General features: G+C 50.3%; 49 protein-coding genes and 5 tRNA genes (2 of these 54 cut by a window edge). 22 read left to right on the top strand and 32 right to left on the bottom strand.

Going from position 1 to position 57,671, the window contains the following annotated elements:
• From polA to rpmH, 4 genes are all read left to right on the top strand, one after another.
• Positions 1-1,350, top strand: the 3' portion of a protein-coding gene (polA, locus tag B5F83_RS03360) for a DNA polymerase I (protein ID WP_087276575.1). The gene continues 1,320 nt to the left of window position 1, outside the view; only the last 1,350 of its 2,670 coding nucleotides appear in the window; the start codon falls outside the window, past its left edge; the stop codon is at positions 1,348-1,350.
• A 27-nt stretch (positions 1,351-1,377) separates the two neighbouring features.
• Positions 1,378-1,929: an RNA polymerase sigma factor gene (locus B5F83_RS03355; RefSeq protein WP_087276577.1), complete on the top strand. Its 552-nt coding sequence runs from the start codon at positions 1,378-1,380 to the stop codon at positions 1,927-1,929.
• A 61-nt stretch (positions 1,930-1,990) separates the two neighbouring features.
• A complete protein-coding gene (locus B5F83_RS03350; protein WP_087276579.1) occupies positions 1,991-2,671 on the top strand; it encodes an RsmG family class I SAM-dependent methyltransferase in 681 nt (226 codons plus the stop codon).
• 100 nt (positions 2,672-2,771) lie between these two features.
• Entirely contained in the window at positions 2,772-2,924 is a 153-nt protein-coding gene (rpmH, locus tag B5F83_RS03345; RefSeq protein ID WP_087276582.1) for a 50S ribosomal protein L34, read from the top strand.
• 107 nt (positions 2,925-3,031) lie between these two features.
• On the opposite strand, the gene B5F83_RS03340 is transcribed toward rpmH, so the two are convergent.
• Positions 3,032-4,318, bottom strand: a complete 1,287-nt coding sequence (locus B5F83_RS03340) for a cellulase family glycosylhydrolase (RefSeq protein WP_143822445.1) — start codon at positions 4,316-4,318, stop codon at positions 3,032-3,034.
• Between the two features lie 90 nt (positions 4,319-4,408).
• Here B5F83_RS03340 and B5F83_RS03335 point away from each other — a divergent pair, with 90 nt between their 5' ends.
• Entirely contained in the window at positions 4,409-5,233 is an 825-nt protein-coding gene (locus B5F83_RS03335; protein ID WP_087276585.1) for a PASTA domain-containing protein, read from the top strand.
• Positions 5,234-5,238: 5 nt separating this feature from the next.
• On the top strand, positions 5,239-6,351 hold the full coding sequence (locus B5F83_RS03330; protein ID WP_087276588.1) for an RluA family pseudouridine synthase: 1,113 nt from the start codon (positions 5,239-5,241) through the stop codon (positions 6,349-6,351).
• Here the strand turns inward: B5F83_RS03330 and B5F83_RS03325 are convergent.
• From B5F83_RS03325 to serS, 3 genes are all read right to left on the bottom strand, one after another.
• Entirely contained in the window at positions 6,326-9,286 is a 2,961-nt protein-coding gene (locus B5F83_RS03325; RefSeq protein WP_087276591.1) for an outer membrane beta-barrel protein, read from the bottom strand. The genes B5F83_RS03330 and B5F83_RS03325 overlap by 26 nt on opposite strands.
• 167 nt (positions 9,287-9,453) lie before the next feature.
• Positions 9,454-9,987 (bottom strand): crossover junction endodeoxyribonuclease RuvC, encoded by a 534-nt coding sequence (gene ruvC / locus B5F83_RS03320; protein WP_087276594.1) that lies wholly within the window; start codon positions 9,985-9,987, stop codon positions 9,454-9,456.
• Between the two features lie 32 nt (positions 9,988-10,019).
• Positions 10,020-11,291, bottom strand: coding sequence for a serine--tRNA ligase (gene serS / locus B5F83_RS03315; protein WP_087276597.1), 1,272 nt, complete (start codon positions 11,289-11,291; stop codon positions 10,020-10,022).
• A gap of 790 nt (positions 11,292-12,081) precedes the next feature.
• Here serS and feoB point away from each other — a divergent pair.
• On the top strand, positions 12,082-14,451 hold the full coding sequence (feoB, locus tag B5F83_RS03305) for a ferrous iron transport protein B (RefSeq protein ID WP_087276798.1): 2,370 nt from the start codon (positions 12,082-12,084) through the stop codon (positions 14,449-14,451).
• 53 nt (positions 14,452-14,504) lie between these two features.
• The gene (locus B5F83_RS03300; protein ID WP_087276603.1) at positions 14,505-14,684 is read left to right on the top strand and encodes a hypothetical protein; all 180 of its coding nucleotides are present in this window, start codon (positions 14,505-14,507) and stop codon (positions 14,682-14,684) included.
• A 19-nt stretch (positions 14,685-14,703) separates the two neighbouring features.
• Here the strand turns inward: B5F83_RS03300 and B5F83_RS03295 are convergent, their stop codons facing one another.
• The 4 genes from B5F83_RS03295 to rplU form a co-directional block, all read right to left on the bottom strand.
• Positions 14,704-15,309: a response regulator transcription factor gene (locus B5F83_RS03295; RefSeq protein WP_087276607.1), complete on the bottom strand. Its 606-nt coding sequence runs from the start codon at positions 15,307-15,309 to the stop codon at positions 14,704-14,706.
• The gene (locus B5F83_RS03290) at positions 15,302-16,009 is read right to left on the bottom strand and encodes a hemerythrin domain-containing protein (protein ID WP_087276609.1); all 708 of its coding nucleotides are present in this window, start codon (positions 16,007-16,009) and stop codon (positions 15,302-15,304) included. The genes B5F83_RS03295 and B5F83_RS03290 overlap by 8 nt, the downstream gene beginning before the upstream one ends.
• Positions 16,010-16,197: 188 nt before the next feature.
• Positions 16,198-16,458 carry a 50S ribosomal protein L27 gene (gene rpmA, locus B5F83_RS03285; protein WP_087276612.1) on the bottom strand — a complete coding sequence of 87 codons (261 nt, stop codon included), beginning with the start codon at positions 16,456-16,458 and terminating at the stop codon, positions 16,198-16,200.
• Positions 16,459-16,482: 24 nt separating this feature from the next.
• On the bottom strand, positions 16,483-16,794 hold the full coding sequence (gene rplU / locus B5F83_RS03280; protein ID WP_087276615.1) for a 50S ribosomal protein L21: 312 nt from the start codon (positions 16,792-16,794) through the stop codon (positions 16,483-16,485).
• A 156-nt stretch (positions 16,795-16,950) separates the two neighbouring features.
• Between rplU and B5F83_RS03275 the strand changes: the two genes are divergently transcribed.
• Both B5F83_RS03275 and B5F83_RS03270 read left to right on the top strand, forming a co-directional pair.
• The gene (locus B5F83_RS03275; protein WP_087276618.1) at positions 16,951-18,015 is read left to right on the top strand and encodes an ATP-binding protein; all 1,065 of its coding nucleotides are present in this window, start codon (positions 16,951-16,953) and stop codon (positions 18,013-18,015) included.
• A gap of 1 nt (position 18,016) precedes the next feature.
• Complete coding sequence (locus tag B5F83_RS03270) at positions 18,017-18,715, top strand: Sir2 family NAD-dependent protein deacetylase (RefSeq protein WP_087276621.1); 699 nt, start codon at positions 18,017-18,019, stop codon at positions 18,713-18,715.
• Here the strand turns inward: B5F83_RS03270 and B5F83_RS03265 are convergent.
• From B5F83_RS03265 to B5F83_RS03240, 6 genes are read right to left on the bottom strand one after another with little or no spacing between them, the layout of a single operon-like run.
• Complete coding sequence (locus tag B5F83_RS03265; protein ID WP_087276623.1) at positions 18,712-21,333, bottom strand: BatD family protein; 2,622 nt, start codon at positions 21,331-21,333, stop codon at positions 18,712-18,714. The genes B5F83_RS03270 and B5F83_RS03265 overlap by 4 nt on opposite strands.
• A 17-nt stretch (positions 21,334-21,350) precedes the next feature.
• Positions 21,351-23,054 carry a VWA domain-containing protein gene (locus B5F83_RS03260; RefSeq protein WP_087276626.1) on the bottom strand — a complete coding sequence of 568 codons (1,704 nt, stop codon included), beginning with the start codon at positions 23,052-23,054 and terminating at the stop codon, positions 21,351-21,353.
• Position 23,055: 1 nt separating this feature from the next.
• The gene (locus B5F83_RS03255) at positions 23,056-24,042 is read right to left on the bottom strand and encodes a VWA domain-containing protein (protein WP_087276628.1); all 987 of its coding nucleotides are present in this window, start codon (positions 24,040-24,042) and stop codon (positions 23,056-23,058) included.
• The gene (locus tag B5F83_RS03250) at positions 24,042-24,977 is read right to left on the bottom strand and encodes a hypothetical protein (RefSeq protein ID WP_087276631.1); all 936 of its coding nucleotides are present in this window, start codon (positions 24,975-24,977) and stop codon (positions 24,042-24,044) included. Before B5F83_RS03250 ends, B5F83_RS03255 begins: the two co-directional genes overlap by 1 nt.
• Before the next feature lies 1 nt (position 24,978).
• Positions 24,979-25,860, bottom strand: coding sequence for a DUF58 domain-containing protein (locus B5F83_RS03245; protein WP_087276634.1), 882 nt, complete (start codon positions 25,858-25,860; stop codon positions 24,979-24,981).
• 12 nt (positions 25,861-25,872) lie between these two features.
• Entirely contained in the window at positions 25,873-26,868 is a 996-nt protein-coding gene (locus tag B5F83_RS03240) for an AAA family ATPase (RefSeq protein ID WP_087276637.1), read from the bottom strand.
• Between the two features lie 45 nt (positions 26,869-26,913).
• Here B5F83_RS03240 and truA point away from each other — a divergent pair, with 45 nt between their 5' ends.
• The 8 genes from truA to B5F83_RS03200 all read left to right on the top strand — a co-directional run bounded on the left by truA (position 26,914) and on the right by B5F83_RS03200 (position 35,165).
• Positions 26,914-27,702 (top strand): tRNA pseudouridine(38-40) synthase TruA, encoded by a 789-nt coding sequence (gene truA, locus B5F83_RS03235; protein ID WP_087276640.1) that lies wholly within the window; start codon positions 26,914-26,916, stop codon positions 27,700-27,702.
• A 64-nt stretch (positions 27,703-27,766) separates the two neighbouring features.
• Positions 27,767-28,474: a MotA/TolQ/ExbB proton channel family protein gene (locus tag B5F83_RS03230; protein WP_087276643.1), complete on the top strand. Its 708-nt coding sequence runs from the start codon at positions 27,767-27,769 to the stop codon at positions 28,472-28,474.
• A 6-nt stretch (positions 28,475-28,480) separates the two neighbouring features.
• Positions 28,481-28,894: a biopolymer transporter ExbD gene (locus B5F83_RS03225; RefSeq protein WP_087276646.1), complete on the top strand. Its 414-nt coding sequence runs from the start codon at positions 28,481-28,483 to the stop codon at positions 28,892-28,894.
• Between the two features lie 20 nt (positions 28,895-28,914).
• A complete protein-coding gene (locus tag B5F83_RS03220) occupies positions 28,915-29,718 on the top strand; it encodes a hypothetical protein (RefSeq protein WP_087325236.1) in 804 nt (267 codons plus the stop codon).
• Between the two features lie 4 nt (positions 29,719-29,722).
• Positions 29,723-30,976 carry a pseudouridine synthase gene (locus B5F83_RS03215; protein WP_087276652.1) on the top strand — a complete coding sequence of 418 codons (1,254 nt, stop codon included), beginning with the start codon at positions 29,723-29,725 and terminating at the stop codon, positions 30,974-30,976.
• Entirely contained in the window at positions 30,976-31,878 is a 903-nt protein-coding gene (gene era, locus B5F83_RS03210) for a GTPase Era (protein WP_087276655.1), read from the top strand. The genes B5F83_RS03215 and era overlap by 1 nt, the downstream gene beginning before the upstream one ends.
• Before the next feature lie 42 nt (positions 31,879-31,920).
• On the top strand, positions 31,921-34,593 hold the full coding sequence (locus B5F83_RS03205; RefSeq protein ID WP_087276658.1) for a DNA gyrase/topoisomerase IV subunit A: 2,673 nt from the start codon (positions 31,921-31,923) through the stop codon (positions 34,591-34,593).
• On the top strand, positions 34,572-35,165 hold the full coding sequence (locus B5F83_RS03200) for a shikimate kinase (RefSeq protein ID WP_087276662.1): 594 nt from the start codon (positions 34,572-34,574) through the stop codon (positions 35,163-35,165). Before B5F83_RS03205 ends, B5F83_RS03200 begins: the two co-directional genes overlap by 22 nt.
• Here the strand turns inward: B5F83_RS03200 and recJ are convergent.
• Positions 35,158-36,894: a single-stranded-DNA-specific exonuclease RecJ gene (gene recJ, locus B5F83_RS03195; RefSeq protein WP_087276665.1), complete on the bottom strand. Its 1,737-nt coding sequence runs from the start codon at positions 36,892-36,894 to the stop codon at positions 35,158-35,160. The genes B5F83_RS03200 and recJ overlap by 8 nt on opposite strands.
• Before the next feature lie 73 nt (positions 36,895-36,967).
• Between recJ and lysS the strand changes: the two genes are divergently transcribed.
• From lysS to B5F83_RS03175, 4 genes are all read left to right on the top strand, one after another.
• Positions 36,968-38,512, top strand: coding sequence for a lysine--tRNA ligase (gene lysS / locus B5F83_RS03190; RefSeq protein WP_087276668.1), 1,545 nt, complete (start codon positions 36,968-36,970; stop codon positions 38,510-38,512).
• Positions 38,502-39,323: an RNA methyltransferase gene (locus tag B5F83_RS03185; protein ID WP_087276671.1), complete on the top strand. Its 822-nt coding sequence runs from the start codon at positions 38,502-38,504 to the stop codon at positions 39,321-39,323. Before lysS ends, B5F83_RS03185 begins: the two co-directional genes overlap by 11 nt.
• A gap of 28 nt (positions 39,324-39,351) precedes the next feature.
• A complete protein-coding gene (locus B5F83_RS03180) occupies positions 39,352-40,218 on the top strand; it encodes a hypothetical protein (RefSeq protein ID WP_087276675.1) in 867 nt (288 codons plus the stop codon).
• 101 nt (positions 40,219-40,319) lie between these two features.
• Positions 40,320-40,799: a single-stranded DNA-binding protein gene (locus B5F83_RS03175; protein ID WP_087276678.1), complete on the top strand. Its 480-nt coding sequence runs from the start codon at positions 40,320-40,322 to the stop codon at positions 40,797-40,799.
• A 157-nt stretch (positions 40,800-40,956) separates the two neighbouring features.
• On the opposite strand, the gene B5F83_RS03170 is transcribed toward B5F83_RS03175, so the two are convergent.
• The 17 genes from B5F83_RS03170 to dxs all read right to left on the bottom strand — a co-directional run.
• Positions 40,957-42,093 carry a TlpA disulfide reductase family protein gene (locus tag B5F83_RS03170; protein WP_087276681.1) on the bottom strand — a complete coding sequence of 379 codons (1,137 nt, stop codon included), beginning with the start codon at positions 42,091-42,093 and terminating at the stop codon, positions 40,957-40,959.
• Positions 42,094-42,128: 35 nt separating this feature from the next.
• Positions 42,129-42,695 (bottom strand): gamma carbonic anhydrase family protein, encoded by a 567-nt coding sequence (locus B5F83_RS03165; RefSeq protein ID WP_087276684.1) that lies wholly within the window; start codon positions 42,693-42,695, stop codon positions 42,129-42,131.
• A gap of 156 nt (positions 42,696-42,851) precedes the next feature.
• Complete coding sequence (rpoC, locus tag B5F83_RS03160) at positions 42,852-47,105, bottom strand: DNA-directed RNA polymerase subunit beta' (RefSeq protein WP_087276687.1); 4,254 nt, start codon at positions 47,103-47,105, stop codon at positions 42,852-42,854.
• Positions 47,106-47,140: 35 nt separating this feature from the next.
• A complete protein-coding gene (gene rpoB, locus B5F83_RS03155; RefSeq protein ID WP_087276690.1) occupies positions 47,141-50,974 on the bottom strand; it encodes a DNA-directed RNA polymerase subunit beta in 3,834 nt (1,277 codons plus the stop codon).
• A 101-nt stretch (positions 50,975-51,075) separates the two neighbouring features.
• On the bottom strand, positions 51,076-51,456 hold the full coding sequence (gene rplL, locus B5F83_RS03150) for a 50S ribosomal protein L7/L12 (protein WP_087276693.1): 381 nt from the start codon (positions 51,454-51,456) through the stop codon (positions 51,076-51,078).
• 31 nt (positions 51,457-51,487) lie between these two features.
• Positions 51,488-52,009 (bottom strand): 50S ribosomal protein L10, encoded by a 522-nt coding sequence (rplJ, locus tag B5F83_RS03145; RefSeq protein WP_087276696.1) that lies wholly within the window; start codon positions 52,007-52,009, stop codon positions 51,488-51,490.
• 12 nt (positions 52,010-52,021) lie between these two features.
• Positions 52,022-52,723 carry a 50S ribosomal protein L1 gene (gene rplA / locus B5F83_RS03140; RefSeq protein ID WP_087276700.1) on the bottom strand — a complete coding sequence of 234 codons (702 nt, stop codon included), beginning with the start codon at positions 52,721-52,723 and terminating at the stop codon, positions 52,022-52,024.
• 9 nt (positions 52,724-52,732) lie between these two features.
• The gene (gene rplK / locus B5F83_RS03135) at positions 52,733-53,179 is read right to left on the bottom strand and encodes a 50S ribosomal protein L11 (protein WP_087276702.1); all 447 of its coding nucleotides are present in this window, start codon (positions 53,177-53,179) and stop codon (positions 52,733-52,735) included.
• A gap of 8 nt (positions 53,180-53,187) precedes the next feature.
• Positions 53,188-53,745 carry a transcription termination/antitermination protein NusG gene (gene nusG / locus B5F83_RS03130; RefSeq protein ID WP_087276704.1) on the bottom strand — a complete coding sequence of 186 codons (558 nt, stop codon included), beginning with the start codon at positions 53,743-53,745 and terminating at the stop codon, positions 53,188-53,190.
• 22 nt (positions 53,746-53,767) lie between these two features.
• Entirely contained in the window at positions 53,768-53,956 is a 189-nt protein-coding gene (gene secE, locus B5F83_RS03125; RefSeq protein WP_087276707.1) for a preprotein translocase subunit SecE, read from the bottom strand.
• Positions 53,957-54,042: 86 nt separating this feature from the next.
• A tRNA-Trp gene (locus tag B5F83_RS03120) sits at positions 54,043-54,113 on the bottom strand.
• 60 nt (positions 54,114-54,173) lie between these two features.
• Positions 54,174-55,361 carry an elongation factor Tu gene (gene tuf, locus B5F83_RS03115; RefSeq protein WP_087276710.1) on the bottom strand — a complete coding sequence of 396 codons (1,188 nt, stop codon included), beginning with the start codon at positions 55,359-55,361 and terminating at the stop codon, positions 54,174-54,176.
• A gap of 50 nt (positions 55,362-55,411) precedes the next feature.
• Positions 55,412-55,483, bottom strand: a tRNA-Thr gene (locus B5F83_RS03110).
• Positions 55,484-55,500: 17 nt separating this feature from the next.
• A tRNA-Gly gene (locus B5F83_RS03105) sits at positions 55,501-55,573 on the bottom strand.
• Between the two features lie 16 nt (positions 55,574-55,589).
• Positions 55,590-55,672, bottom strand: a tRNA-Tyr gene (locus B5F83_RS03100).
• A 23-nt stretch (positions 55,673-55,695) separates the two neighbouring features.
• A tRNA-Thr gene (locus tag B5F83_RS03095) sits at positions 55,696-55,772 on the bottom strand.
• Positions 55,773-55,863: 91 nt separating this feature from the next.
• A protein-coding gene (gene dxs / locus B5F83_RS03090; RefSeq protein ID WP_087276713.1) for a 1-deoxy-D-xylulose-5-phosphate synthase crosses the window boundary here: on the bottom strand, positions 55,864-57,671 show its 3' portion. The gene runs 73 nt beyond the window's last position; the window shows 1,808 of its 1,881 coding nt (coding positions 74-1,881); the start codon falls outside the window, past its right edge — the gene reads right to left on this strand; its stop codon occupies positions 55,864-55,866.

Raw genomic sequence — 57,671 nt, 5'->3', positions numbered from 1 at the left:
GAAGCTCCGGACCTTTTCAACCAGAAAACCGAAACGGCAGACATATCCTCGATGGCCGCCGAAGCCATACTGTCGGAAAAAGCCGGAAAGGTTCTCTCGGAAAAACTCGCGAAGGACGGAATGACCAACCTCTACAACGATATCGAAGAACCTCTTATAGAGGTCCTTGCCGACATGGAGCGCCAGGGAGTCAAGGTGGACATCGGGCAGTTGCAGCAATACCGCAGGGAACTTGAAAAGGAGATGCTTGCAATCGAAAGCGAAGTCAGGGAAATTGCGGAAGAACCGTCCCTGAACCTGTCTTCCCCGAAACAGCTCGGGGTCGTATTGTACGAGAAAATGAACCTCAATCCGAAAATAAAGGCCAACGGGAAGAACAATTATCCTACGGACGAGGAAACCCTCAACGGCCTTCTCGACAAAAGCCCGATAATCCAGAAAATATTGGATTTCAGAGGATTGAAAAAACTTATATCCACATATATCGATCCTCTTCCGGCGCTGATGGGCACGGATGGCAAGCTGCATACCACCTTCAATCAGGCGCTTACCGCCACCGGAAGGCTGAGCAGCTCCAGGCCGAACCTGCAAAACATCCCCGTACGTACAGACAAGGGCAAGGAAATCAGAAAGGCCTTCGTGCCGTGCAGGCCGGACGGATACATACTCTCGGCCGATTATTCCCAGATAGAGCTCAGGATAATGGCGCATATCAGCTGCGACCGGCACCTTGTGGAAGCGTTCAGGAACGGCGAAGACATACACGCCATGACAGCCGCAAAAATCTTCAAGACCGACCCGGGTTCCGTCACGAAAGAGCAAAGGCGCAGGGCCAAGACGGCCAACTTCGGAATCATGTACGGGATTTCCGCATTCGGGCTCTCGCAGAGGCTCAGGATTCCGCGCTCGGAATCGAAAGAACTCATAGAAGAATATTTTGCCAATTTCAAAGGAGTCGAAGCCTACATAAAGGACTGCATAGCAATGGCCCGCGAAAAAGGTTATGTCGAGACCCTTTTCGGACGGCGCAGATATCTTCCTGACATCAACTCCAAGAACAACACAGTACGCTCGCTGGCGGAAAGGAATGCCATAAACGCCCCTATCCAGGGGACGGCAGCCGATATCATCAAACTCGCGATGGTAAGGATATTCCGCAGGATGGAGCGCGAAGGCTTCGAAAGCAGGATGATATTGCAGGTACATGACGAACTTGTTTTCGACACTGCTGCACATGAAGCCGAAAGGCTCGCCTCACTTGTGAAAGAAGAGATGGAGGGAGTTGCAAAATTATCCGTACCTTTGACCGTCGAATGCAACTGGGCATCCAATTGGCTGGACGCCCACTGATACGGGCAGCATAAACCGACCATCAGCATGGGAAAGAAGACTTTAGGGGATAAGGATTTGATAATAAAGGCATTGCAAAACGACCAGAATGCCTTCAGAATGCTTTACGAGAAGCATAAGAACGGCCTGTATGTCCACATATCCAAATACGTCCAGGGAAAAGAGGACATCGAAGACCTTTGCCAGGAAAGCTTCAAGAAGGCATTCGAACAATTGCCTTCCTACAATCCTGAATACAAATTCACGACATGGCTGTACAGCATCGGGGCGCATACGGCCCTCGATCATCTGAAAAAACAGAAAAACGACGTCTTTGCCAGTTCCGTAGACCATCAGGCCGAAAACGGCGAAATGGTATCCCTGACCCCCGAGGAGGAAATGGTAATAGTCGAGATGGCGGAAGAGGTGAAAAAACACCTGAGTTCATTGCAGGACATATACCGTAAACCAGCCGAACTGAGATTCCTCAAAGAGTACGGTTACGAGGAAATCGCAAAGGAACTCGGACTGCCGCTCAATACCGTAAAAATCAGGATAATGAGGGCGAAAGTAGCATTGATAACCATGCTGAAAAGATAGACAGAACGGCCGGAACATGGCACTTCCGGCAAGACAAATAACTTAACAAAAACACACCGATATGGAACACACCGGGGCCGAAGGGGCCGGAATCGTATTCAAATATTTTCCCGAAATGGATGCCGGGAAACGCCAGGCCATAGAAGGGCTATGGGCCTCATATTCCGACTGGAATTCGAAAATCAACGTAATATCACGCAAGGACATCGATTACCTGTACTTGCACCATGTACTGCACTCCCTTGCCATAGCCGCATTCCTGCGTGAAAAATACCCCGATTTTTATGCCAGGGCCCTTGAACCCGGCGGGACGGACATCACCATGCTCGACTTTGGCACCGGAGGAGGTTTTCCGGGAATCCCTCTCGCCATTCTGCTCCCGGGGGTGAATTTCACCTTATGCGACTCGGTAGGCAAAAAGATAAAAGTCGCCCAGGCGGTGGCCGATGCCGCCGGACTGAAAAATGTCGTCACGGCCAATGTCAGGGGCGAAGAACTGAAAGGCCGCTACGATTTCGTCATATCCCGTGCAGTGACTTCGCTGGATACGTTCTTGCGCTGGATCAAAGGAAAATATACCAAAGGCATAATCTACCTGAAAGGCGGCGACATGGTGGAAGAACTCACAAACGCCGCAAAGATGAACAGGCTCCTTATGAGCAACATTTCCGCCATTCCGATAGACAAATGGTTCTCCGAAGAGTATTTTTCAGAGAAAAGGGTAATTTTTATTTGCAAATAGGATTAAAAACATTACCTTTGCAGTCCGTTTTTGCGCGCTCGCAATCCATAGCCGGAACAAGACAGCGCATTATCAGTGATAATAAATAAAATAAATAGAGATGAAAAGAACATACCAACCTTCCAAGCGCAAACGCCGCAACAAACACGGCTTCCGCGAGCGCATGTCCTCTGCCAACGGACGTCGCGTATTGGCTTCACGCCGCCGTCATGGCAGAAAGAAACTCACTGTATCTTCAGAAGACAGGTTCTAAAAACATCGGCCGGGGGAAAACCTCCGGCCGGATTTTTTTACACCACCACCGAGCACGGCAATGTGCCTTACAACGCGCTCCAGGCATGGTTCATGTGCGCGGTGGTATCACAGTTCCCTGTTGGCCCTCCTGATGACGGAAATCGTGGTCGCATCATCATCGTAAACGGAATAAAAACCCTGGGGTTCATGGGCCGGATCGCCACTGAAAGCGTCCCCCGGCAGCCATTGCCCGTGTGTGCGCGGAGCCATTCCTCCCCAGGCCCAGAAATTACAGCCCGCGATGCAGCCCCCGGAGGAAGCACTCTCGATTACGAGCCCGCAGATATACTCATAATACCTGTCACGCGCCGCGACCAACGTACCCCGCTCGAACGAAAAGCCGTCCCGAGGATAGCCGAACTCCTCTATCACCAATGGTTTTCCGACAGAACGGACTACCGGAAGATGTGCTTCTATGTATTTTTCACTTTCCGAAATCGCAATCTCCACGCTGTCGAGATTTTCCTTCGTCACCCAATTCCAGTTATACGGCCAGATGTGGATATTGAAATAATCTATTTCGGGAATGGAATGTATCCTGGCAAACAGGTCCATATCAACCTCGCAGCCATACAGGCCTTCACTGCCAGTTGAAACCATGTGATTGGTGTCCAATGACTTGATCAGGGAAGCGCTTTCCTCCACCCACCGGGCAAAAGCATCCTTATTGGCCGAGGAAAATGGCCGCGGTTCATTGCATATCTGCCATGAAAATATGGCCTCGTCCTCGGAATAGGGCTCCCCGGTCACCGTATTTATCCTCGAAACGATTTTACGCAGATGGTCATAATACATCCCGACAGCCTCTTCCGATTCGTAGAACTGCGTAAGAAAATCGCAATAGTCCTTCCACGGGAGTTCCGACGAGAGCGGAGCCGTACCGAAACCAGCCCATTCGAGATACTGTCCGAAACCGCCCGACCATTCCCACGAATTGGTAAGGTATAGCACGGCTTTCATGCCTCTCCTGCCCAAATCCGCCATCAGATAATCAAGTCCTTGCAGCAAAGTATCATTATACACGCCCGGGGAGGTCTGCATGACAGGCTCGAACTTGGTCCTTACGCCATGCGGGCCGTCCGACCCCACTATCACCCTTATGTTGTCCACACCCATTGCCTGAAGGCTGTCAAGTTCCACGGCCAGCCGTTCCCGGTCTCCCCCCTCGCCTTCGGAAGCGAGCAACGCTGCATACCACATATTGGCGCCTATGAAATAATAGGGTTTCCCGTCCTTGACGAATTTTCCTTCCTCTACCTTAACGAAATCCGCCCCGCCGCGGCCCATATTCCCGCATGAGCCTGAGACAAGACACAGACACAGCAGGATTGCAACAAGTTTCAAACCTTTCATGACCTTTATCGATTAGTACAAGGCAAAAGTATAAATTTTTCCTATCTTTGCAACTCGTCAAAAGCGAGTTTATCCTAAAAAACGGGTTTTATGGGCAAAAACATTTTCAAAAACTGGATAGTGAAGAATCTATTGTCGGCAATACTGGCCATCGGACTGCTGATTGCCGGAGCCATAATATTCCTGAACATTTATACACGGCACGGCAAAGAGCTTGAAGTCCCTGATTTTTACGGGATGAGCATCGCCGAAGCAACTGCCGGGGCGGCGCTTAACGACATGACGGTCGAAGTGATCGACTCCATATACGTGTCCGGACTGAAGCCTGGAGCGGTATACAGGCAGGTTCCGAAAGCAGGCAGTGCAGTAAAGAAGGGAAGGAAAATAAGGCTCACGATAAACGCATATATGCCGAAAACCGTCCTTATGCCTAATCTCGAAGGGCTTTCGATGAGACAGGCGCGGGCGGAACTTTCCACGATAGGCCTGAATACGGGAAAACTGATATACGAAAAAGACATTGCTACCAACAATGTGCTTGGACAGATGCACAAAGGCAGGGAAATCGCCCCTGGAAGCAGGATACGTACCGGCTCCACAATAGACCTGGTTTTAGGCCTCAACCCTTCCGACAACGCCACATTCATACCTGACATGCTTGGAATGAACGCACGCAATGCAGTGGAACTGTTGCTGGAAAGTTCACTCAATATCGGGGAAATCATATACGACAACACTGTAAGGACAAACGAAGATTCCATAAAGGCAGTGATATACAAACAGATACCTGAACCGTCCGAATATTCCATACCTTTTGGGGCCGAAGCCATAATCTACCTTACGACCGATATTTCGAAAATACCGGTAAGGACCGAAGATGGTGAAAACGCATTGTCTGACGAAGAAAACGACTGACGGCAATGAATGATATATTCGATGGGTTGGAAGGGACGGACGGCCTTGATGAAGGGCTCGAAGAAGGGCTCGAAGAAGGGCTCGACATCTTCGGAAAGGAAGAAGGCCAGGCGGGAATGTTCGAGCATTTCAGGCTTGCCGTAGACAAAGGCCAGTCATTGATGCGCATAGACAAATACCTCGCATCGCATCTGGAGAACACTTCAAGGCACAGGATACAGCTTGCCATCAAGCAGGAATTCATCCGGGTAAACGATGAAACAGTAAAATCCAATTATATAGTAAAACCCGGCGACATCATCACGCTGATGATGCCATACGAAAGGCACGAATGGGAAATCAGGCCGGAAAACATCCCTTTGAACATAGTCTATGAAGACGAAGACCTGATTGTCATAAACAAGGAACCCGGCCTTGTCGTCCATCCCGGACACGGACATTTCAGCGGCACGCTCGTGAACGCCCTTGCATGGCATCTCGGCATGGACACGGACGGAAATTACGATGAAAGGCTCGGAATCCTGGTACACAGGATAGACAAGGACACGTCAGGGCTGATAGTAGTCGCAAAAAACGATGAAGCCCAGCTGGGACTGGCAAAACAGTTCTTCGACCACAGCATCGAAAGAAGGTACATCGCCATCGTATGGGGGAATCTGAAAGAAGACAGCGGCACCATCACCGGGAATATCGGGCGCGACCCCAACGACCGCCTGCGTTTCAGGGTTTTCGAAGACGGCGACAGAGGAAAACACGCCGTGACCCATTACAGGGTGCTCGAACGTTTCGGCTATGTGACGGTAGTCGAGTGCAAACTTGAAACCGGCCGCACACACCAGATAAGGGTGCATTTCAACCATATCGGACACCCGCTTTTCAATGATGAGCGTTACGGAGGAAATAAAATCCGCGAAGGGACGATTTATTCAAAATACAGGCAATTCATCGAGAACTGCTTCGCAATCCTCCCGAGACAGGCCCTTCATGCCAAGACCCTCGGATTCGTCCATCCACGCACAGGCGAGGAAGTGTTTTTCGACAGCCCGCTTCCCGAGGACATGACCGCCCTCATAGAAAAATGGAGGAGGTACGTTACCTCCGCGGTGGAGGCCCCATAGGGCCGCGGCTACCGCCGCCCCCCATACCGCCGAAGTCTCCGAAACGGTATGTCAGCGATATCATTATGTAACGTCCGAGAGTATTGTTCCTAGTATCCTGGACATAGTTGTCCGTAGTGGTACGGTAGACGTTCCTCGACTGGTTCAATATGTCATACATCCTTATTGAAAGGGTGAACTTGTCCTTGAACAGCAGTTTGTCTATATGGGCGTTCCATATCAGCTGAGGCTCGTTGAAGCCTTCGTCATAACCTATATAATAATTGTACCTCGCATCGGTGGCTATAGTAAAGCCGAGAGGAAGGCTGTATGTCACCGAGGCGTTCACATTGTTGTTCCATGTCGTGGTATTCTGTTCGTTGTTTATCGAATACCAGGCCTGGTTATACCTTGCACGGGCCCCCAAAGTCACCTCAAGTTCGTCATTCCTGTAAGTAAAACGGAGCATCTGCGAAACGGAAAGTGAATTGGTCTTGTTCTTCACGAAAGACTGACCGTCCGCGAAAGCCTCATGGAATTCGGCTATGAAATCCTCATAAACGAAGTCTTCAGTATTGATTTGCATGTCCCATGCACCGACATAACTCGTCGAATTGGAATACCTTGCATTTGTAAAGGCTGAAACCGAAAAATCCGACTTCGCTATAGGGGAATTTATCATGAATCTCAGATTGGCCGAATAAGTCCCTTCCGAGTTCACCGGAATCGAATACTGCACTCCGGCGGCATCGTACCATGTGGCGTTTATGATACTGTTGGATGTATAATTTCCGCCGAGCATACCGTTAAGTGTCAGGAAAGTCTCTTTGTTGCTGTACCTGAAATGGGCCCTGAGCATGTGGTTGAATGTCGGATTCAGCCCGTTGTTACCCAGAGTTATGAGCAGGGGGTTAGATACGTTCATGGACGGTTGCAGCTGTGTCGAGGACGGCTGGTCGGAATACCCCATATAGAAAAGCCTGAAGAAAGTCCCGTCATCCGGCCTCCAGTCAATCCTTGCGGTAGGCGCCCAATTGACTACCTTGTAATCAGTCGAATCGGTAACTCCCTGCGACGTGGTGACATTCATAGTATGGTTAGGCTGCGCCGATGCCCCAAGGGCGAAAACGGTACCGTCTTTCTGCCATTGCAGGTTGAGCCCTGCCCTCTGGTCTATATATTCGTTTATAAGTTCGCTCGAATAGACAGGATCCGGGCCGTCATCATACAGGCCTGTAGCCTTATTGTAATTGTACGTATTGTTTACGCTGTGCGACCGGCTCCAGTTTATCGAATATGTCGCTTCCAGAAAGAGCCTTTCCTTGTAAAGCGGTTCGGTATAGGAGAAACGGCCTCCCAACCGGTTCCCGCTCTCATACTGGAAATACTTCTGGTCTATTTCTTCAGTTTCGGTGCCCAAAAAGCCATAGTTGTCGTCATAAAGCTGGGTAACGGTTTCCGAACGGTTTGTCCCGTCCATATTGTTTTCGCTGAAATTGTAGTCCAGGCTCACCGACAGTGTCCTTCCCGGCTTCCCGAGCCTCTGCCTGAACAGGAAAAAGCCCCTCGCCTCCCACGAATTGCTGATACCGTCGGTAAAACTGTTTCCGCTGTTGCTTTCAAGTATGTCCGATTGATTGCCGGTCAGGGCCGATATGTCCGTATTTGTGGAATAGTCGGAAGTTTCCTTAAAATATCCCGACCCGAAATTGAATTGCGGACGGAAAAATATGGAAGTGTTTTCGGTAAACTTGTGGTCGAGCTCTATACCGAACCTGTGCCCGTTGCTGCGGGTCATGCTATATCCGTTTTCATTATATAACAGGGAGGTCCCGTCCGTCTTGAAAGTGGTCTTGGAAACATCTTCCTCCACCTCCTGCAAAGAGCCGCCGTACATATAGTTGGCCCCGAGTTCCATCCTGTCGTCAAGAAGGTTGAAGTTGCCGTTGGCTCCGGCCATCCACGATGTCGTGATACCGTTGAAGCCTCCCCAGCCCCCCACTCCACGGCCCATTCCGCGGCCGCCCCTCATTGTGGACATCATGCCACTCGATATATCATTGAAACCCCGGTTATTCGTATTATTGGCATTCACTATCATGCTGAGCTGCATATCGTCCGAGAATTTTGCCACCATCGCTCCGCCCTGCCATCTCGGATCCGTCTGCCACGAAGTCTTTCCGTCTTCGGACACGGATTTCATAAGGTCGAGGCCACCGCCGGCCGACACATTGCCGAACCAACCGTCCATCATGCCCGGTTTTATGCTCAAATCGATTACCGTCTCTTCGTTTCCGTCGCTGATTCCGGTGAATTCGGCCTGCTCGGATTTTTTCTCGAGGACTTTGACCTTGTTGATAATATTGGCCGGAATGTTTTTGGATGCAAGCTGCGGGTCATCGAGGAAGAATGTCTTGCCGTCTATGGTTATTTTCGTTATGGTCTCCCCGTTGGCCGTTATGCTTCCGTCGGAATCCACCTCCACGCCCGGAAGTTTTTTCAGCAAGTCCTCAAGCATGTCGTTGTCGGTGGTCTTGAACGAGGATGCCGAATATTCTATCGTATCCTTTTTGATTACGACCGGATTGGCGACCGCGGTCACCACAGCACCTTCGAGCAGATTGGGCTCCAGCTCCATCTTGAATTTTCCGAGGGAGACTTCGGACTTGTCCACCTTGATTTCCGTAGCGAACGGCTTATACCCCATAAACTCGCACTTTACGATATACTCCCCATAGGCCACGCTGGTGAAAACCGCCGAACCGTCGGCACCGGTGAGAACGTATTTGTATATGTTATCCTTGCCTTTCACTGTCAGCGATGCCGTTGCGAACTCCACAGGGTCGCCGCTCTTTGAATCGAAAAAAGACATTCTGACGATAGCCCCCCTCTGCGCGTATACGGACAGGGACAGGGCGAAAATCAAAGCTACAGTCAAAAAAATTCTGGCCTTCATGCTACTATATCAAGCTTCTGCAAAAATCAATCTTTCAATCTAAAATGTCAAACAATCAATTTAGACTTTCCGGAACCGCAATGGTTTAAAACCGGAAAAGGCGCCCGCCGCAAATCTTCCTTCCTACGTCATCACCCCACCATTCAATGTCACCTCACCATTCAATGTCACCTCACCCTTTCGGGATTCGAAGCGACAAAACTCTTCCAGTCTGTCGAAGCCGAATCGGACAGGAGAGGATTGGTAAGCTGGTAAAAATGGCACATCGCAAGCGCCAGGGCATCCGAAGCATCCAAAAAACGGGGCTCGAATTCCACGCCAAGGGTTTTCTGTAGGATAAGCGACACCTGCTCCTTGGACGCCGACCCTACTCCGGTTATGGCCATCTTTGCCTTTCGAGGGGCATATTCGAACACGGGGACACCTTTGGAAAGCGCGGCCGCTATGGCCACTCCCTGGGCCCTGCCGAGCTTCAGCATCACCTGGACATTCTTGCCGTAGAACGGGGATTCGATGGAAAGGTCGTGCGGACGGTAGCGCTCTATCAGCGCACCCACTTCTGAAAAAATGGCCTCCAGTTTTTCAAAATGGTCCTTCTTTTTCCTCAAATCCACCACCCCCATGTCCACATAATGCGCCTTGCGCTTGTCGGCAAGCACCACTCCGAAACCGAGTATGTTGGTCCCGGGATCTATTCCCATTATGATTCGCTGTCCTGCGTGTTCCACCGGACTTAATCTATAAAGTCAAAACCGGTGTAAGGCCTCAGGATTTCGGGGATGCGTATGCCTTTCTCCTCCTGATTGTTTTCAAGCAAAGCCGCCACGATGCGCGGCAGGGCGAGCGAACTCCCGTTCAGCGTATGGGCGAGCTGCATCTTGCCGTTTTCATCCTTGAACCTGAGTTTCAGCCTGTTGGCCTGGTACGACTCGAAATTCGATACGGAACTTACCTCCAGCCATCTTCCCTGAGCCGCCGAATAGACTTCGAAATCGTAGGTAAGGGCCGAGGTGAAGCTCATATCTCCCCCGCAGAGCCTTACTATCCTGTAAGGCAGCCCGAGAGACGACACAAGGCTTTCCACGTGGGCCACCATCTCATCGAGGGCCGCATAGGATTTTTCCGGATTTTCAATACGGACTATCTCGACTTTGTCGAACTGGTGCAGACGGTTGAGCCCCCTGACATCCTTGCCGTATGAACCCGCCTCCCTTCTGAAACAAGGGGTGTATGCGGTAAGTTTTATCGGAAAATCTTCCTTGGCGACTATCGTATTCCTGTAAAGATTCGTCACTGGCACTTCGGCAGTAGGAATCATATAAAAATTGTCCAGATTTGCATGGTACATCTGCCCTTCTTTGTCGGGAAGCTGGCCCGTACCGAAACCCGAGGCTTCGTTCACCATGATTGGAGGCTCGACCTCAAGATAGCCGGCCTTCGTATTGGCATCGAGGAAGAAATTGATCAGCGCCCTCTGGAGCCTTGCCCCCTTGCCCTTGTACACAGGAAAACCCGCTCCGGTGACCTTGACACCGAGGTCGAAATCAATTATACCGTACTTTGCCGCGAGCTCCCAATGCGGCAGGGCGTTTTCGTCGAGCTGCGGGACAGTGTTTCCCATCCTGACCACGACATTGTCTTCCGCCGTCAGGCCGTGAGGGACTATCTCCGCCGGGATGTTTGGAAGGAGCACTATAAGCGATTCGAGCTCGGAATTGTTCTCTTCCGACTGCTGCTCAAGCATTTTCGATTTGTCCTTCAAGGCTGCCACTTCGCTTTTGGCCGCATCCGCCTCAGCCTTTTTGCCCTCCTTCATCAGGGCCCCTATCATGGAAGCCTTCTGTTTCTGCATCGCCAGGCAGGAATCCAATTCGGCCTGCAACGATTTCCTGTTTGCATTCAGCACATTGATGCGCGATACTATTTCTTTCGCATCGAACCCTTTCACGGCGAGTCTCTCTACTACATAGTCCGGACACTCGCTCAACAATTTAAGTGTAAGCATATCTGTTTTATTTCAATCCCAAAACAACCTACAAAGGTAATCATTAATCGATAAAATGTAAAATAAAAAAAAACGAGGATGGACAGAGCTTGTTTCCACTGGAACAGTGAGCTTGTTTCCGGAAAAGCCACGAGCCTGTTTCCGGAGGAGCCGAAGGCCTCGTATTGGGGGTAGTGTGTGTTGGGGGGCTGAGGGAGGGAGGGGGAAAGTGCCTCGGATTCGCGGTAAAATGGTTCACTTTCCCCGGAAAAAAAGGCGAAATGGTGGTAAAATCAACATTTTCGGCGGGAAAGTGCCTTGAATTCGCGGCAAAATGGTTCACTTTCCCGGAAAAAACGGCAAAAAGGGCGGTAGAATCAATATTTTCGAGGGGAAAGTGCCTCGAATTCGCGGCAAAATGGTTCACTTTCCCCGGGAAAAAAGGCGAAATGGCGGTAGAATCAACATTTCCGGCGGGAAAGTGCCTTGAATTCGCGGCAAAATGGTTCACTTTCCCGGAAAAAAAACGGCGAAATGGCGGTAAAATCAATATTTCCGGCGGGAAAGTGCCTCAGATTCGCGGCAAAATGGTTCACTTTCCCGGGAAAAACGGGGGAAAACGGAAAAAAACGGTGAAAATTCCCAATAAATAGCAAATCCTTTCTTGTTCCCCACAACAAGAAGATTCCCTTGTTTCCCGCATAACCACAATCGGCGATAGCCCGCACCGCATTTAACCACAAATTATGATTTGCACTCTCGGTTTTTATTGTTTATTTTGCGGAAATTTTATTTAAAGCAGGATTTGCAGATGAAGTTGTCTGAGCTGAAAAACGGACAGTCCGCCATAATCATGAAAGTAAACGGTTACGGCGGATTCCGGAAAAGGATAATGGAAATGGGATTCGTCAAGGGAAAAACCGTCGTCCCCGTACTCAACGCCCCCCTCAACGACCCGATAAAATACAACATCATGGGGTACGAAGTTTCGCTGCGCAGAAGCGAGGCGGCCATGATTGAAGTATATCCTGAAAACGAAGAGGAAAATCCGGGCGGCATAACAGGAAAACCGGCCGATTCCGGCACCACCGAAAACGAAAATGCCGAAGACGAAAACGCCGAAAGGAATTATATAAGGACAGGGAAAAACATATCCATAGCCCTCGTCGGGAATCCGAACTGCGGCAAGACATCCCTGTTCAACCACCTCTCGGGAGGACATGAGCATGTCGGAAACTATAGCGGGGTCACGGTCGAATCCAAGAACGGTTCCTTCAAATACAAAGGCTACCGCTTCACCGTCACGGACCTTCCGGGCACATACGCCCTGTCGGCCTATTCTCCCGAAGAACTGTATGTCCGCAAACACATCGTAGAACAGGACCCGGACGTGATAGTCAATGTCGTAGCGGCATCCAACATCGAAAGGAACCTCTACCTTACCACGGAACTGATTGACATCAGCCACAGCATGGTGATTGCCCTGAACATGTACGACGAACTCGAAGCGAGCGGGGCAAGGCTGGATTACGACCAACTGGGAAGGATGCTCGGAGTCCCGGCCATACCGGTAGTCGCGAAAAACGGCAAGGGCCTCGAAGAACTGCTCGACACCGTAATCAATGTATACGAAGGGAAAGACCAGCGCGTAAGGCACATACACATCAACCATTCGGCCGTAATCGAACAGGAAATAAAAAACATCTCATCGGAGATGAAGGCCTCGGAAGAACTTCCGAAATACTTCCCGCCGAGATACTGGACAATCAAACTTTTGGAAAAGGACAAGGAAGTCGAAAAACTGCTTTCGCCATGCAAGAGTTATCCCAAATGGAAAGAAATGGCCTCCAAGGCTTCAAAAAATGCCGAAAGGCTTCTGAACGAGGACATCGAAACCGCCCTGACAGATGAAAAATACGGATTCATATCGGGCGCATTGCAGGAAACATACACGCCGGCAAAACAGGCCAGGAACAAAAAGGACTCGCTGATTGACAGGATTGTCACCGACAGATGGTTCGGCTTCCCTATCTTCCTGCTGCTCATGTGGCTCATGTTCTGGGCGACTTTCAACATAGGCGCCTACCCGCAGGCATGGATAGAGTCCGGTGTCGCATGGCTCGGAGAATGGCTTTCCGGAATCATGTCCGACGGAATGCTGAAAGACCTCCTGGTCGACGGCATCATCGGCGGTGTCGGCTCGGTGCTTGTTTTCCTACCGCAGATACTCATCCTGTACCTGTTCATCTCCCTCATGGAGGACTCCGGATATATGGCAAGGGCCGCATTCATAATGGACAAGCTGATGCACAAGATGGGTCTGCACGGCAAGTCCTTCATTCCGCTGCTGATGGGTTTCGGATGCAACGTACCCGCAATAATGGCGACAAGGACAATCGAAAGTCGGAGCAGCCGCCTGATAACCATACTGATAAACCCATTCATGTCATGCAGCGCGAGGCTGCCCGTATTCATAGTCCTCGCCGGAACCTTTTTCCCGAAACATGCCGGAACCGCACTTTTCCTGCTGTACCTGCTCGGAGCGACTGTCGCCGTAATTACGGCAAAACTCCTCAGAAAATTCATTTTCGGGAAAGATGAGACCCCGTTTGTAATGGAACTTCCGCCTTACCGCATACCGACAGTTGCCGCGACCCTCAGGCACATGTGGGACAGGAGCGAACAGTATCTCAAAAAAATCGGAGGTGTCATATTGATAGCATCCATAGCCGTATGGTTCCTGAGTTATTTTCCGCGCGAAGCCTCCTCTACTGACGGTACCGGCACGGAAACCGGGCACTATTCGTATCTCGACAGGCTCGGCCGTGGCATAGAACCCGTACTGAAACCGTTGGGACTCAACTGGAAAGCCGGAGTTGCCCTCGTGGCCGGAATACCGGCAAAAGAAGTCGTGGCATCGACCCTCGGAGTGCTTTACAACTCCGAAGAAGAGGGGGAAGGCCTCTCGGAAAAACTCGCCTCATCAGGGGATTTCACCCTCCCTTCGGCCGTGGCGTTCATGATATTCATACTTCTGTACTGTCCATGCATAGCTACCGTTTCGGCAATAGCGAATGAAGCCGGAAGCTGGAAATGGGGGGCTTTCTCCGTACTGTACAATACGGTAATAGCCTGGATAGTGGCATTCATCGGAATGCTCGTGACTTCGTTGATAATATAACGTTTATGATAATTTTGCGGATAATCACATAATTTTATAAAAACCGGAAGAGGATGGGAACGCAGGAAGCGATAGTGATGGTGATAGGCATAGCCACTGCCGCGGTGATTGCGGCAAGGATTTTCCGTTTTTTCAAGCGGAGAGGCAAAGGCTGCTCCTGCTGCTCACACTGCGGGGAAGAAAACGGAAAGGCAGGCTGCTGTTGCGGCAGACCAGGCAGTAAAAAGCCTTAAAAAACCTGCCGACGGCAATTTACAGTTCATCGCTGTCTATCATGTTGTTCAGCATTGCATATACGGTAAGGCCGGCTATGCTCTTGATTCCTGTCTTCTGGCTGATGTTCTTACGGTGGGATATGACAGTATATACGGATATGTTGAATTCGTCCGCTATTTCCTTGTTTGTCTTGCCTTTCGCCACCGCAACGAGTATTTCTTTCTCCCTCTCCGACAAATCATAATCCTCGTTTTTCAGGCGTGAAGTCCCTCCTTTGGAAGCATCCACGGCCTTTCTCAGCGATTTGATTATTGCGGCAGGACTGTCATAAATCGAGATTACCGCATCGAACTGACTGAAAACCATCTCATCATACAGGGTGGACGTCAGAGCGGCAAGAGCCGGACCGTCCGTACCCGAGACAATGCTCCTTACGGAAAATTTTGATTTGTAGTCGAAGAGAACCGGATTTACGACTATTATCTCGGGAGAATACCGCGCGACCACATCCGGAAGAAAACGCAAATCGGATACTCTCTCTACAATCCTGAACGTATTGTAATTGGCCAGAACCGAAGCGAATCCCGCCGATATTATAGCAGAAGGTTCCGCCAATACGACTGTTATCTGCCTGTTATCCATTTTTCTCTATTTTCAATGCTATCGGAACGAGAATCCTGTTTTCGATAAAAGTATGTTTGTCCAGCTCGTTCCCGAACCTTATGATATCCGTAAGCAGCCCGTACCTCATACGGTAAGGGGCGTCTCCCGGAAGATACTTGACTATGATATTCCTCAAATCGTACAGATTTTCCTCTATGTCGCTGTGGTTGTCTTCGAAATCCGCTATCGAATAGGCCCCGTCCGTATCGCCGGCCAACAGCTTCCCTATATACGGCAGCACGGTCTTTTCCTCATACTCGAAATGCTTGTCCACCTCCGTCCTGTAGTCCGAATAGAACTTGCTCAGAACTTTCCTGTGTACCTCTTCATAGCAACCGAGGACTTCGGCAAACTGCCTGTCAAGTTCTGGCAACGCTTCGTTAAGATAATATACGTGCGACTGGTGTATGTATCTGGAAACAGTACCGAGGTCGTCCTTGTCAAAGGCGGAGCAGTCAGGGACATAGCCCTTGAGCGCATAGACCCGGCACATCGTAATGAAAAGCTCCGGTTTGATACCGTATTTCAAGCACACGTCCTCCACAGAGGCCTCCCCGAAACCGAGGTCAATGCCGAAATGATAAAGAAGCGGCAGGATGAATACATCCTTGTCAAGGATGTCGGCCATTTTGCTGCTGTGCTTGATTGTAAGGAATCCCATGTCTTTATTGTTTGCCATAAGCCAAAAATTTCTGCAAGGCAAATATATGAAAAATATACGCAGAAGCCGAGAACAGAGCAAATTTATTTGCTTTGCCGAGGCGCTACAGTATTTCTGCCGAAGGCAAAATTACAAAAAAACCGTTCCACTATGGGAACGGCCTTATCCGATATTCGGCGCTCAGGAAACTTTCCCGTGCCGGAATCTTAGTTTTCCAAAGGCATTACGGAAACGTAGGATTTCTTGCCGGTGGTCTTCTTGAAAACAACGACACCGTCGATCAGCGCATAGAGCGTATGATCCTTACCCATGCCTACGTTAAGGCCCGGATTGTGTACCGTACCTCTCTGGCGCACGAGTATATTGCCGGCTTTAACCACCTGGCTTCCGAATTTCTTTATGCCAAGTCTTTTGCTATGCGATTCACGTCCGTTCTTTGAACTACCAACACCTTTTTTATGTGCCATAATGTAAATCTCCTCTTCGTTAAATTAAGCAATGCTTTCAATCTTGATCAGCGACAGATACTGTCTGTGGCCGTTCTTTTTCTGGTAGCCTTTGCGGCGTTTCTTCTTGAATACGATAACCTTGTCAGCTTTGCAGGTATCGTCGAGCACTGTGGCTTTCACCATAGCCCCGTCAATGTAAGGAGTCCCGACCTTTACATCCCCTTCATTGTCGATAAGGAGTACCTTGTCGAACTCCACTGTTTCGTCTTTGGCCGCAGCAAGACGGTTCAGGTAAACTTTCTGACCGACCTGTACTTTGAACTGGCGGCCGCCCATTTCTACGATTGCGTACATTAATATCTAAAACTTTAAAAGTTCAGGCCGCAAGCGTCCGGAAACTTCCGGCACTTATTCGGGCTCCACGGCCTTCCGGTATTGAGGGTGCAAAATTAGTATTTTTTATTTAATCTGCAAAATATTCTCTATTTTTGTAAAAAACCAAGAAGGACAATGGACAAACCGTTCCAATACGACAAATACGCCACGGGAAAGGATTTCATCGGACGTAGAAGAGAATCGATAACAATCGAAAGCATGCTGAGAAGCAACCAGAACGTCCTGCTTTACGATGCCCCGAAAACCGGGAAGGGCTCGCTCATAAGGCATGCACTTTACGACCTGAAAATCAGTTCCTACCCGTTCATCGCCGGGCATATAAGCCTGGCCTGCATCCGTAGCAGGGACACGTTCCTGCGCGAATACGCCTCTACCCTGTTGAAATCCGCCGCTGCCGACGACGGCGAAGCCGAAGACCTTGCCAGAGAATATCTTTCCGATACGGATTTCGAGACCGCCGCCCTTTCGCTCCCCGAGAAACTGGCCCTTCATTTTTCCGTGCCGGTCATCGTAATCATCGAGCAGTTCCAGAACTTCATGCTGTTCGACGACTGGGAAGACATGCTTGAAACCCTCGAAATAGCATGGAGCGGACGGGAAAGGGCGACATACGTGCTTTCGGGGTCGAAAATCAACGCGATGAAGGATATTTTCGAAAACAGGAAACATTTCTACCGTTTCGCCGAATACGTACCGCTGGAGCCGATAGATGAAAAAGAAATCACCGAATACATAATCAGGGGATTTTCAAAGGGCGGGAAAATCATTGAAAGGGACCTCTGCCTCGGAATCGCAAGGCTGTTCGAAAGCAACTGCTGGTATATAAACCAGTTCCTGTCAATCTGCGATTCGCTTTCAAGAGGGTTCATCAATGAAGGGATACTCGTGGAAGCCCTCGAAATGCTCGTTTCCGCCCACAGTCTGCGTTTCCGCGAGGCCGCCGACGGGATGACCGGCTTCCAGATAAACATGCTGAGGGCCATACTCGACGGAACGGTAAAACTGAGTTCTTCCGATACGATAGAAAAATACGGACTGAATTCTTCGGCCAATGTCCGCAGGCTCAAGGACGCTCTTGAAAAAAAGGAAATCGTGGTTTTCGACGGGGACGACGTCCCGCGCATCATAGACCCGCTTTTCAAATATTGGATGAAAAAATATTATTTCGCAATACAGTAAAATGAAACGCATAGCAATTCTTACCGGCGCCGGAGTCAGCGCGGAAAGCGGCATCAAAACATTCAGGGACAGTGGAGGCCTTTGGGAAAATTATCCCGTCGAAGAGGTCGCAAGCATCGAAGGATGGCACCGCAATCCCGGGCTGATGCTCGAATTTTACAATGAACGCCGCAGGCAGCTTGCCGGAAGCAAGCCCAACGAGGCCCACAGGACAATAGCGGGACTCGAAGCAAAATATAAGGTCGACGTCATAACGCAGAACGTAGACAACCTGCACGAAAGGGCGGGCAGCACCCATGTGCTCCACCTGCACGGGGAACTGACGAAAGTCCGTCCGGAAAATTGTTACAACGACAGGGACGGCTTTTCGGAGGAATCCGTATTCGACATCGGCTATGAACCGATACATTTGGGAGACAAGGCACCAAACGGGGCCCAGTTACGCCCCCACATTGTCTGGTTCGGGGAACCGGTGCCGAATATCGAGAAAGCCATAGACATCGTGGCCGCCGCGGACATCCTGGTAATAGTAGGCACGTCCCTCCAGGTATATCCGGCCGCGGGACTATACAGATACGCCGGCTTCGACACCCCGATTTACATCATAGACCCGAAACCGGCACTGCTTAACGACGGAAGGATAACCTCAATAGCGATGAAAGCCACCGACGGCATGCGGAAACTCGCCACGATGCTTTAGATTGTCTCTATATCCTTCCCTTCCATCCAGCCCTGGCGGCCATCGGCGATTTCCACCTTGGACCAGTCGCCGAGGACTTCCAGTATTTCCACTTTCGTCCCCTCGTGAAGGACGAAAAGGCTTTTCGTATTTTCATCCGACGGAGAGCTCCTCACCGACGATACGGCAGAGACCACTATGCCATAGTCTTCGGACATATAATCAGCCTTCCTCGCGAATGAAAACGACAGGGATATCAACGAGAAAACGAACAGGACCGTTCCGGTGACGAAAAGCGCCGCCTTGCCTGCCCTTACGGCCCTGACGAAGAAAAATATCAGGAAAACCACAGCCGAAGCGGCAAACAGAACGATGAAAAGGACGGCCCAGCCGTCGGAACTCATCGACAGGCCGAGATTGTCAACCCATGTTTTGAGAATGAAATCCGGGACTTTTTCTATACGGTCAACAGTAAAGCCGTTGGCCATCTCCAGATTGTTGCGGGCATCCTCGAAAGAAGGATTCAGTTTCAGGGCCCTTTCGTAATTCAGTATGGCATACGGCAGATTGCCCGATTTGTAATACGCATTGCCCATATTGTAATACAGCCTGTCCGACTCGTAACCTGCCGAAAGCACGGAACCGTATTTTTCTATCGCGCCGGCCCAGTCTCCATCCTCATAATCGGCATTGGCTGCCGCCCAGGCATCCATCGGATTGTCCGCAGCGGACTCCGCATGCACGGTGCCCGCACCGGCAACCGCCAGGGCAAACACGAGGACAGCCGTCCTGACACCGCCGCTTCTGCCGTTTTTCCTTGCCTTTATCATACCGTCTATCTTCGAAATCACGTTTACAGCTTCATTATAGTGGTTCTGCATGGCATCGTTCCCGGCATCGGGAGAATACCTTGCAAATTCGCACGCATCTATCAGGCCGAGGAAAGCATCCCTCGTGCTTTCATCCACGCCACGCCCGGCAAGCCCTCCGGCAATGTTTTCCTTTGTCATATCCACAGCGGCCATGGACAGCTTGTCGGACACATAGCCCAGCAAAGCCTTGTGCAACTCTTCATAGAAGGCCGAATACATGCCGCCTTTCAGATATTCTCCGGCCGCATGCAGGCGCTTCAGGGCCATTTTCGTCGCCTTCCTGTTCCTTACCGACACCAGATCCGAATTTCTCTTTATGAGTTTCCTCCCGGCCGCCAAAACTATGGCGAAAACGGCGATAACCGCCCCGGTCAATATGTAAAACGCCGGTGAAGCTATGAAGAAATGCCCCGAACGGCGGAAACCCGGCTCCCCTGTCGCAATGAAACGTATGTCCTCGTTAAGATTTTTCACCGACTGCCTGTTGACTCCCGGAGCGAAAACCCCGCCCTTGTCCTCCTCGCCCTGCAGGACGGTCAGACGGATAGGCTTGCTGCGCAAAGTGACGTATTTGCGCGACTGGATATCATAATACGTATATTCGACAGGTTCCAGGTCGAATGTGCCCGTACTGCGCGGGATGAAAGGATATTCGTATGACCTCACACCCGACGTCAAAGGATTTTTGCCCGAATTTCCGTACGACAGGGTCTTGACGTCGTATGATTCGAAATCGGCAGGGAAAGAAACCTGCGGAGGCTCCGTAAGTACGATATTGCCCGTTCCGGTAATGGAAACATTAAGCGTGGCCGCTTCATGGGTTTTCAGAGTATCCTTGTTTACCGACACCTCCATGGAAAATTTTCCGACTCCGCCCTTGAAAGACTCGGGCGCGCCCGAAGGCAGCGGGGATACGTCCACCGTTATGCTTTCAGTCCTGAGACGTTTGCGTATGGACTGATAATTGTCGAAAAAGCTGTCGAAAATGCTCGCCCCGCCCCTCGGGGAATTCCTTTCAATCACTACGGCTACCATCTCCGCCGGTTCTATCACGAGGCTTCCGCTCTGCTGCGGGATTATCATATAACGCCTCAACAGGGCGCTCTGGTACAGGCGGCCGCCAACGTTTTCCCTCTGGAAATCGAGGTTCACCGGAGCATCTATTTCCTGACTCCAGAAACCGTTGAACACAGGGAACTGCGGGCTTTCCACACCGCTGAGGTCCGCATTTGTATAGAGTTTCAGGGTAGCGATTATAGGCTCTCCGACGACAACCTTTTTCTTGTTGAGAGACAACGAAATGAACACATCGTCCGATGAAGTGCGGGAGGTTTGCCCCGATGAAGTTTCCCCGGATGTGCTCCCGCCGGAAGATGGTGCGGAGGCCGCTATGACCTCTATGGACACTTCCGAAGACGAACACTCTTTTCCGCTTATGACAGCCGAAGCAGAAGGAATCGAACACCTTCCCTCCTTTTTGGCCTCAATCACGTATGAAAACGTATGGGTTTCGGTTCTCGAACTCTTTCCGTTGTTGTTTACATAGCTGGTACTGTATCCGGCAACCGGGCCCCATACAAGATTGAAATCCCCTCCCGGCTCCCACTTGAAATCCTCTACTTTGGAGCCTTCGGCCGAAAATACGACACTGAACCTTTCCCCTACGGCGACCACTCTCGGGGCCTGCACCGAAAGGTTCTGTGAAAACAGCGGGAAGCAGATGGCCATAAAGGCCAGCAGCATGGTTAATTTCAACCTATTTATCATATTCGCACCTCTAATTTTTACCAATTCTTCTCTTTTTCCTTGGACTTAAGCGCTTTCGCCTTTTCCTTGTTTACCTTGTCCTGGGTCTTCTTCTCTTTTGCCTGGATTGCCTGAAGCATCTGCTGGGCAGCCTGAGGAGTAATAGAGGACTGGGACTGCTGCCGGTTGTCCTGACTCTGCCTGTCGTCCTGTTTGTTGTCGTCAGGAGGATTCTGCTGTTGGTTGTCCTGATTTTGCTGATTGTCCTTCCGGTCATTGTCCTTATTGTCCTGATTGTCCTGGTTCTGCTGCTGGTTCTGTTGGTTCTGCTGGTCTTTCAGCATTTTCTGGGCGTATGCGAGATTTTCCTTGGCATCCAGGTCGGCAGGATTGCGCCTCAAGGCGTTCTTATAAGACTCTACAGCCTTCGCATAATCCTTTTTCTCCAAAGCCAGGTTGCCTACATTGTAATGATAGTCGGAAAAATACTTCCCGAGATCCGTCGAATCGGCCAGCTTTCCGTAAAATGAAGCGGCCGCATCGAAATTGCCCTGCCTGTAGAGGGTGTTGGCCAGGTTGTAATTGGCCGCCACGGACATGGAATCCTTGAGCAGTGCCTTCCTGTAATCGATGTCGGCCTTGCCGTAAGACTCACGCTTGAAATCCCTGTTGCCCTTGCGTACTTCGCTCCTGTCCGGCTGGGCGGAAGCGACTGTAACCGACAGGGCAAGGACCAGCGCCGTAGCAAAAAGTTTTCTGCCCGTCCTCCTCTCGCCTATGAGCATCTCGATGACAAGGAGCGCCAAGGCTATTGCAAAAAAATACATATACTGTTCGTCAAAATCTTCAAATACGACGGACTTGAATCTTTCCGCATCCATGCTGCGGATTTCATCTATTATCGGGTTCAGTCCGAATTCGCTGTTTCCGGCCCGCACATAAAGCCCGTTTCCCACGGAAGCCACTTCCTTCAGGACGGATTCGTCGAGTTTCGTCACCACTATGTTCCCGTCCTTGTCTTTCAAAAGCGAGCCGTCGTAAGGTATCGGCTCTCCCTCGGGCGAGCCCACCCCTATGCAGAAGACCCTGATGCCCATATCGGCAGCCTCTTTCGCGACTGCCACGGGATCGTCTTCATGGTTTTCTCCATCGGTTATCAGTATGATGGCCCTGCTGCCTTCGCTCTGGGAACTGAAACTCCTTATGGAAGTCATCAGGGCGTCCCCGATTGCGGTTCCCTGTACCGGAATCGATTCGGTCGAAATGGAATTCAGGAAAATCTTCGCCGATACGTAATCGGCGGTTATTGGAAGCTGTACGAAGGACGAACCGGCGAAAATCACAAGCCCTATCCTGTCGTCCCGGAGCCTGTCCACAAGGGCCGATATCGAAAGTTTGGCCCGTTCAAGCCTGTTGGGGGAATAATCCTCTGCAAGCATCGAGTTGGAAACGTCCAGGGCTATGACGATTTCGGCCCCGCGTTTTTCCTGCTCCTTCAGCCTCGCCCCTATCTGAGGGCGCATCAGGCCTATGACAAAGAAGAAAAATGCGGTCGAAAACAGGGAAATCCTGACCCACCCCTTCGCTTTCGAGCGCGAAGGCATCAGAGACCCCACAAGTTCCGGATTGCCGATTCTCGCTATCTTGCGTTTGCGCAGCCTGCGCATTATACCGTATACTATGAAGAAAACGGGAATGAGCAGAAACAGAAAAATATATTGCGGATTGGCAAAATTTATCATATTACGGCAACCTCCTAACAATTAAAAGCCTGAAGAGCATTTCCACCAACAACGCCACCAAAGCCCAAAAAGCATAATCCATATACAGTTCCTTGTAAACGGGGAAACTGTCCACGGTCGTCCGTGTTTTCTCCATCTGGTTGATTTCCCCGTATATTTCCATAAGTTTCGTATTGTCCGTGGCACGGAAATATTTTCCTCCTGTCTTTTCCGCTATCTCCTTCAGCAACTGCTCGTCTATTTCGACCTTTACCTGCTGGAGTTCCACTCCCCACGGGGTCATGACCGGATAAGGTGCGACACCTTCCGCCCCGACACCTATGGTATATACCCTCACGCCATAGGTTTCGGCTATCTCGGCAGCCATCTGGGGTGAAATCTCTCCGCTGTTATTCACACCGTCCGTAAGAAGTATTATCACACGGCTTTTGGCATCCGAGTCCTTCATCCTCGCCACGGCGGTCGCCAGACCGTTTCCTATGGCGGTACCGTCATCAATCAGGCCTATCTCCACCTCTTTCATCAGGTTGATCAGGGTCTGCCTGTCGGTAGTCAGCGGGGACTGGGTATAACTTTCACCAGCAAAAACCACTATGCCCATCCTGTCGGACGGACGTTGCGATATGAACTGTATGGCTATGTCCTTCGCCGCGCCTATCCTGTCCGGAACGAAATCGCGTGCGGCCATGGAAGTGGAGACATCCATCGCCAGCACTATGTCTATCCCTTCGGTGTCGACATTCTCAAAATTGTCCGAAGACCTCGGCCTTGCAATCGCCACTATTATCAGGGCTATTGCGCACATTCGCATGGCAAAGGGGACATGACGGGCAATCTTGGCGGCATATCCTCCCCGGCCCTTCCACGGAAGCACGGATGAAACCCTGACATGCGGAATCCTCCCCTTGTACTCCATATATAAATAATGGAGGAGCAAAGGCACCAGCAACAATTCCAACCACAGCAACTCCGGATATTCGAAAAACATCACATTCCCTCCTCTATATCATGCTGATAAGTATCATTGACAAATTTTACCGCGACAGGTACTGCCGACGCATTCTCCTGCTCGCTCGCCACGTATTTGGCGAATTTGACGAAATCGGCCCTTTCGAAAAGGGTTTTCAGGTCGCCGCACACCGTCTTGTCGCCGACTTCCTTTTCAAGTTCCGGGAAAATCTCGGAAGTAGTCATTTCCATGGCCGATATCCCGTAACGTGCGGCTATGTATTCGCGAACGGCATCGGTAACCCCCGTATAGAACTGCTTCTGTTTCGACGGTTCCCAGTATTTGGAGCCGCGATACGAATCGAGTTTTCTCAAAGCCGTGATATGTGCCGGCTCCCGGTACGCACTGCCGGCTTTCTTCCTGCGCTTCAAGAGCCAGACAAGTCCCAGCACGACAAGGCACAGGGCAATGGCTCCGCCCAACCACGGCAGTATCTCCATGAAGGTAATGGGATACCTTATCTGTCCCTTTATGTCGTGTTTTACAAATGATGCCGTATCTATCGGGAAGGTGGTCACATGGAGGGTGTCGCCCCTGAAAGCGAGGGTGTCGACGGTACCGTCCGGCCGTTCCACCTCCACTTTTACAGGAGGCAGGACGAAAGAACCGCTGTCGAACGAAGTCAGTACCACGGAGCCTTCCATATCCAGCATTCCCTTACGCGATTTCAACGTATCCAATTCGAAGCCGGAGATAATCTCAACCCCGTCCACGGCTGGAAAGTCCGGAATACGGAGTATGCTCCCGTCCTCTACCGAAAACCTGAGGCCGTACCGTATCTGGTCTCCGATAAGTACGGAATCACGTCCCTGCAAATTCCTGAAAACAGGCTCCCCGTCCGCCTCCGCGAATAAGGAGGAAGCGGGAATCTGTACAAACAGCACCAGAAGCAACAATCTTAAAAACCTGAACATATCACCTGTTTTTGAAAAGAGCCATCAGTCCCTTGACATAGTCATGGTCCGTGGCTATGCTGACATTGTCTATCTTGTATTTGTTCAATAGGCTACGTGTGGATTCGTATGCCTTTCGGGTCCATTCCCTGTAGAAATCCCTCACCCTGCGGCTCGAAGTATCCACCCACATTCCTTCTCCGCTTTCCGAGTCGATTACATGCATCAGGCCTACGGAAGGCATTTCCCTCTCCATCCTGTCGTAGACATTGATGGCCGCCAGGTCATGGCGGTTGACGGCCACCTTGAGCACGTCTTCATAGCGCGGATTGCCGTCCTTGTCCAGATCCATCAGATCCGAAAGCAGGAAAGCCGTGCATTTGCGCTTGATGGCATTCGTAAGGAAACGCAGCGCACCGCCGATGTCGGTACCCCGGCCCTGGGGCTCGAATTCGAGGATTTCGCTTATTATCCTCAGAAGGTGGGTCCTTCCCTTTTTCGGAGGGATGAATTTTTCCACCCTGTCGCTGAAGAACAGGGCCCCGACCTTGTCATTGTTTATCGAGGCCGAGAAGGATATTACGGCGGCTATCTCCGCCATCATGTCCCGTTTGCTCTCCCCCACCGTTCCGAAAAGCCGGGAAGCGCTCACGTCTATGAGCAGCATTACGGTCAGCTCCCTTTCTTCCTCGAATACCTTCACATAGGGATTGTTCATGCGCGCGGTCACGTTCCAGTCCATATTGCGCACATCGTCCCCGTACTGATACTCGCGGACTTCGCTGAAGGCCATGCCCCGGCCCTTAAAGGCGGAGTGATACTCGCCCGCAAAAATCTGGTGGGAAAGCTTCCTCGTCTTTATCTCTATTTTCCTTACTTTCTTCAGAAGATCATTAGCAGCCATTGCAAACAACCATTAAGGAACTTCCACGGTATTGATTATGTCCGAAATAATCTGTTCGGAAGTGACATTCTCCGCTTCGGCCTCGTAAGTCAGCCCTATCCTGTGCCTGAGGACTTCGTAACATACGGCCCTGACGTCTTCCGGAATCACGTAACCCCTCCTGCGGATGAAGGCATAGGCCTTGGCGGCCATCGACAGCGAGATGGAAGCACGCGGCGAGGCTCCGTAGGAAATGAGCCCGGAAAGCTTCTTGAGTCCGTAATCGTCAGGAGTCCTTGTCGCATACACTATGTCGACTATGTAGCGCTCGATTTTTTCATCCATATAGACATCCCTTACGATTTCGCGGGCACGCACAATATCTTCCGGCTTCAGGACCGCGTTGGGTTTCGGGAAAGCCCCGCTGTTGTTCATCCTCACAATCAGACGTTCCTCCTCCTTCTTAGGATAACTGACCACCACCTTGAGCATGAAACGGTCCACCTGCGCCTCCGGAAGAGGATAGGTTCCCTCCTGCTCTATCGGGTTCTGGGTAGCCATCACAAGGAACGGTTCCGGCAACTTGAATGTCTGCTCGCCTATTGTCACCTGGCGCTCCTGCATCGCTTCGAGAAGGGCCGACTGCACTTTCGCCGGAGAACGGTTAATCTCATCGGCCAGGATGAAATTTGCGAAAATAGGACCTTTCTTGATTTGGAACTGTTCGCTTTTCTGGCTGTAAATCATCGTACCTATAAGGTCGGCCGGAAGAAGGTCCGGGGTAAACTGTATCCTGTTGAACTTCGCGTCCACAGCATTCGCGAGAGTATTTATCGCCAATGTCTTCGCAAGCCCCGGGACACCTTCGAGGAGGATGTGCCCGTTGGCGAGCAAACCTATCAACAGATTCTCTACCAGATGCTTCTGTCCGACAATCACCTTGCCCATTTCCATCGTAAGTATGTCGACAAAAGCGCTCTCGCTCTGTATCCTATCGTTCAACTCTTTGATGTTTACACTGTCCATAATCCAATTTTTTATAATTTTGTCATGTTTCTTTTAATACAAAAATATATGCGCTATAAAATAACTCTCTCATATTCGGGAGCCCCATACTGCGGATGGCAGTCACAGGACAATGCGCCCACGGTACAGGGGGAAGTCGAAAGGGCCCTCGCGCTTCTGCTCGGCGGCCCCGTGAAAGTAACGGGAGCCGGAAGGACGGATACAGGCGTGAACGCACTCGCCTATCCGGCACATTTCGATACTGACATACCGATTGACGCAACGTACCTCTTATACAAATTAAATGCCATTGTAGGAAAGGGCATTGCATTTCACTCGATAGAGAGGTGCCACGACGGTTTCCACGCAAGGTTCGATGCCACGAAGAGGACTTACAATTATTTCATCCACAGAAAAAAAGACCCTTTCGTGGATGAATTTTCATATTTTTATCCCTACGGTCTGGACGTAGCGGCCATGAACGAAGCGGCGGTCCTGCTCAAGGGCGAAATGGATTTCAGCGCCTTCGAAAAGACGGGGGCCGACAATGCCACGTCCGTATGCAATGTATTTTCCGCAGGCTGGAAAAACTATGTCCCTTCCCATCTGTCGGCGTGCGGACTCGCCCCGGAAGCCAACGGCGATTATCTGGTTTTCGAAATCTCGGCCAACCGTTTTCTGAGGAACATGGTAAGGGCCATTGTCGGCACGCTCCTCGAAATAGGCAGGGGGAAACACGGGCCGGAATGGATAACAGGGGTCATCGCCTCGAAAGACAGGGGAAAGGCGGGGCAGTCCGTCCCCGGGAAAGCCCTTTTCCTCACAAGAGTCGATTATCCCGACAAAAATGAAATTTAATTTTTCATAATTTGAAAACACTTCATATCTTTGCTGTCTTATTTTTAACAAATTTTAAAACGATATGATTTTGTCTTTATTGTCTGCTAATATCGATGCCGCCACTTCGGAAGCCGTGGCCGAGGTCTTGCCGGTAGAGGAGGAAATGAGTTTTTCATTAATCGACATGGCCGTAAAGGGAGGCTGGCTGATGCTTGTGCTCCTCGCGCTTTCAATCATAGCCATCTATATTTTCGGAAAGAAATGGTGGATGATAAGGAAGGCGGGAAAAATCGACAAGAATTTCATGAACGACATACACGACCTTATCCATGACGGGAAAATCAAGGCCGCCGTATCGCTGTGCGAGCAATACGATTCGCCGATTGCAAGACTGGTACAGAAGGGCATAGAAAGAATCGGCAGGCCGCTCCAGGACATTCAGACTACGGTGGAAAACACCGGAAACGTGGAGGTCGCAAGGCTTGAAAAGGGCATTCCGCTGCTGGCCACCGTTGCGGGAGGGGCGCCGATGATAGGTTTCCTCGGCACGGTAATGGGTATGATACAGGCGTTTTTCAACATGTCCCAGGCAGGTAACAATATCGACATAACCCTGCTTTCGGGAGGTATTTACACGGCCATGGTGACCACGGTAGGCGGACTCATCGTCGGCATCCTGGCTTATTTCGGATACAATTATCTGACGTCCAGCATTTCGGACCTCGTTTTCCGGATGGAAAGCACGACCATCGATTTCATGGACATACTCAACGAACCGGCTGAAAAATAATTTGCCATGGCCATAAAGAGAAGAACGAGCGTAGAAGCATCATTTTCGATGTCATCAATGACGGACATAGTGTTCCTGTTATTGATATTTTTCCTCGTGACATCGACTCTGATCAATCCCAACGCACTGAAACTGCTGCTCCCGAAGAGCACGGGCCAGGTGGCAGCAAAGGCGACGGCCAGCGTATCAATCAAGCATTACCCGGAAGAAGGGACGTTTTCCTACCATATAAACGGAGACATGACACCGGTCAGATTCGATGAAATCGAAGAAAGGCTCAACGTCATCCTCGGCAATGAGGAGGATCCGACATTCTCGATTTACGCGGACGAGACAGTACCGATAAGCGAAGTCGTGAAAGTCATGAACATCGCCAAGCGCAACCATTACAAAGTGATACTGGCCACATCGCCCGAATAATGCTAATACCGGATGGCAAGATGGGAGACTATAGACAGAAGAGGGAAGAAAACAGGAAGAAATCGGTTGCGGCAGGCCTTGTCGCGGCCGTATCTTTCCACGCCTTCCTGTTTCTGCTTTTATTCCTTGCCGGGATAAAATACATCGGTCCCGCTCCGGAGGAGACCGGAATCGAAATCTCTTTCGAGGAAGAGGAGGTTGAAAACGAACCGGAAGAGACCATAGAAATATCGGCGGGACCGGCACCTGAATCCCCTGCCGCGGACCCCGAAGAAGACATAAGGCTTGCAAAGGCTTCACAGGCCCCTTATGAGGGAGAAAAGCCGAATGTGGCGGAAGAAGCCGTAAATGACGATTTCGGAGATGTGGAAACTCCCGAGCCGCGGGAAGAAGAGAAGAAAAAGGAAATAGACAAGAGGGCCCTCTTCCCTTCAGCGGCAAACATGGAAGCCAAAGACACGCTTGCCGCCCAGACCGCCGCCTTCGTATCGGAAGCCCTGAGCGAAGGACACCCCCTCGGAAATACTACCGAAGGCGAAAACGAGGAGGGGCCCAACGCAAGGCTCGAAGGCCGTGAAGTGATACAGGCTTCGCTGTCCATGCCGGAATACGGCGTACAAATTGACGGGAAAATAATAATCGACATCTGGGTCGACCAATACGGAAACGTAAAGAATGCAGTGCCCGGAGACGGATGCACGATAACGAGCAAGGAGCTTTGGGATGCCGCGGTAAAAGCGGCGTACAAGGCGAAATTCAACAGGAGCTCAAACGCTCCGGTATTGCAAAGAGGCACTATAACATACATTTATAAATTAAAATAAGACAATGCTCAAAGATTTTCAACGCAAAGGGAGTTCCGCCGCTGATGGCGCAGCCCCTGAAAGGGTTTACCGGAAAAGGGAAAACCGTTCATTCAACGACAATCCAAGAAGAAGGGAGGAAGGAAGAAACGAAGGCTTCAGAAGGAGCGAAGACAGGGGCTTCAGAAGAAGCGAAGACAGAGACTTCGGCCGCAGAAAGAGCGAAGACCGGGGTTTCGGAAGAAACGAAGACAGGGGCTTCAGCCGCAGAAGGAATGAAGGCAGAGGCTTTGGAAGAAGCGAAGACAGAGACTTCGACCGCAGAAGGAATGAAGACCGGGGTTTCGGAAGAAACGAAAACAGGGGCTTCAGCCGCAGGAGGGATGAAGACAGAGGTTTCAGGCGCAATGACGGGGAAAGGCCGTCTTTCGAAAGACATGAATTCCGGGGAGAAAGCCGCAAATTCGGATTCGACAAGGAAAAACGTTTCGAAATAACGAGGAAAAAGAACCCGAGGGCCACAATCAAGAGCGCACAGAAAATCTACAAACGCGAAGAAGAGATAACCGGAGAGGTACGATTGAACAAGTTCATAGCCAATTCTGGAATCTGCTCCAGGAGAGAGGCCGACAAATACATCCAGGCCGGTGTCATAACGGTAAACGGAAACGTCGTGAGCGAATTGGGAGTCAAGGTAAAACCGACTGACGACATAAGGTTCAACGGCGAGCGCCTGTTGGGCGAAAAAAAAATATACATCGTAATGAACAAGCCCAAGGATTATGTGACCACTACGAGCGACCCGCATGCCGAGAAAACCGTAATGGATCTTCTAAAAGGTTGCAAACAAAGGGTATTCCCTGTGGGAAGGCTCGACAAATCCACTACCGGGGTACTTCTGTTCACGAATGACGGAAGGCTTGCAGACAAGCTGACACACCCTGCCTACAATAAAAAGAAGATATACCAGGTAACCCTCGACAGGAAACTCAGCAAGCCCGATTTTGACAAAATACTTGAAGGAATATGGCTTCCTGACGGGGAAATCCACGCCGATGAACTCGCATACACCGATGATACGCAGAAAGTCGTGGGCATTTCCATCCACTCCGGAAGGAACCGCATCATCAGAAGGATATTCGAGTCCCTCAACTACAAAATATTGAAACTCGACAGGGTATATTTCGCAGGCCTCACGAAGAAGAGGCTCACAAGGGGCGAATGGCGGTATCTCGAAGAGAAGGAAGTCAACATGTTGCTGATGGGGGCATACGAATAATGGATTCTCAACCTCAAATCAAAAGGCACAGGGCCGGTTTCGTAAACATCATCGGAAATCCGAATGTGGGGAAATCGACCCTTATGAACGCCCTCGTAGGCGAAAAGCTTTCCATAGTCACGGCAAAGGCACAGACGACAAGGCACAGAATCATGGGGATAGTGAACGGGGAAAACTACCAGATAGTGTACTCCGACACTCCGGGAATCCTGAAACCCGCATACCGTCTTCAGGAAGACATGCTCGACTTTGTCGATACGGCCCTGAGCGATGCCGACATCATCCTGTATGTTACCGATACCGTGGAAAAGAGGGACAAGAACTACGGATATATCGAAAAACTGAAGAAAATAGCATGTCCGGTAATCATAGTCCTCAACAAAATAGACATCAGCGACCAGGCCGCGGTCATGGGAATGATGGAAGAATGGAGGAAGGAACTGCCGGATGCCACCATTATCCCGGTTTCGGCAAAGGAGAAGTTCAATCTCGAAAATGTCTTCGACTCCATATTGGCGAATCTGCCGGAAGCTCCGGCGTGGTTCGACAAAGAGACTTTCACGGACAAAAGCCTGCGGTTCTTCGCTTCTGAAATCATCAGGGAAAAAATCTTCCTCAACTGTTCCCAGGAAGTACCTTACAGCTGCGAAGTTACCATAGAGCGTTTCAAGGAAAGCAGGGACAGATACGATATCAACGCCGTGATAAACGTCATGCGCGACAGCCAGAAAGGGATAATCATAGGCAAGAAGGGCTCGATGCTGAAGAAGATAGGCACAGAAGCCCGTCTGGACATGGAAGATTTTTTCGAAAAGAAGGTCTTTCTGGAACTTTTCGTAAAAGTGGAGCCCGACTGGAGAAACGAGAAAAAGGAATTGAAACGGTTCGGGTATGAATCGTAAAAACAATACGAACCGTAAATAAAATTTAAAGGCAGAGGCAATATGAGCGACGAAACGACTATAGACAACTACCCTTCCGGAAAATTCGACGACCTCACCAGACAGTCCGACAACAACAGATACAAATTGTCCGGAATGTTCAGGGAGTGGTTCCTCGACTATGCTTCATACGTCATACTCGAAAGGGCCGTCCCCCATATCGGAGACGGGCTGAAACCTGTACAGAGAAGAATCCTCCACGCGATGAAGAAGGCCGATGACGGAAGATATACCAAAGTCGCCTCACTGGTCGGGGAAGCCATGAAGTACCACCCTCACGGAGACGCTTCAATCGGCGCGGCCCTCGTACAGTTAGGACAAAAAAACCTGCTCATAGACTGCCAGGGAAACTGGGGAAACATCATTACGGGAGACCCGAATGCGGCCCCGAGGTACATCGAGGCAAGGCTCACGAAATTCGCCAATGAAATCCTGTTCAACCCAAAAACGACCGAATGGATGAATTCATACGACGGCCGTAACCAGGAACCTGTCGAACTTCCGGCCAAATTCCCGCTTCTGCTCGCCCAGGGAGCCGAAGGGATTGCCGTCGGACTCGCCTCGAAAATCCTCCCCCACAATTTCAACGACCTCATCGACGCATCCATAGCCTGCCTCAAGGGAAAAGACTTCGAACTGTATCCTGATTTTCCTACGGGAGGCACCGCAGACTGCTCGAAATACAACAAGGGCAGCCGCGGGGGCAGTGTCAGGGTGCGCGTAAACATCGAGAAACTCGACAAGAAGACCCTCGTCATCCGTGAAGTCCCATACGGGAAGACAGTGCCCGTACTGATAGACAGCATACTGAAAGCTAACGACAGCGGGAAAATAAAAGTCAAGAAAGTGGAAAATTTTTCCACCAAAGTCGCCGAGATTGTCATCCACCTCAACAACGACGTATCCCCCGACAAGACTATCGACGCCCTCTACGCATTCACCGACTGCGAGACCTCGATAAGTCCCAACATGTGCGTGATAAAGGATGACAAGCCTTTCTTCACAAACACGGACGAACTGCTGCGGTACAACACCGAACACACCAGAGACCTTCTGGGGAAGGAGATAGAAATACGCCTCGGGGAACTTGAAAACGAGTGGCATTATTCTTCGTTGGAGAAAATTTTCTTTGAAAAAAGGGTTTACAAAATCCTCGAAAAGGACGATGCGCGGACATGGGAAGAACAGCTCGGAGAGACTTTCGAAGAAATGAACCGTTACCGCAGCCTGCTCCGCAGGGACATAACAATGGAGGACATAGGAAAACTTGTCGAAAAGCCAGTCAGGAAAATCTCGAAATTCGATGTCAAGGCCGTCGATGAAAAGATAAAGACCCTCGAACAGGAAATGGAAGAATGCCGGTACAATCTCGAACACATAACCGAATTCACCATCAAATGGTACGAGAACCTGAAGAAGAAATACGGCAAGGACCACCCGCGCATGACAAGAATCGCGAACTTCGAAAACATCGAGGTTTCGAGGGTGCGCACCGCCAATGCCAAACTGTATGTGAACAAGTCCGAGGGTTTCATCGGCACCGGCCTCAAAAAGGAGGACAACGGCGAATATGTCTGCGACTGCTCCGACATGGATGAGATAATCGTTTTCATGAAAAACGGAAAATACATCATCACCAAGGTACAGGAAAAGGCTTTCATCGGAAAGAACATCATCTATGCGGCCGTATTCAACAGGAACGACACAAGGACCATATACAATGCCGTTTACAGGGACGGAAAGGCAGGTACGGCGTATGCGAAGCGTTTTGCCGTAGGCGGGATAACGAGGGACAAGGAATACGACCTCACCCAGGGGACCCCCGATTCGTCAGTACTCTGGTTCACCGCCAATCCGAACGGGGAAGCCGAAACCCTGAAAGTATATTTCAAGGCGAAGGCGAAACTGAAAAAACTCAGCGACGAATTCGATTTCGCCTCCCTCGCGATAAAGGGACGTGCGGCAATGGGGAACATCCTTACGAAGAACCAGATTTCCCGCATAGTCCTCAAATCCAAGGGAACATCCACAATCGGCGGCAAGTCGATATGGTTCGACCAGGACATAAACAGGCTGAACGAAGACTCCAGAGGAAAGCTCCTCGGCGAATTTTCCGATGACGACAGGATACTTGCCATCTGCAAGGACGGTACGTTCTACACCACCAACTACGACCTGAGCAACAGGTATCAGGGAGATTTGCTCATAGTTGAAAAACTTGACGTGAACAGGACTTTCACGGTAATATATTTCGACGGCGAAGCCGGCTCGTTCTACATAAAGCGCTTCGGCATAGACAAGAACCAGCACGGCAGCTTCATTCCCGACAAGGCCGGCTCATACCTGGTAGCGGTGTCCGAGGACGAAAGGCCGCGGATCGAAATTGTCTTCGGAGGAAAGAACAGCGGCCGGGCTCCTGAGATAATAGATGCCAAAACATTCATAGGCAAGAAACTTTTCACGGCCAAAGGGAAGAGAGCGACGAACTACATCGTCGACACCATCGGATTCACCGACCCAGCCCCGGCTTCCGACCCTGTCACTGATAGCGATATAGCCCCTGACACCAGTCCCGTCCCGGATACCTCGCTAATGGATGCACCGGAACCGGACACCGTTTCCGAAACGGGAGACACGGAAGCCCCTGGCGACGAATGGGAAGGCACATTGTTCTGAAAACAGCGTTCCGGGTTCAAGACATCATGATTTTCACCCTCATAGGCTTCATGGGATGCGGAAAAAGCAGCATCGGAAAACACATAGCAGGGAAGCTCGGCTGTGATTTCGCAGATTCCGACATCCTCGTGGAAAAAGGGGAAGGAATGACCGTTACGGAAATATTTTCCCGGTACGGAGAAACCGGATTCCGAGAAATCGAATACCGCTATATAGACAGGACAGTCCGGTCGTACGGAGGCCGTGCCGATTGGAAAAGGGACGGAGACGGCAAGGCAAAAAGCCTGATATTCGCCCTCGGAGGAGGGGCCGTCACTTACAAAGCCACGGCCACGCTCATAAAGGAACGGACTTTCCCGATATATATCAAATGTTCCCCAGAAGAACTCATCGCCAACCTGAAGGAAGACGGCACTGCTGGCAGGCCCATGCTCGCCGGATATGATTTGGAAACGCGGGTAAGGCAACTGCTCTCCGAAAGGGAGGCGGCATACGGGAACTGCGCAAGGCTCATCGTCAGTCCTTCCGGACTGGAGGAAGCCATCGTGAAAGGACTTTCCCCAATCAGATGATGTCCTCACGTGCCTTGATGTCGGCAATCCTCAACTGTATCGTGGCATTCCCCCTGTAATAGTTTTCCACTATCGAGTAGCAGACATCGATGGGATTGCCGGCCGCAAGATGCTCGAAATGCTCCGAGCGGTTGAAAGCTATGGCCGAAATGTGCCTGTACGGCTGGTCTTCCTGTATAAGTTCCAGTTTAAGATGCCCGGCATCGGCCCCTACCCTTCTGCCGTTCCCGTTGTCATAAACGTTTTCGGTCATGAACATAGGCGCCGTATTGCCCGGCCCGAAAGGCTGGAACTGTTTCAGTATCCTGAAAAATTTAGGAGTTATCTGATTGAAATTCAGATAAGAATCTATATTTACCACAGGGGTGATAGTCTCCCGCGAAATATGCGCCGACACGTATTCTTCGAAACGGCGGCTGAATTCCTTGAGATTTTCTTCCTTCAAGGTAAGTCCGGCTGCATAGATATGCCCTCCGAAATTTTCGAGAAGGTCGGAACAGCTTTCTATGGCTTCATAAAGGTCGAAGCCGGCGACACTGCGCGCCGAGCCCGTTATAAGCCCGTTCTGGGAACTCGTCAGTACTATTGTCGGCTTGTAGAACGCTTCAACCAGCCTCGATGCCACTATCCCCACGACCCCGCGGTGCCACTCCGGATTGTAAACCACCGTAGAACTGCTCTTCGCAAAATCGGCCGAGGCCCTTACCATCTCCTTGGCCTCCTCGGTTATTTCGCGGTCTATGCTCTTGCGCTCGTTATTGTACTCGTTTATCTCCTTCCCGATTCTGTTTGCGACCTCGTCATCGTCGCATACAAGGAGCTCTACCGCACGGCGCCCGGACTCCATCCTCCCGGCCGCATTGATTCTCGGGCCTATCTTGAATACAATGTCGTCTATCGTAATCTTGCAACGGTCGAGACCGGAAAACCTTATCATCGACAGAAGTCCTTTGCGCGGGGATTCGTTAATCTGTTTCAGACCGAAATATGCGAGAATCCTGTTTTCATCGACTACCGAAACAAGATCCGCCGCTATGCTTACCGCCAGCAAATCAAGATACTGGAGGATTTTCTCGAAGGGGATGCCGTAAGTGGCGGCGTATGCCTGCACCAGTTTGAAACCCACGCCGCAACCCGACAAATCGTCGAAAGGATAGCCGCAATCCGACCTTTTCGGGTCGAGTACCGCAACGGCCGCCGGGAGTTCGCTCTCCGGAAGGTGATGGTCGCAGATGATGATATCGAGCCCCATTTCCCTTGCATAATCGACTTTCGCATTGGCCTTTATGCCGCAATCGAGGGTTATCACGAGGGTGAAACCGTGCTCTTTTGCCCAGTCCAACCCCCTGTAAGACAGGCCATAACCGTCGACATACCTGTCCGGAATATAGAAATCCGCATTAGGTGTAAGCGACGACAGGAAGGAATAGACCAAAGCCACGGCGGTAGTGCCGTCGACATCATAATCCCCGTAGACAAGTATCTTCTCACCTTCGGAGACGGCCTTTCCGAGCCTGGCCACAGCCTTGTCCATATCCTTCATCAAAAACGGGTCGTGCAACCTCGACAGGTCCGGACGGAAAAACTCCCGTGCGGCCTCGAAGGTGGTAATGCCGCGCTGTACGAGCAACTCGGCAAGAACCCTGTCGATACCGAGCTCCGTAGAAAGACGGCCGACGATTTCTGGATCTTCCGGCCGTTTCAATACCCATTTTTTCGTTATAGCCATATCGTTGGCAAAGTTACCATTTTTTGAGTAAATTTGTGGTTTATTTTAATAAAATATAAAACATATTTTGAATATGAGCAACTTGGAGAATCTTAACGAAATGGAGCTTCAGAGAAGGGCTTCGCTGCAAAAACTCAGGGAACTCGGCATCGACCCGTACCCTGCACCCCTTTATCCCGTCAATGTCTCTACGGCCGAGATAAAACAGAATTACTCTGAAGAAAAGGGCAATTTCTCCGATGTGACGATAGCCGGAAGAATCATGAGCCGCAGGATAATGGGAGCCGCATCGTTCATCGAATTGCAGGATGAAAGCGGACGTATCCAAGTATACATAAAGCGGGATGAAATATGTCCGGGAGAAGACAAGACCATGTACAACACCGTGTTCAAGAAACTTCTCGACATAGGCGACATCATCGGCATCAAGGGCTTCGCATTCATAACCCAGACCGGAGAACTGACCGTTCATGCCAAAGAACTCACCGTACTCTGCAAATCGCTGAGGATTCTTCCGATAGTAAAACAGAAGGACGGTGAAGTGTTCGACGCCTTTTCCGACCCGGAACTGAAATACAGGCAGAGGTATGTGGACCTGATTGTAAACCCTCAGGTAAGGGATACTTTCATAAAGAGAAGCATCATCATATCCACCATGAGGGAATATTTCAACGAGGCCGGCTGCCTTGAAGTGGAGACCCCTATCCTGCAATCGATACCCGGAGGGGCAAATGCAAGGCCGTTCATCACGCACCACAATGCGCTTGACATCGACCTCTATCTCAGGATAGCCAACGAGTTGTATCTGAAAAGGCTCATAGTCGGCGGCTTCAACGGGGTATACGAATTCGCCAAGAATTTCCGCAACGAAGGCATGGACAAGACCCACAATCCGGAATTCACCTGCGTGGAGATTTACGTGGCCTACAAGGATTATATCTGGATGATGGAATTCGTCGAAAAACTCCTCGAAAAGATAGCGTTGAAGCTTCACGGGACGACGGACGTAGAGCTCGACGGAAAGAAAATCTCCTTCAAGGCACCGTTCCGCCGCCTGCCGATGCTCGAAGCCATCAAGGAATATGCCGGCGTGGATGTAAAGGGAATGGACGAAGCACAGCTCAGGGAAACCTGCAAAAAGCTCGGAGTGGAGACCGACCCTGCAATGGGGGCAGGAAAACTGATCGATGCGATTTTCGGCGAATACTGCGAGAAAAACCTCATCCAGCCTACCTATATCATAGATTATCCTGTCGAGACCTCCCCTCTCACGAAAAGGCACCGCAAGGACCCTTCGCTTACCGAAAGATTCGAACTTTTCGTGAACGGAAAGGAACTCGCCAACGCATACAGCGAGCTCAACGACCCTATCGACCAGCTTGAAAGGTTCAAGGAGCAGCTGCGGCTCAAGGACAAAGGCGACGACGAAGCCATGTTCATAGACATGGATTTCATCAGAGCCCTCGAATACGGAATGCCGCCTACATCCGGACTGGGAATCGGCATCGACAGGCTTACCATGTTCATGACCGGGGCGCCGACCATACAGGATGTGCTTTTCTTCCCTCAGATGAGACCGGAGAAAAGGGAGGACAAAGAAGAAAAAAATGAAGAATGAAAGGATAACATCGACGTCCAATCCAAAAATACGTGAGCTTCTGTCCCTGACGGACAAGGCACGCGAAAGAAAGGAAAAAGGGCTGTTCGTAGCAGAAGGCATCAGGGAAATCCGGCACAGTATCGAGGCCGGATATGTCCCCCGTGCCATATTCTACTCGCCGGAAATCGCCGGGAACGACATACTCGGAGTTCTCGGCATCGATGCCGCGGCATGGCCGGACATGGGGATTTTCGAAGTATCGCAGCCCGTCTATTCCAAAATAGCATACCGTGACGGCACGGAAGGCATTGTCGCCGAAATATACGGAAAAGAGCCTCTGGCATTGGACAATCTGCCGATATGCGAAAACCCGCTGGTGATTGTTACCGAGGCTGTCGAAAAACCGGGAAACATCGGTGCCATATTGAGAAGTGCCGATGCCTGCGGTGCGGATGCGCTGATAATCTGCAATCCGAAATGCGACCTTTACAATCCCAACCTGATCAGGGCAAGCATAGGCGCGATATTCACGGTGCCGACGGTTACCTGCACCTCGCAGGAAGCCATCGGATGGCTGAAGTACAAAGGCATACGCATCCTTACGGCCCAATTGCAGGATTCGGAAGAATATTATGATGCGGATATGAAAACAGGCTGCGCCATAGTCCTCGGCAGCGAAGACAAGGGGCTCGGCCGGGAATGGAGGGAAGCGGCGGACTGCCACATACGCATACCGATGTCGGGAAAACTCGATTCGCTGAACGTATCCGTATCAGCAGCCGTACTTTTATTTGAAGCGCTGCGGCAGAGACGTTCTGCCGGACGATGACAGACTTAACATTTAAAGGGACCTTACCATGACTAAAAGATTCGGACTTATAGGCAAACCTATCGGACATTCGCTCAGTCCGGCATTGTTCAATGCCGCATACGGGGGAAAATACGCATACGATCTGATTGAGGCGGACGATTTCAAAGGCTCCATCGAAAGGTTCAGAGCCGGATATGACGGCATCAACATTACCTCCCCATACAAAAGGCTGGCCTTCGAAGAAGCCGACACCACGGACGATACCGCAAGGAGAATCGGGGCAGCCAACATCCTGTTCAAGACAGCGGACAGAGGCATAGTCGCCGCCAACAGCGATTATTCCGGCATCAAGATGGTATTGGGAGACCATTTCGAGATAGATGAAAACAAAAACGGGATAAAGAAAATAAAAACCCTCGTCATCGGTTGCGGAGGAGCCGGGATGGCGGCCGCCTGCGCTTCATCCGACCTCGGGATGAAAACCGTCATCGTAAACCGCACATACGCCGCCGTCGAAAGGTTCGTATCAAGACCCGGCAACGAGAAAATCATAGCCGGAAAGATGCACGACCTTGATGAGCTCATGGAAGCGAGCCAGCTCATAATCTATACCGTTCCCGTTGTAATGGAGGAACTGTGCAGGCTTCCGAAACGCTTCTTCACCGGGAAAAGCATTTTCGAAGCCAACTACCGCAATCCGTCATTCACCCGCGAATACAGGGGAATGAGGCTCGGGAAAAACGGGATAACTTTCAGGAAGGACTCCATCGGGATACCGCAACGGTGCTATTACCTCTCCGGGGAAATCTGGCTCATGGCCCAGGCCATAACCGGCTTCAGGCTTCTGACCGGAGAAGATCCGGACGAGGGGGCCATGCTGCGCTACATGTCCGAAACGAGAAAAATAATTTAGGCCCGGCCACACATAAGAAAACACAAGGCCACACATAGAAAAACACAAGGCCGCGCATAAGGGAAAACAAACAGTAAATACATAATCAAAACACAGGAACCATGTCGCTGAACAAAGTATTATTGATAGGAAACGTCGGGAAAGACCCTGATGTAAGATATCTCGAGAACAACACGAAAGTCGCCTCGTTCACCCTTGCCACGACGGAAAGGTACAGGGACAAGAACAATGAACTTAAAGAGATTACGGAGTGGCACAATATCGTGTGCTGGAGGCGCAGCGCCGACATCGTGGAACAATACGTAAAAAAAGGCACCCAGCTTTTCATCGAAGGGCGCCTGCGCACACGCAACTGGGATGACCAGAACGGAATCAAACACTATGTAACCGAAATAAACGCCGACAACATACAGCTTCTCGGCAGAAAGCAGGACAACCCTGCCGCCGCGCCCGGTATGGCACCACAAGCATCACAAGCGCCACAAGCATTCCAGCCATCACAGGCTGTCCAGGCTCCCCAGCAGGCAAGGCAGAGCGAGCCTCTGAACATAGAGCTTGAAGAAGACGATCTTCCGTTCTAACGGTGACAGCATAAACAACGTAGCGGTGACAACATAAACAACGTAAAACCTGATATGTAGAAGCGGATACAATAAAGGGGCGGCTCTTCGTGAACCGCCCCTTTCAAATTTCCATCTGGCAAGTCCTGTCGCAGCCAGTCCCTTGCCGCCGGCCTGATTATTCGCCTAAATATTCGTCAAGTACCTCTTCAAGTTCCTCTTCACCGAGTTTGGAAGCGATAATCTTGCCTTCGCTGTCCACAAGGACGTTCTGAGGGATGTAGGATACATTGTAAAGCTCGCGCGGCTCAGTATTCCAGTAATTGAGGTCCGAAAGCTGTATCCAGCCGAGGCCATCGTCCTTTATTGCCTGCAACCATGATTCCTTGTCATTGTCCATGGAAACGCCGACAATCTCGAAACCTTTGTCATGGTATTTTTCATAAATCTCCACCAGGACAGGGTTGAAATTACGGCACGGTCCGCACCATGAAGCCCAGAAATCAATCATCGTCACTTTGTATTTCGGATAAATGGACGAGAAGGTCACATCCTTTCCTTTGGTATCCGGAACGGTAAAGTCAGGGGCAGGTTCGCCCTGCATCAGATGGGTGTTGTCTTCGAGATATTCGGTAATCCTAACTACAATAGGATGGGATGCATATTCGGCCGCATCCTTATAAGGCTGCAAAGCTTCCGCTATCTCATCCGGAGACATGGACATCATTTCGTTATAGATGCCGGCCAGGTCGAAATAAGACAAAGGGTGGGCCGCCCTGTATTCATCCACTATGAGACGGCGCAGTGAATCGGACTCGGTATATATTTTTTGAAGAAGCCCGTCCAGTTCGGCACGCCTCTCATCGGTGGTTTCCTCGGCCATGTATTCCTCCATGAAGGAATTGACATCCAGACCGTACTTGTCGAGCACTCCCTGATGGGACGTGGCTATCTTATAATACAGGCTCTGGGTATCCCCTCCGTTTACGAGTGCAGTCCCGAGATATGGCCCTTCCTGAACCAATTCGGCAGTATATTTTGCATTTTCAAGGAATATCTCGACTTCGCCCTGCACTCCTTCCACGCCAATGAGATATGGAAGCGGCTGGTCTACATGACCCTTGAAACAAAATCTTCCGTCCACGATGTCCACCGTATCGGCGACACTGCTGAAATCGGAGTAAAGATATGCTTTCCTCTGTACCGATACGGTATCATCGGCATTTGAGAAAGTACCTTCGATTACATAACCGTTCTGACCGCATGAAGCCAATATCGCCATGGCTCCAGCACATAAAAGAACATTCAGTTTCATAACTACATTTATTAAAAAACACTGTCAATCCATTGTCAATTTTCCTTACCGGCATTTTCCGGGCTCCCATTCCTCGCTTCATCCCGTGCATCGGGATTGAGGAACCATTCCTTATACCTCAGATAGCCGGCAGCATTGTTTTTCGTCATCTGTGCCACCGATTCCGAAGAATCCTTGACTTTCCTGGCAGGAATCCCCGCATACACTCCCGGCTCAAGCACCGAATTGCTCAGGACCACCGCCCCTGCCGCTATCACCGTATTGTCCGGGACTACCACGTTGTCGAGCAGGACCGCCCCCATCCCGACAAGAACATTGTTGCCGATTTTCGCACCGTGTATTACGGCATTGTGCCCTACCGAAACGTCGTTTCCGATTTCCACTACGGAACGCCTGTACAAAGTATGCAGTACCGCCCCGTCCTGGATATTCACACGGTCGCCGAGCCTTATCGCATTCACATCCCCTCTAAGCACCGCCCCGTACCAGATACTGCAATCGTCACCCATGACGACATCGCCTATGACTGCCGCATTCTCCGCGATAAAACACCCTTTGCCGATTTTCGGGACAAATCCGAGCACTTCCCTGATTATAGCCATACTGATTTCACAAATAACACGGCAAATATAAAACAAAACTGCCAATAAAGTCAGAGTATTTTTAAAATTATAAATCCTTAATGAAAATTATCACATAAATCCATAATGAAAAAAGGCGGCCGATATCCGGCCGCCAATTATCATCTGTCAGAGTTCCTACTCCTCGTCTATTGTCGCACCCTTCGCGGAAAAACTCTTCAGACTTTCCTTTGAAGTTACAATCAGGTCCCCATATTCCCTCTGGCCGGTACCTGCCGGTATGAGATGACCGCAGATAACGTTTTCCTTCAAGCCTTCCAAAGTATCGACTTTGCCCCTTATGGCAGCTTCGCTGAGCACTTTGGTCGTCTCCTGGAAAGATGCCGCGGACATGAAGCTGTTTGTCCTCAACGCCGCACGGGTTATACCCTGGAGTACCTGGTTGGAAGTGGCCGGAATGGCATCCCTGGACTCTACCAGACGCAGATCCTGCCTTCTCAATGAAGAGTTCTCATCCCTGAGCTCGCGCAATGAAACAATCATTCCCGGCTTCAGTTTCGTAGAATCACCTGCATCCGTAATGAACTTCTTGTCGAAAATGGTATCGTTTTCCTCGATGAAGTCCCATTTGTCCACCATCTGTTCCGGCAGGAACCTCGTATCGCCCGGATCCACAATCTGCACCTTCCTCATCATCTGCCTTACGATGATTTCGAAATGCTTGTCGTTGATTTTCACACCCTGCATCCTGTAAACGCTCTGGATTTCATTTACAATGTATTCCTGAACCTTTATAGGACCCTGGATGGCCAGGATGTCGGTAGGGGAAATGGCACCGTCGGAAAGCCTCATTCCCGCTTTCACATAATCGTTTTCCTGTACAAGTATCTGTTTCGAGAGAGGAACCAGGTAGGTCTTCTTCTCTCCGGACTTGTTCTGTATGATTATCTCGCGGTTGCCCCTCTTGACCTTGCCCATGATGACCTCTCCGTTGATTTCGGAAACGATGGCAGGGTTGGAAGGGTTGCGGGCCTCGAACAGCTCAGTAACGCGAGGAAGACCTCCGGTAATATCTCCGGATTTTCCGATTGCCCTCGGAATCTTTATGATGACATCTCCGATATTGATATCCGCTCCGTCCTCGACCATGATATGGGCTCCGACCGGCAGGTTGTACTGCTTGATGTCATTGCCGTTCTTGTCAAGGATATGTATCGTAGGGTTCTTGGATTTGTCACGGGACTCGATGATGACCTTCTCCTTGTGGAGAGAGTATTCATCCGCCGCTTCTTCCCTGTAGGTAACGCCCTCTATGAGGCTGTCATACTGCGTACGGCCCGAAGTTTCGACAATCGTAACGGCATTGTAAGCATCCCAGTCGCAGATTTTGTCGCCTTTGCTTACCTTGTCGCCGTTATTCTTATAAAGTGTCGCACCATACGGGATATCGTACTGTGAAAGGGTAATGCCGGTATTTTCATCTATCACCCTCACCTCGGTAGTACGGCTTACCACTATTACGCGCTCCTTGTCGCCATCCTTGCTCTGGATGGTACGGAGTTCCTCGAATTCCAGACGGCCGTCATACTTGGCTATGATTTCGCTTTCCGATGCCGTGCTCGAAGCCGTACCTCCGACATGGAACGTACGGAGCGTAAGCTGGGTACCCGGTTCTCCGATTGACTGTGCGGCTATCACGCCGACGACTTCGCCCTTCTCTACCATCCTTCCGGTAGCGAGGTTGCGGCCGTAGCATTTAGCACACACGCCCTTGCGAGAATCGCAGGTAAGCACGGAACGTATCTCTACCTGCTCTATCGGCAGGCTCTCTATGAGGTCCGCTATGTCTTCGTTGATTTCTTCTCCGGCCCTTATGATGAGCTCGCCCGTAAGAGGGTTGTAGATATCATGGACGGAAGTACGTCCGAGAATCCTTTCGCCGAGGGTTTCGACAACTTCGTCCTTGTTCTTGACGGCTGTCGCTATAAGTCCCCTGAGCGTACCGCAATCCTCCTCGTTTATTATCACATCATGGGAGACATCGACAAGACGGCGAGTCAGATAACCTGCATCCGCAGTTTTCAAGGCCGTATCGGCAAGACCCTTGCGGGCACCGTGGGTGGAAATGAAATACTCGAGGACCGAAAGACCTTCCTTGAAGTTTGAAAGAATAGGGTTTTCGATGATTTCCGCACCCTGAGAACCTGATTTCTGCGGTTTCGCCATCAGACCTCGCATACCGCAAAGCTGACGGATCTGTTCTTTGGAACCACGGGCTCCGGAGTCGAGCATCATGAATACAGGATTGAAGCCTTGCTGGTCATTTGAAATACGCTGCTCGACGATTCTCGTCAGTTTATTGTTGACCGTAGTCCAAAGGTCGATTATCTTATTGTAACGCTCGTTGTTGGTTATAAGACCCATTCCGTAGTTGTTCATGATTTCGCCTACGGTCTTGTAACCGTTCTCGACAAGATCCTTCTTCTCTTCAGGGATTATCACATCACCGAGGTTGAAAGAAAGTCCGCCCTTGAACGCCATTGTGTAACCAAGGTTCTTGATATCGTCAAGGAACTGGGCAGTACGTGCAACGCTTGTAGCCTTGAGCACATTAGAGATTATATCCCTCAGGTTCTTCTTTGTCAGAAGCGTATTGATGAAGCCTACTTCCTTAGGTACGAGCTGGTTGACTATCACACGGCCTACGGTAGTCTTTATCATCGACACATTGCCGTCCTTGTCCGTAATGCGGACTTCGATGTTGGCATGCATGTCAACAGCCTTTTCGTTCAACGCTATGATTACTTCTTCCGGACCGTAGAACTTCATACCTTCGCCCTTGGCCCCTTCACGAGGCTTCGTTATATAATAGAGGCCGAGCACCATGTCCTGGGAAGGCACGGTGATAGGGGCTCCGTTGGCCGGGTTCAGTATATTGTGCGAACCGAGCATCAGCAACTGGGCCTCAAGTATGGCCGCATTTCCGAGAGGGAGATGGACTGCCATCTGGTCACCGTCGAAATCGGCGTTGAACGCCGTACATGCCAACGGGTGCAACTGGATTGCCTTTCCTTCGATAAGTTTCGGCTGGAAGGCCTGGATTCCGAGCCTGTGAAGCGTAGGGGCACGGTTAAGCAATACCGGATGCCCTTTCATTACATTTTCGAGTATATCCCAGATAACAGGGTCTTTCCTGTCCACAATCTTCTTTGCCGATTTGACGGTCTTCACAATGCCCCTCTCTATCAGTTTTCTGATAATGAATGGTTTGTAAAGTTCCGCAGCCATGAATTTAGGCAAACCGCACTCATGCATCTTCAACTCCGGACCGACGACGATGACGGAACGGGCCGAATAGTCCACACGTTTACCGAGCAGGTTCTGACGGAAACGTCCTTGTTTACCTTTAAGGCTGTCGGACAGGGATTTCAATGCCCTGTTGGCCTCTGTCTTGACCGCATTCGATTTTCTTGAATTGTCGAACAGCGAATCGACGGCCTCCTGAAGCATACGCTTTTCGTTGCGTAGAATCACTTCTGGAGCCTTTATCTCGATGAGCCTCTTAAGCCTGTTGTTCCTGATAATCACACGCCTGTAAAGGTCATTGAGGTCGGAAGTGGCGAAACGTCCTCCGTCAAGAGGCACGAGAGGCCTCAAATCCGGCGGAATGACAGGGATAATCTTCATTATCATCCACTCCGGCCTGTTCACATCCCTCGACTCCCTGAAAGCCTCTATCACGCTGAGGCGTTTCAAAGCCTCGGCTTTCCTCTGCTGCGATGTTTCGGTTTCAATCTTGTAACGGAGGTCGTATGACAACTGGTCGTAATCCACTTTCTTCAACATGTCGTAGATTACTTCCGCACCCATTCCGGCAACGAATTTTTCCGGATCTTCCTCAGGAAGCGACCTGTTTTCCTCAGGAAGCTTGTCCAGCAAATCCAGATATTCGTCTTCCGAGAGCAGGTCTCCGTTGGATACTCCGTATTCTGAAGCCGCGCCGGCATTCACCACTATGTATTTTTCATAATAAATAATGGCTTCGAGTTTTTTCGACGGTATGCCGAGAAGATAACCTATCTTATTCGGATTCGATTTGAAATACCAGATATGCGCTACAGGGACGGTCAGCTTGATATGCCCCATCCTTTCGCGGCGGACTTTCTTTTCGGTCACTTCCACACCGCAACGGTCGCAGATGATGCCCTTATAACGGATTCTCTTATATTTTCCGCAATGGCACTCGTAATCCTTTGTCGGCCCGAAGATACGCTCGCAGAAAAGACCGTCGCGTTCCGGCTTGTAAGTCCTGTAGTTAACGGTTTCAGGCTTCAGGACTTCTCCGGAAGACCTTTCATAGATTTCCTCTGGAGACGCCAGGCTGATGCTGATCTGAGTGAAATTGCTTTTGACTTTATTATCTTTTTTCATCTCTGTAGTAATTGTCCTAAAAATTGTTACCGTTATTACTGAAGTTTGACACTGAGTCCGAGGCCGCGCAACTCATGCAACAATACGTTGAGCGATTCCGGGATTCCCGGAGCCGGCATAGGATCGCCTTTGACTATCGCTTCGTATGCCCTTGAACGGCCTGTCACATCATCGGACTTGACGGTAAGTATCTCCTGCAAGGTGTGGGCGGCACCGAAGGCTTCGAGTGCCCATACCTCCATTTCTCCGAAACGCTGTCCTCCGAACTGTGCCTTACCTCCGAGAGGCTGCTGGGTTATGAGCGAATAAGGACCTATCGAACGGGCATGCATCTTGTCATCGACCATGTGGCCGAGCTTGATCATGTAGATAACGCCCACAGTCGCCGGCTGATCGAACCAGTCACCCGTACCGCCGTCCCTGAGATAGGTCTTGCCGTACATCGGGACACCGGCCTTTTCGGTATATTCGCAGATGTCCTCAAGGCTTGCACCGTCGAAGATAGGGGTACTGAACCTCAATCCGAGTTCCTTTCCAGCCCATCCGAGGACTGTTTCGTAAATCTGTCCGAGGTTCATACGTGAAGGCACACCCAACGGATTGAGCACGATATCTACCGGGGTACCGTCCGAAAGGAAAGGCATATCTTCGTCACGTACTATCTTCGCGACTATACCTTTGTTTCCATGACGGCCGGCCATCTTGTCACCGACACGTATCTTGCGTTTCTTCGCCACATATACCTTGGCAAGCTGCATGATTCCGGTCGGAAGCTCGTCGCCTATTGTAATATTGTATTTCTGCCTCTTGAGTTCGGCGTCATATTCCTTGTATGATATGACATAATTGTTTATAAGAGTCTTTATGAGCTCGTTGCAATGTCCGTCTGTAGTCCATCCGGTAGGATCGATGTTTTCATAATTGATTGTATATAAAAACTCGTCCTCCACCTTAGCTCCGGCAGGCAAAAGCTCCACTCCGTAAAGGTCCGAAATCGCATTGGTAGTCTTTCCAGCCAGCAGGGCGCTCAGTTTGCCTATGAATTTCTCGCGCAACATTGCGACTTTCCTGTTGAAGGCATCCTCTGCAAGTTCTATCTTCAACTTGGCATCCTTGCGCGCATCCTTCTTTGACTTGTCCTTGTCCGTGGTGGCGGCAACCTTCGAATAGAGGGCCTTGTCGATGATAGTACCGCTGAGCGACGGAGAAGCTTTCAATGAAGCGTCCTTCACATCGCCGGCCTTGTCACCGAATATGGCTCTGAGCAGTTTTTCTTCAGGTGAAGGGTCGCTCTCGCCCTTAGGGGTTGTCTTACCTATCAGGATGTCTCCCGGCTCGACATTCGCGCCGATTCTTATGATACCGTTTTCATCGAGTTCCTTTGTGGCCTCCTCGCTGACGTTCGGGATATCGGAAGTCAGTTCTTCCATACCCCTCTTGGTATCACGGACTTCCATTATATATTCATCGACATGTATGGAAGTAAGGATATCTTCCCGTATGACTCTTTCGGACAGCACGATGGCATCCTCGAAGTTGTATCCTTTCCAAGGCATGAAAGCTACCTTCAGGTTACGTCCGAGGGCAAGTTCTCCATTGCGGGTAGCATAACCCTCAGTCATGATATCGCCGGCCTTCACCCTGTCTCCCTTACGCACGATAGGCTTCAGGAAAATTGAAGTGCTCTGGTTTGTCTTCCTGTAGATAGGCAATTTATAGACAGTGACCTCAGGAGAAAAACTTACGAATCTCTCTTCTTCGGTATAATCGTATTTCACATGGATTTCACGTGCATCCACGTAAACTACCTCGCCGCTGCGCTCGGCAACGACCTGGGTACGTGAATCACGGCACACGCGCGCTTCGAGCCCTGTTCCTACGATAGGGGCTTCAGGAGCCACGAGAGGCACTGCCTGGCGCATCATGTTGGAACCCATCAGCGCACGGTTGGCATCATCGTGCTCAAGGAACGGTATAAGCGAAGCGGCTATGGATGCTATCTGGTTAGGTGCCACATCCATCAGCTGCACATCGTCTTTTGTCACGACAGGGAAATCAGCCTCTTCGCGACACTGGATTCGCTCTGTAATGATATTTCCCTTGTCGTCTATCTCCACATTGGCAAGAGCCACCCTCTTGTGCTCTTCCTCCTCCGCACTCATGTATACGTATCCCTTGTCGCTAAGGTCGACAACGCCGTTCTCCACCTTGCGGTAAGGAGTCTCAATAAAACCGAGGTCGTTGATACGGGCATAAACGCAAAGGGATGAAATAAGACCGATGTTAGGTCCTTCCGGAGTCTCTATCGGACAAAGCCTTCCATAATGGGTATAATGGACGTCCCTGACCTCGAAACCTGCCCTGTCACGGGAAAGGCCTCCAGGACCGAGGGCGGAAAGACGACGTTTGTGGGTCATCTCGGCCAGCGGGTTCGTCTGGTCCATGAACTGGGACAACTGGCTGGTACCGAAGAAAGAATTGATAACCGAAGACAAGGCTTTCGCATTAATAAGGTCTATAGGTGCGAAAACCTCATTGTCCCTTACGTTCATCCTTTCCCTGATAGTGCGCGCCATCCTCGAAAGGCCCACGCTGAACTGATTGGCGAGCTGCTCGCCGACAGTCCTGATACGACGGTTGCTCAAATGGTCGATATCGTCTACTACGGCCTTTGAGTTTATCAGCTGTATGAGATATTTTATAATCTCTATGATGTCTTCCTTGGTAAGGACACGAACATCGTCAGGGGTCTTCAGATTCAGTTTTTTGTTAAGACGGTAACGTCCGACCTCGCCGAGATCGTATCTCTTGTCGGAGAAGAAAAGCTTTTCAATGACATCGCGCGCGGTAGCCTCGTCAGGCGGTTCCGAATTGCGCAATTGCTTGTATGTATAATTTATAGCCTCTTTCTCCGTGTTGCAGGTATCCTTCTGGAGTGTATTGTGGATGATGGCGTACTCGTTGGCGTTAGCATCTTCCCTGTGTATCAGGATAGTGCTTACTCCCGACTCAAGAATGGCGTCGATTACCTCGTCATCGATTTCAGTCTCCCTCTCGACAACGACCCTCGTCCTTTCTATGTAAACCACTTCTCCGGTATCTTCATCCACGAAATCCTCGTTCCATGTGGTAAGCACTCTGGCAGCTAGTTTCTTACCCATGTAATTCTGAAGATTCTCGCGGGTGGCCTCGACCTCGTCCGCAAGGCCGAAAATATTTATGATGTCCTTATCGCTTTCGAAGCCGATTGCCCTCAAAAGCGTTGTTACTGGCAACTTCTTTTTCCTGTCTATATACGCATACATGACATTGTTTATGTCAGTAGCGAATTCTATCCATGAACCTTTGAACGGAATAATCCTCGCTGAATAGAGCTTTGTTCCGTTCGCGTGCACGCTCTGTCCGAAAAATACGCCGGGAGAACGGTGCAACTGCGATACTACGATACGTTCTGAACCGTTTATCACAAAAGTACCTCCAGGAGTCATGTATGGGATTGTCCCAAGATAGACATCCTGTATCTCGGTATCGAAATCCTCGTGCTCGGCATCCGTGCAATAAAGCTTGAGTTTTGCCTTTAACGGAACGCTGTATGTCAAGCCCCTGTCCAAGCATTCTTCGATAGAATAGCGTGGAGGATCGATAAAATAATCTATGAACTCCAATACGAAATTGTTCCTCGTATCGGTAATTGGAAAGGTCTCCTGGAATACCTTGTAAAGCCCCTCGTTCTTCCTGTTTTCTGCTGTTGTATCAAGCTGGAAGAAATCCTTAAAAGACTTCAACTGGACTTCAAGAAAATCGGGATAATCCAGAAGCGACTTTGAACGCGCGAATGAGATACGCTGATTATTAGTCTTTTGCGACATTATATATTCGTTGATTGAAAAGAAAAACTTAATACGACAAAAAGGATTAGAGCCCTTTAAGCCCTAATCCTGAAATCATTCCCTTCGAGAGGGGGAGAGAGTTATTTAATCTCAACTTCTCCACCGGCCTCTTCGATAGTAGCTTTGATAGATTCTGCGTCAGCCTTGGAAATTTTCTCTTTAATCTTAGCATTCGGAGCCTGGTCTACAAGTTCCTTTGCTTCCTTAAGGCCGAGACCGGTGATCTCTTTAACGGCCTTAACTACCTGAAGTTTGGCTGTACCGGCTGAAACGAGAGTTACATCGAACTCTGTCTGCTCTGCCTCAGCAGCAGCTCCGGCTGCTGCCGGACCAGCTGCAACTGCAACAGCAGCGGCTGCCGGCTCGATACCATACTCTTCTTTAAGAATCTGAGCCAATTCCTGAACTTCTTTAACAGTCAGTCCTACCAACTGCTCTGCCAATGCTTTAATATCTGCCATAATTTTTACTTATTTAATTGTTTTTAATTATTTATTCTCTTTCTGAAAGGGTTTTAACTATACCAGCAAGCTTGCCGCCGGCCGACTGAAGGGCCGAAATGACATTGCGTGCAGGAGACTGGAGCAATCCGACGATATCGCCGATGAGTTCCTCGCGGGACTTGATATCCACCAGAACCTGAAGGTTTGAAGCGCCGACGTATGCGCATTCCTGTACATACGCTCCTTTCAGCTCAGGTTTGCCCAAATCCGCACCGAGCTCCTTAATCAGTTTTGCTGGGGCGTTAGGGCTGACAGTGAACATGATGGCGGTCGATCCCTTCAGCAATGGATACAGACTCTCGACTTCCTTGTTGGCATTGCGTTCTATGGCCTTGCGGAACAAAGTGTTCTTCACGACCATAAGCTTGATTTCCTTTTCAAAGCAAGCACGGCGGAGACGTGTAGTCTGCTCCGCATTCAAACCGGCTATATCCGTAATATAAAAACTCGGAGTTTCTTTAAGCTGTGCTGCAATTACATCAATAATTTGTGCTTTTTCTTCTTTTCTCATGACCGAAATTATTTATTCAGCAGCACTGAAAGTTTTAACATCCACTTTGACACCAGGGCTCATAGTCGAACACAATGAGATGGATTTGATGTATGTTCCTTTCAAAGCCTGAGGTTTAAGCTTTACAATTACGTTGAGGAATTCCAGCGCATTCTGGAAAATCTGCTCGGCTGTGAAAGACACCTTTCCAATGGCAGCGTGTACAATACCTGTCTTGTCTACCTTGAAATCTATCTTTCCGGCCTTGACTTCCCTGACTGCTGAAGCGACATCCATGGTAACGGTACCGGTCTTAGGGTTAGGCATCAGGCCTCTCGGGCCGAGGATACGTCCTATGGCACCGACCTTTGCCATCACGGATGGGGTACAGATAATCACATCGACATCCGTCCATCCGCCCTTGATCTTATCGATGTACTCATCGAGTCCGACATAATCGGCTCCGGCTTCCTTGGCTTCATTCTCTTTGTCAGGAGTACAGAGCACGAGAACGGAAGTCTCCTTTCCGGTACCGTTAGGAAGGGTCACGACGCCACGAACCATCTGGTTTGCCTTGCGCGGATCCACGCCCAAAGATACGGCAATCTCGACCGAAGCATCGAATTTGGTATAGGTAAGTTCCTTTACCAGCCTGCATGCCTCGGACATATTATAAAGTTTAGCACTGTCGTACTTTTCAAGTGCAATCTTTTGGTTTTTTGTCAACTTACTCATTGCTCCGCATTAATTTAAATCGGAAGGGAATTCGCCTTCGATATTGATACCCATGCTCCTTGCAGTACCGGCAACCATCTTCATGGCAGACTTAACCGTGAAAGCGTTCATGTCAGGAAGCTTGTCCTGAGCGATTGCGCGTACCTGATCCCAGGTAATCGTAGCCACTTTCTTACGGTTAGGCTCGGCCGATCCTGAACTGATTTTAGCTGCTTCCTTCAACTGGACAGCTACTGGCGGCTGCTTTACAGTGAAAGAAAATGACTTGTCACTGTAGACAGTAATAACGACCGGCAAGACCTTTCCGGCCTTATCCTGTGTGCGGGCATTGAACTGTTTGCAGAAATCCATTATATTCAGTCCCTTGGAACCAAGAGCAGGTCCCACTGGAGGTGAAGGATTTGCCGCACCGCCTTTGATTTGCAATTTAATAAATCCGGTAACTTCTTTTGCCATAACAAAAACTATTCTTTTGTGACTTGAGAAAAGTTCAACTCTATCAAGGTCTTACGTCCGAAAATCATTACCATTACCTTAAGTTTCCTTCTGTCTGCGTGAATCTCATCCACGGTAGCGTTGAAACCGCTGAAAGGACCGTCGATTATCTTAACGGCTTCACCGATATCGAACGTAGTGACGGTTTCTATGTCGGACTCTGAAACCTCATCGACACGTCCGAGTATCCTGTTTACCTCCGATTCGCGGAGAGGCATCGGCTCTTTGTCCTTGCCCTTGCCTTCCGTAAGGAAACCGGCGACATTAGGAATCTCGTTACGTATCATGTGCTGTATTTCACCGGTCATGTGGCATTCAACCAAAATATAACCCGGATAAAACATCCGTTCCGTCGCAACACGCTTGCCGTTACGCATCGTGTAAACCTTCTCGGTCGGAATCAGCACCTGTGGAACCATGTCCTGAAGGCCTCTGCGCTGAATCTCTTTTTCAAGATATTCCTTGGCCTTCTTCTCCTTTCCGCCTGCCGTTCTCACCACATACCATTTCTTCGTACTCTCGCTCATAAGGCTAAAGGAAAATTAATTGTTACAACGAGTAAATGGCAGTAAGAATATTCTGGAAGGCATAATCCATCAAGAATATCACCACTGCGAAGATTACGGATGCCACCATCACCACGATGGCCGAACTCTGTAGCTTCTGCCATGTAGGCCATGTGACTTTCTGGGTCAACTCCTTGTAAGACTCTTTAAAATAGTTTGTAAACTTACTCATTTCAACATTTGATTGGCAATCCCAATTGGAAGCGGATGAAATTGCCTGTTAAACATGGCCTCAGCGTAACCTAAGGCATATTCTTGCAGGGACAGAGCGATTCGAACGCCCATCAATGGTTTTGGAGACCACTATTCTACCCTTGAACTATGTCCCTGTACTAATTTAAATTTGAGAGAGGCTACTATGAACCTCCCTCAAATCAGTGTATGCAAAATTACTCAAGAATCTTGGTAACCTGGCCTGCACCAACCGTACGTCCACCTTCGCGGATAGCGAAACGGAGACCTTCGTTGATAGCCACTGGGTAGATAAGGGTAACAGTGATAGTTACGTTATCGCCCGGCATAACCATATCCACTCCTTCCGGAAGAGTAATCTCACCGGTGATGTCCAGAGTACGGATGAAGAACTGAGGACGGTATTTGTTGTGGAATGGAGTATGACGTCCACCCTCTTCTTTCTTCAGGACATAAATCTCAGCCTGGAAGCGGGTGTGAGGAGTAATGGTGCCCGGATGAGCGATAACCTGTCCCCTCTTGATTTCCTTCTTGTCGATACCACGGAGAAGAAGACCTACGTTGTCGCCGGCTTCACCTTCGTCAAGTATCTTACGGAACATCTCGACACCTGTAACGACAGATTTCTTAGGCTCTTCGCCAAGACCTACGATCTGAACCTCGTCACCAGTACGAACGATACCGGTTTCGATACGACCGGTAGCCACGGTACCACGACCGGTGATGGAGAAGATGTCCTCTATAGGCATAAGGAACGGTTTCTCGTTGTCACGAGGAGGGAGCGGAATGTATTCATCCACAGCATCCATAAGTTCCATAACCTTTGCTTCGTAAGCAGGGTCGCCGTTGAGTGCGCCGAGAGCGGAACCGCGGATAACCGGAGCGTTCTCGCCATCGAAATCATAGAATGAAAGAAGATCGCGAACTTCCATTTCAACGAGTTCAAGCATTTCTTCATCATCCACGAGGTCGCATTTGTTAAGGAAAACGACAATCTTAGGCACGTTCACCTGACGGGCGAGAAGGATGTGCTCGCGGGTCTGAGGCATAGGACCGTCGGTAGCTGCAACGACAAGGATAGCACCGTCCATCTGAGCTGCACCTGTAACCATGTTCTTGACATAGTCGGCGTGGCCCGGGCAGTCCACATGCGCATAGTGACGTTTTGCTGTCTGATATTCTACGTGAGCGGTGTTAATGGTAATACCACGCTCTTTTTCCTCTGGAGCGTTATCGATTGAATCGAAAGAACGAACCTCTGAAAGGCCCTGACGTGCCAATACAGTCGTGATGGCAGCCGTCAATGTTGTCTTACCGTGGTCAACGTGTCCGATGGTACCGATGTTGACATGCGGTTTGTCTCTTTTAAATGTCTCTTTTGCCATAATTTTCTATTGTTTTATTGAGTAAATATGCATACGTAAAAGCAATATAGAGCCGGTGATGAGATTTGAACTCATGACCTCTTCCTTACCAAGGAAGCGCTCTACCCCTGAGCTACACTGGCCTTTTTTTTTTATTTAGAGCGGAAGACGAGATTCGAACCCGCGACCCTCAGCTTGGAAGGCTGATGCTCTACCGACTGAGCTACTTCCGCGTTACACAAAAAAAAGTGGGGAGAGCAAGATTCGAACTTACGAAGGCATACGCCAGCAGATTTACAGTCTGCCCCAGTTGGCCACTTTGGTATCTCCCCAATCTTTCAAAAAATCAAACATTTGGAGCCGGTGGAGGGATTCGAACCCCCGACCAGCTGATTACAAATCAGCTGCTCTGGCCAACTGAGCTACACCGGCAAAATTTCAAAAATATGCCACTCTTATGGCCTTCTCCCCAAATGGGATTGCAAAGGTAAAACTAATTTTTATAATTGCAAAATTATTATAATTATTTTTTCGTTTTTTTATGGGACACCAGACATTCATAGATACCGTCCGAATCATTGCCGCACAGCCTGTACAGCTCAGCCTGAGTCCCTTGCGGGATAAACGCCCCCTTCACGCCGAGAGGCACGACCTTGACACCATAGCCTTCCGATGCAATGTATTCCGATACGGCTCCGTAAAGCCCTCCTTCCACGTTGCCGTCCTCGACCGTTATGATTACATCCGCGGATTTCGCCGCATGCCTGACTGCCTCCGTATCCAACGGGGCGGCAAAACGCATATTGTAATGCAGGACGGCCCCGCCGCCTTCGGACACGTATTTTCCGATGGCTTCCACCGCCCTATTGCCCAACGGCCCCAAAGAGAGCACGGCTATCGAATCGCCGTCACTGATTTTCACGGCCTTTCCTCTCACAATATCTTCCATCGGCATCGACCTCCATGGAATACCTTCACCTTTGCCACGGGGATACCTTATAATAGTAGGGCCCCATGGCTGGAAGGCCGCCGCATACATCATGTCGCGCAGTTCGGCCTCGTTCATCGGAGAGCAGATGGTGATTCCCGGCAGAGAGCGTAGTGAAACTATGTCAAGCATCCCGTGATGGGTAGAGCCGTCCTCCCCGACGATGCCGCTTCTGTCGAAACAGAAAACGACCTTGAGATTCTGGAGGACTACGTCATGGACTATGTTGTCGTAAGCCCTTTGTGCGAATGAAGAATATATGTTGCAGAACGGAAGCATCCCGGCGGCAGCAAGACCGGCGGAAAACGTGACTGCATGCCCCTCTGCTATACCTGTATCGAAACATCTCTCGGGCATCTCCTTCATCAGGAGATTCATTCCGCATCCGGAAGCCATTGCCGGAGTAATCCCCACAATCCTCTTGTCTTTCCTGGCCAGTTCGAGAAGAGTCTCGCCGAAAACATCCTGATACCTGCTTACTGACGAATTCCCTCCGAGCCTTTTGCCTGTCAAAGGATCGAACATCCCCGGCGCGTGCCATGTCACCTGGTCCTCTTCCGCGGCCGAATAACCTTTGCCCTTCTTCGTGACAACATGCAGAATCCTCGGCCCGTGCATCTTCCGCAACCGCCTCAGCGCTGATACAAGATTTATCACATCATTGCCGTCCACCGGACCGAAATACCTGAACCCCAAGGCAGTAAACAACGGTCCTGAAGGCGTCTGGATGAAAGCGTGCCGCAGGTTCTTCACAAAACGCTGGATCGAACGGCGCAGGGAAGTCGCCCCCACGATATCCCAGACATTCTTCTTCAGGCGGTTATAGGTCTGGCTCGTGGTAATCTTCAGCAAATGATTGCTCAGGGCTCCGCTGTTCCTGTCTATGGAAATGCCGTTGTCGTTGAGTATGACAAGCAGGTCCGCATCGGATGCCCCGGCATTGTTCAGACCTTCGAACGCAAGCCCTCCGGTCATCGCCCCGTCGCCGATTACCGCCACGCATTTTTCTCCCGTACCCCTCATCGAGGCCGCCAGGGAAAAACCCAGCGCGGCTGAAATCGAAGTGGACGAATGCCCCGTACCGAAAGAGTCATAAACGCTTTCGGACATTTTCGGGAATCCGCTCAGACCTCCCAGCTTCCGGTTATTTACAAAGGCCTCCCTCCTTCCGGTCAATAACTTATGCGCATAGGCCTGATGCCCCACGTCCCAGATAAGCTTGTCCTTAGGAGTATCATATACATAATGGACAGCCACGGCGATTTCAACGGCGCCGAGACTCGACCCGAGATGCCCCGGATTAACCGCACAGCACGCGACAAGATACTCCCTGATTTCCTTGC

Origin of the sequence: Muribaculum sp. An289, from assembly GCF_002159555.1 — a bacterium.
Classification (GTDB): Bacteria; Bacteroidota; Bacteroidia; order Bacteroidales; family UBA932; genus Merdivivens; species Merdivivens faecigallinarum.
Note: the sequence above shows the minus strand (reverse complement) of the source record. Positions and strands in the feature narration are given on the sequence as shown.

Excerpts from the sequence above, each read along its gene's own strand:
- B5F83_RS03340 (WP_143822445.1), bottom strand. The coding sequence starts at position 4,318 with ATGAAAGGTTTGAAACTTGTTGCAATCCTGCTGTGTCTGTGTCTTGTC.
- B5F83_RS03300 (WP_087276603.1), top strand. The coding sequence starts at position 14,505 with ATGGGAACGCAGGAAGCGATAGTGATGGTGATAGGCATAGCCACTGCC.
- B5F83_RS03335 (WP_087276585.1), top strand. The coding sequence starts at position 4,409 with ATGGGCAAAAACATTTTCAAAAACTGGATAGTGAAGAATCTATTGTCG.
- nusG (WP_087276704.1), bottom strand. The coding sequence starts at position 53,745 with ATGAGCGAGAGTACGAAGAAATGGTATGTGGTGAGAACGGCAGGCGGA.
- B5F83_RS03225 (WP_087276646.1), top strand. The coding sequence starts at position 28,481 with ATGGCCATAAAGAGAAGAACGAGCGTAGAAGCATCATTTTCGATGTCA.
- B5F83_RS03355 (WP_087276577.1), top strand. The coding sequence starts at position 1,378 with ATGGGAAAGAAGACTTTAGGGGATAAGGATTTGATAATAAAGGCATTG.
- ruvC (WP_087276594.1), bottom strand. The coding sequence starts at position 9,987 with ATGGGAATAGATCCCGGGACCAACATACTCGGTTTCGGAGTGGTGCTT.
- B5F83_RS03175 (WP_087276678.1), top strand. The coding sequence starts at position 40,320 with ATGTCGCTGAACAAAGTATTATTGATAGGAAACGTCGGGAAAGACCCT.
- B5F83_RS03295 (WP_087276607.1), bottom strand. The coding sequence starts at position 15,309 with ATGGATAACAGGCAGATAACAGTCGTATTGGCGGAACCTTCTGCTATA.
- B5F83_RS03275 (WP_087276618.1), top strand. The coding sequence starts at position 16,951 with ATGGACAAACCGTTCCAATACGACAAATACGCCACGGGAAAGGATTTC.
- rplA (WP_087276700.1), bottom strand. The coding sequence starts at position 52,723 with ATGAGTAAGTTGACAAAAAACCAAAAGATTGCACTTGAAAAGTACGAC.
- B5F83_RS03260 (WP_087276626.1), bottom strand. The coding sequence starts at position 23,054 with ATGATAAATTTTGCCAATCCGCAATATATTTTTCTGTTTCTGCTCATT.
- B5F83_RS03215 (WP_087276652.1), top strand. The coding sequence starts at position 29,723 with ATGCTCAAAGATTTTCAACGCAAAGGGAGTTCCGCCGCTGATGGCGCA.
- B5F83_RS03265 (WP_087276623.1), bottom strand. The coding sequence starts at position 21,333 with ATGATAAATAGGTTGAAATTAACCATGCTGCTGGCCTTTATGGCCATC.
- secE (WP_087276707.1), bottom strand. The coding sequence starts at position 53,956 with ATGAGTAAGTTTACAAACTATTTTAAAGAGTCTTACAAGGAGTTGACC.
- rplL (WP_087276693.1), bottom strand. The coding sequence starts at position 51,456 with ATGGCAGATATTAAAGCATTGGCAGAGCAGTTGGTAGGACTGACTGTT.
- B5F83_RS03245 (WP_087276634.1), bottom strand. The coding sequence starts at position 25,860 with ATGGCTGCTAATGATCTTCTGAAGAAAGTAAGGAAAATAGAGATAAAG.
- serS (WP_087276597.1), bottom strand. The coding sequence starts at position 11,291 with ATGCTTACACTTAAATTGTTGAGCGAGTGTCCGGACTATGTAGTAGAG.
- rplK (WP_087276702.1), bottom strand. The coding sequence starts at position 53,179 with ATGGCAAAAGAAGTTACCGGATTTATTAAATTGCAAATCAAAGGCGGT.
- B5F83_RS03170 (WP_087276681.1), bottom strand. The coding sequence starts at position 42,093 with ATGAAACTGAATGTTCTTTTATGTGCTGGAGCCATGGCGATATTGGCT.
- B5F83_RS03185 (WP_087276671.1), top strand. The coding sequence starts at position 38,502 with ATGAAGAATGAAAGGATAACATCGACGTCCAATCCAAAAATACGTGAG.
- B5F83_RS03200 (WP_087276662.1), top strand. The coding sequence starts at position 34,572 with ATGGGAAGGCACATTGTTCTGAAAACAGCGTTCCGGGTTCAAGACATC.
- rplU (WP_087276615.1), bottom strand. The coding sequence starts at position 16,794 with ATGTACGCAATCGTAGAAATGGGCGGCCGCCAGTTCAAAGTACAGGTC.
- B5F83_RS03330 (WP_087276588.1), top strand. The coding sequence starts at position 5,239 with ATGAATGATATATTCGATGGGTTGGAAGGGACGGACGGCCTTGATGAA.
- B5F83_RS03270 (WP_087276621.1), top strand. The coding sequence starts at position 18,017 with ATGAAACGCATAGCAATTCTTACCGGCGCCGGAGTCAGCGCGGAAAGC.
- era (WP_087276655.1), top strand. The coding sequence starts at position 30,976 with ATGGATTCTCAACCTCAAATCAAAAGGCACAGGGCCGGTTTCGTAAAC.
- lysS (WP_087276668.1), top strand. The coding sequence starts at position 36,968 with ATGAGCAACTTGGAGAATCTTAACGAAATGGAGCTTCAGAGAAGGGCT.
- B5F83_RS03165 (WP_087276684.1), bottom strand. The coding sequence starts at position 42,695 with ATGGCTATAATCAGGGAAGTGCTCGGATTTGTCCCGAAAATCGGCAAA.
- B5F83_RS03325 (WP_087276591.1), bottom strand. The coding sequence starts at position 9,286 with ATGAAGGCCAGAATTTTTTTGACTGTAGCTTTGATTTTCGCCCTGTCC.
- B5F83_RS03205 (WP_087276658.1), top strand. The coding sequence starts at position 31,921 with ATGAGCGACGAAACGACTATAGACAACTACCCTTCCGGAAAATTCGAC.
- rpmH (WP_087276582.1), top strand. The coding sequence starts at position 2,772 with ATGAAAAGAACATACCAACCTTCCAAGCGCAAACGCCGCAACAAACAC.
- tuf (WP_087276710.1), bottom strand. The coding sequence starts at position 55,361 with ATGGCAAAAGAGACATTTAAAAGAGACAAACCGCATGTCAACATCGGT.
- recJ (WP_087276665.1), bottom strand. The coding sequence starts at position 36,894 with ATGGCTATAACGAAAAAATGGGTATTGAAACGGCCGGAAGATCCAGAA.
- B5F83_RS03250 (WP_087276631.1), bottom strand. The coding sequence starts at position 24,977 with ATGTTCAGGTTTTTAAGATTGTTGCTTCTGGTGCTGTTTGTACAGATT.
- B5F83_RS03255 (WP_087276628.1), bottom strand. The coding sequence starts at position 24,042 with ATGTTTTTCGAATATCCGGAGTTGCTGTGGTTGGAATTGTTGCTGGTG.
- feoB (WP_087276798.1), top strand. The coding sequence starts at position 12,082 with ATGAAGTTGTCTGAGCTGAAAAACGGACAGTCCGCCATAATCATGAAA.
- B5F83_RS03220 (WP_087325236.1), top strand. The coding sequence starts at position 28,915 with ATGGGAGACTATAGACAGAAGAGGGAAGAAAACAGGAAGAAATCGGTT.
- B5F83_RS03180 (WP_087276675.1), top strand. The coding sequence starts at position 39,352 with ATGACTAAAAGATTCGGACTTATAGGCAAACCTATCGGACATTCGCTC.
- rpoB (WP_087276690.1), bottom strand. The coding sequence starts at position 50,974 with ATGTCGCAAAAGACTAATAATCAGCGTATCTCATTCGCGCGTTCAAAG.
- B5F83_RS03350 (WP_087276579.1), top strand. The coding sequence starts at position 1,991 with ATGGAACACACCGGGGCCGAAGGGGCCGGAATCGTATTCAAATATTTT.
- rpoC (WP_087276687.1), bottom strand. The coding sequence starts at position 47,105 with ATGAAAAAAGATAATAAAGTCAAAAGCAATTTCACTCAGATCAGCATC.
- B5F83_RS03290 (WP_087276609.1), bottom strand. The coding sequence starts at position 16,009 with ATGGCAAACAATAAAGACATGGGATTCCTTACAATCAAGCACAGCAGC.
- rplJ (WP_087276696.1), bottom strand. The coding sequence starts at position 52,009 with ATGAGAAAAGAAGAAAAAGCACAAATTATTGATGTAATTGCAGCACAG.
- truA (WP_087276640.1), top strand. The coding sequence starts at position 26,914 with ATGCGCTATAAAATAACTCTCTCATATTCGGGAGCCCCATACTGCGGA.
- rpmA (WP_087276612.1), bottom strand. The coding sequence starts at position 16,458 with ATGGCACATAAAAAAGGTGTTGGTAGTTCAAAGAACGGACGTGAATCG.
- B5F83_RS03230 (WP_087276643.1), top strand. The coding sequence starts at position 27,767 with ATGATTTTGTCTTTATTGTCTGCTAATATCGATGCCGCCACTTCGGAA.